The sequence below is a fragment of the Streptacidiphilus cavernicola genome (assembly GCF_042510955.1).
Lineage (GTDB): Bacteria > Actinomycetota > Actinomycetes > Streptomycetales > Streptomycetaceae > Streptacidiphilus > Streptacidiphilus cavernicola.
On record NZ_JBHFAB010000033.1, the window covers coordinates 1 to 57671 of the forward strand.

The 57671-nt window shown below is 71.4% G+C and carries 44 protein-coding genes and 1 tRNA gene (1 of these 45 running past the window's edge); 17 read left to right on the forward strand and 28 right to left on the reverse strand.

The annotated features are described in order from the left end of the window. The first annotated feature begins 438 nt into the window (after nucleotides 1-438). Complete coding sequence (locus ACEZDE_RS31015; protein ID WP_380543470.1) at nucleotides 439-1548, forward strand: hypothetical protein; 1110 nt, start codon at nucleotides 439-441, stop codon at nucleotides 1546-1548. A 17-nt stretch (nucleotides 1549-1565) separates the two neighbouring features. On the opposite strand, the gene ACEZDE_RS31020 is transcribed toward ACEZDE_RS31015, so the two are convergent. Both ACEZDE_RS31020 and ACEZDE_RS31025 read right to left on the reverse strand, forming a co-directional pair. Then, nucleotides 1566-1937, reverse strand: coding sequence for a hypothetical protein (locus ACEZDE_RS31020; RefSeq protein WP_380543473.1), 372 nt, complete (start codon nucleotides 1935-1937; stop codon nucleotides 1566-1568). A gap of 144 nt (nucleotides 1938-2081) precedes the next feature. Beyond that, complete coding sequence (locus tag ACEZDE_RS31025) at nucleotides 2082-2366, reverse strand: hypothetical protein (protein ID WP_380543476.1); 285 nt, start codon at nucleotides 2364-2366, stop codon at nucleotides 2082-2084. 288 nt (nucleotides 2367-2654) lie between these two features. Between ACEZDE_RS31025 and ACEZDE_RS31030 the strand changes: the two genes are divergently transcribed. Both ACEZDE_RS31030 and ACEZDE_RS31035 read left to right on the forward strand, forming a co-directional pair. After that, nucleotides 2655-3032, forward strand: a complete 378-nt coding sequence (locus ACEZDE_RS31030) for a winged helix-turn-helix transcriptional regulator (RefSeq protein ID WP_380543479.1) — start codon at nucleotides 2655-2657, stop codon at nucleotides 3030-3032. Next, nucleotides 3033-4490: a hypothetical protein gene (locus ACEZDE_RS31035; protein WP_380543481.1), complete on the forward strand. Its 1458-nt coding sequence runs from the start codon at nucleotides 3033-3035 to the stop codon at nucleotides 4488-4490. An 85-nt stretch (nucleotides 4491-4575) separates the two neighbouring features. Here the strand turns inward: ACEZDE_RS31035 and ACEZDE_RS31040 are convergent, their stop codons facing one another. Further along, complete coding sequence (locus tag ACEZDE_RS31040) at nucleotides 4576-6552, reverse strand: S53 family peptidase (protein ID WP_380543484.1); 1977 nt, start codon at nucleotides 6550-6552, stop codon at nucleotides 4576-4578. Nucleotides 6553-6791: 239 nt separating this feature from the next. Next, nucleotides 6792-8171 (reverse strand): Ig-like domain-containing protein, encoded by a 1380-nt coding sequence (locus ACEZDE_RS31045; RefSeq protein WP_380543487.1) that lies wholly within the window; start codon nucleotides 8169-8171, stop codon nucleotides 6792-6794. Nucleotides 8172-8379: 208 nt separating this feature from the next. Here ACEZDE_RS31045 and ACEZDE_RS31050 point away from each other — a divergent pair, with 208 nt between their 5' ends. Beyond that, nucleotides 8380-11502 carry an Ig-like domain repeat protein gene (locus ACEZDE_RS31050; RefSeq protein ID WP_380543490.1) on the forward strand — a complete coding sequence of 1041 codons (3123 nt, stop codon included), beginning with the start codon at nucleotides 8380-8382 and terminating at the stop codon, nucleotides 11500-11502. Here ACEZDE_RS31050 and ACEZDE_RS31055 read toward each other — a convergent pair. The 3 genes from ACEZDE_RS31055 to ACEZDE_RS31065 all read right to left on the reverse strand — a co-directional run bounded on the left by ACEZDE_RS31055 (nucleotide 11486) and on the right by ACEZDE_RS31065 (nucleotide 12683). Next, nucleotides 11486-11851: a YkvA family protein gene (locus tag ACEZDE_RS31055; protein WP_380543493.1), complete on the reverse strand. Its 366-nt coding sequence runs from the start codon at nucleotides 11849-11851 to the stop codon at nucleotides 11486-11488. The two genes, ACEZDE_RS31050 and ACEZDE_RS31055, sit on opposite strands and share 17 nt — an antisense overlap. Nucleotides 11852-11961: 110 nt before the next feature. After that, nucleotides 11962-12354: a DUF2809 domain-containing protein gene (locus ACEZDE_RS31060; RefSeq protein ID WP_380543496.1), complete on the reverse strand. Its 393-nt coding sequence runs from the start codon at nucleotides 12352-12354 to the stop codon at nucleotides 11962-11964. Further along, the gene (locus ACEZDE_RS31065; protein ID WP_380543499.1) at nucleotides 12354-12683 is read right to left on the reverse strand and encodes a chorismate mutase; all 330 of its coding nucleotides are present in this window, start codon (nucleotides 12681-12683) and stop codon (nucleotides 12354-12356) included. The genes ACEZDE_RS31060 and ACEZDE_RS31065 overlap by 1 nt, the downstream gene beginning before the upstream one ends. A gap of 124 nt (nucleotides 12684-12807) precedes the next feature. Between ACEZDE_RS31065 and ACEZDE_RS31070 the strand changes: the two genes are divergently transcribed. The 5 genes from ACEZDE_RS31070 (at nucleotide 12808) to ACEZDE_RS31090 (ending at nucleotide 16728) form a co-directional block, all read left to right on the forward strand. After that, nucleotides 12808-12881: transfer RNA gene (locus tag ACEZDE_RS31070), tRNA-Lys, on the forward strand. Nucleotides 12882-13062: 181 nt separating this feature from the next. Beyond that, nucleotides 13063-13935: an ABC transporter ATP-binding protein gene (locus tag ACEZDE_RS31075; RefSeq protein WP_380543502.1), complete on the forward strand. Its 873-nt coding sequence runs from the start codon at nucleotides 13063-13065 to the stop codon at nucleotides 13933-13935. Continuing rightward, nucleotides 13932-14867, forward strand: a complete 936-nt coding sequence (locus ACEZDE_RS31080; RefSeq protein ID WP_380543505.1) for an ABC transporter permease — start codon at nucleotides 13932-13934, stop codon at nucleotides 14865-14867. The genes ACEZDE_RS31075 and ACEZDE_RS31080 overlap by 4 nt, the downstream gene beginning before the upstream one ends. Continuing rightward, the gene (locus ACEZDE_RS31085) at nucleotides 14864-16069 is read left to right on the forward strand and encodes a sensor histidine kinase (RefSeq protein WP_380543508.1); all 1206 of its coding nucleotides are present in this window, start codon (nucleotides 14864-14866) and stop codon (nucleotides 16067-16069) included. Before ACEZDE_RS31080 ends, ACEZDE_RS31085 begins: the two co-directional genes overlap by 4 nt. After that, nucleotides 16069-16728: a response regulator transcription factor gene (locus ACEZDE_RS31090; RefSeq protein ID WP_380543511.1), complete on the forward strand. Its 660-nt coding sequence runs from the start codon at nucleotides 16069-16071 to the stop codon at nucleotides 16726-16728. Before ACEZDE_RS31085 ends, ACEZDE_RS31090 begins: the two co-directional genes overlap by 1 nt. Before the next feature lie 24 nt (nucleotides 16729-16752). On the opposite strand, the gene ACEZDE_RS31095 is transcribed toward ACEZDE_RS31090, so the two are convergent. From ACEZDE_RS31095 to ACEZDE_RS31105, 3 genes are all read right to left on the reverse strand, one after another. Continuing rightward, on the reverse strand, nucleotides 16753-18555 hold the full coding sequence (locus ACEZDE_RS31095; protein WP_380543514.1) for a putative bifunctional diguanylate cyclase/phosphodiesterase: 1803 nt from the start codon (nucleotides 18553-18555) through the stop codon (nucleotides 16753-16755). Nucleotides 18556-18793: 238 nt separating this feature from the next. Beyond that, on the reverse strand, nucleotides 18794-19219 hold the full coding sequence (locus tag ACEZDE_RS31100) for an OsmC family protein (protein ID WP_380543517.1): 426 nt from the start codon (nucleotides 19217-19219) through the stop codon (nucleotides 18794-18796). 89 nt (nucleotides 19220-19308) lie between these two features. Further along, nucleotides 19309-20328 (reverse strand): hypothetical protein, encoded by a 1020-nt coding sequence (locus ACEZDE_RS31105; RefSeq protein WP_380543520.1) that lies wholly within the window; start codon nucleotides 20326-20328, stop codon nucleotides 19309-19311. 280 nt (nucleotides 20329-20608) lie between these two features. On the opposite strand from ACEZDE_RS31105, the gene ACEZDE_RS31110 reads away from it, so the two are divergent. Both ACEZDE_RS31110 and ACEZDE_RS31115 read left to right on the forward strand, forming a co-directional pair. Then, entirely contained in the window at nucleotides 20609-21457 is an 849-nt protein-coding gene (locus ACEZDE_RS31110; RefSeq protein WP_380543523.1) for an SAM-dependent methyltransferase, read from the forward strand. 34 nt (nucleotides 21458-21491) lie between these two features. Next, nucleotides 21492-22292, forward strand: coding sequence for an SAM-dependent methyltransferase (locus ACEZDE_RS31115; protein ID WP_380543526.1), 801 nt, complete (start codon nucleotides 21492-21494; stop codon nucleotides 22290-22292). Between the two features lie 33 nt (nucleotides 22293-22325). On the opposite strand, the gene ACEZDE_RS31120 is transcribed toward ACEZDE_RS31115, so the two are convergent. The 6 genes from ACEZDE_RS31120 to ACEZDE_RS31145 form a co-directional block, all read right to left on the reverse strand. Beyond that, nucleotides 22326-24359 (reverse strand): beta-galactosidase, encoded by a 2034-nt coding sequence (locus tag ACEZDE_RS31120; protein ID WP_380543529.1) that lies wholly within the window; start codon nucleotides 24357-24359, stop codon nucleotides 22326-22328. Beyond that, on the reverse strand, nucleotides 24359-26392 hold the full coding sequence (locus ACEZDE_RS31125) for a TIM-barrel domain-containing protein (protein ID WP_380543531.1): 2034 nt from the start codon (nucleotides 26390-26392) through the stop codon (nucleotides 24359-24361). Before ACEZDE_RS31125 ends, ACEZDE_RS31120 begins: the two co-directional genes overlap by 1 nt. A 45-nt stretch (nucleotides 26393-26437) precedes the next feature. Then, nucleotides 26438-27454, reverse strand: coding sequence for a LacI family DNA-binding transcriptional regulator (locus tag ACEZDE_RS31130; protein WP_380543534.1), 1017 nt, complete (start codon nucleotides 27452-27454; stop codon nucleotides 26438-26440). Between the two features lie 78 nt (nucleotides 27455-27532). After that, nucleotides 27533-28480: a carbohydrate ABC transporter permease gene (locus tag ACEZDE_RS31135; protein WP_380543537.1), complete on the reverse strand. Its 948-nt coding sequence runs from the start codon at nucleotides 28478-28480 to the stop codon at nucleotides 27533-27535. Continuing rightward, the gene (locus tag ACEZDE_RS31140; RefSeq protein WP_380543540.1) at nucleotides 28477-29475 is read right to left on the reverse strand and encodes an ABC transporter permease; all 999 of its coding nucleotides are present in this window, start codon (nucleotides 29473-29475) and stop codon (nucleotides 28477-28479) included. The genes ACEZDE_RS31135 and ACEZDE_RS31140 overlap by 4 nt, the downstream gene beginning before the upstream one ends. Before the next feature lie 35 nt (nucleotides 29476-29510). Continuing rightward, complete coding sequence (locus ACEZDE_RS31145) at nucleotides 29511-31190, reverse strand: ABC transporter substrate-binding protein (protein WP_380543543.1); 1680 nt, start codon at nucleotides 31188-31190, stop codon at nucleotides 29511-29513. Between the two features lie 330 nt (nucleotides 31191-31520). On the opposite strand from ACEZDE_RS31145, the gene ACEZDE_RS31150 reads away from it, so the two are divergent. Next, a complete protein-coding gene (locus ACEZDE_RS31150) occupies nucleotides 31521-34484 on the forward strand; it encodes a glycoside hydrolase family 3 C-terminal domain-containing protein (RefSeq protein ID WP_380543546.1) in 2964 nt (987 codons plus the stop codon). Then, nucleotides 34481-36790, forward strand: a complete 2310-nt coding sequence (locus tag ACEZDE_RS31155) for a glycosyl hydrolase family 95 catalytic domain-containing protein (protein WP_380543549.1) — start codon at nucleotides 34481-34483, stop codon at nucleotides 36788-36790. Before ACEZDE_RS31150 ends, ACEZDE_RS31155 begins: the two co-directional genes overlap by 4 nt. 19 nt (nucleotides 36791-36809) lie before the next feature. On the opposite strand, the gene ACEZDE_RS31160 is transcribed toward ACEZDE_RS31155, so the two are convergent. From ACEZDE_RS31160 to ACEZDE_RS31170, 3 genes are all read right to left on the reverse strand, one after another. After that, nucleotides 36810-37208, reverse strand: a complete 399-nt coding sequence (locus ACEZDE_RS31160) for a DUF779 domain-containing protein (RefSeq protein WP_380543552.1) — start codon at nucleotides 37206-37208, stop codon at nucleotides 36810-36812. Between the two features lie 2 nt (nucleotides 37209-37210). Next, nucleotides 37211-38734, reverse strand: coding sequence for an acetaldehyde dehydrogenase ExaC (exaC, locus tag ACEZDE_RS31165; protein ID WP_380543555.1), 1524 nt, complete (start codon nucleotides 38732-38734; stop codon nucleotides 37211-37213). 67 nt (nucleotides 38735-38801) lie between these two features. Continuing rightward, the gene (locus ACEZDE_RS31170) at nucleotides 38802-40190 is read right to left on the reverse strand and encodes a GAF domain-containing protein (RefSeq protein ID WP_380543558.1); all 1389 of its coding nucleotides are present in this window, start codon (nucleotides 40188-40190) and stop codon (nucleotides 38802-38804) included. Nucleotides 40191-40570: 380 nt separating this feature from the next. Here ACEZDE_RS31170 and ACEZDE_RS31175 point away from each other — a divergent pair, with 380 nt between their 5' ends. The 3 genes from ACEZDE_RS31175 (at nucleotide 40571) to ACEZDE_RS31190 (ending at nucleotide 47314) form a co-directional block, all read left to right on the forward strand. After that, nucleotides 40571-42460, forward strand: coding sequence for a coagulation factor 5/8 type domain-containing protein (locus tag ACEZDE_RS31175; RefSeq protein ID WP_380543561.1), 1890 nt, complete (start codon nucleotides 40571-40573; stop codon nucleotides 42458-42460). Between the two features lie 328 nt (nucleotides 42461-42788). Beyond that, nucleotides 42789-45392 (forward strand): chitobiase/beta-hexosaminidase C-terminal domain-containing protein, encoded by a 2604-nt coding sequence (locus ACEZDE_RS31185; protein ID WP_449341722.1) that lies wholly within the window; start codon nucleotides 42789-42791, stop codon nucleotides 45390-45392. 200 nt (nucleotides 45393-45592) lie between these two features. Then, nucleotides 45593-47314, forward strand: coding sequence for a carbohydrate binding domain-containing protein (locus ACEZDE_RS31190; RefSeq protein ID WP_380543564.1), 1722 nt, complete (start codon nucleotides 45593-45595; stop codon nucleotides 47312-47314). 134 nt (nucleotides 47315-47448) lie between these two features. Here ACEZDE_RS31190 and ACEZDE_RS31195 read toward each other — a convergent pair whose 3' ends face one another. The 8 genes from ACEZDE_RS31195 to ACEZDE_RS31230 all read right to left on the reverse strand — a co-directional run bounded on the left by ACEZDE_RS31195 (nucleotide 47449) and on the right by ACEZDE_RS31230 (nucleotide 55304). Next, entirely contained in the window at nucleotides 47449-49518 is a 2070-nt protein-coding gene (locus tag ACEZDE_RS31195) for a glycosyl hydrolase family 28-related protein (protein WP_380543567.1), read from the reverse strand. A 269-nt stretch (nucleotides 49519-49787) separates the two neighbouring features. Beyond that, complete coding sequence (locus tag ACEZDE_RS31200) at nucleotides 49788-50531, reverse strand: phosphotransferase family protein (protein WP_380543570.1); 744 nt, start codon at nucleotides 50529-50531, stop codon at nucleotides 49788-49790. A gap of 250 nt (nucleotides 50532-50781) precedes the next feature. Next, nucleotides 50782-51315 carry a GNAT family N-acetyltransferase gene (locus tag ACEZDE_RS31205; protein WP_380543573.1) on the reverse strand — a complete coding sequence of 178 codons (534 nt, stop codon included), beginning with the start codon at nucleotides 51313-51315 and terminating at the stop codon, nucleotides 50782-50784. Between the two features lie 109 nt (nucleotides 51316-51424). Then, entirely contained in the window at nucleotides 51425-51787 is a 363-nt protein-coding gene (locus tag ACEZDE_RS31210; protein WP_380543576.1) for a DoxX family protein, read from the reverse strand. A 51-nt stretch (nucleotides 51788-51838) separates the two neighbouring features. Continuing rightward, the gene (locus tag ACEZDE_RS31215; RefSeq protein ID WP_380543579.1) at nucleotides 51839-52432 is read right to left on the reverse strand and encodes a TetR/AcrR family transcriptional regulator; all 594 of its coding nucleotides are present in this window, start codon (nucleotides 52430-52432) and stop codon (nucleotides 51839-51841) included. A 149-nt stretch (nucleotides 52433-52581) separates the two neighbouring features. Further along, complete coding sequence (locus ACEZDE_RS31220) at nucleotides 52582-53550, reverse strand: aldo/keto reductase (protein WP_380543582.1); 969 nt, start codon at nucleotides 53548-53550, stop codon at nucleotides 52582-52584. Nucleotides 53551-53611: 61 nt separating this feature from the next. Then, on the reverse strand, nucleotides 53612-54367 hold the full coding sequence (locus ACEZDE_RS31225; RefSeq protein ID WP_380543667.1) for an SDR family NAD(P)-dependent oxidoreductase: 756 nt from the start codon (nucleotides 54365-54367) through the stop codon (nucleotides 53612-53614). Between the two features lie 73 nt (nucleotides 54368-54440). Continuing rightward, nucleotides 54441-55304, reverse strand: coding sequence for a fumarylacetoacetate hydrolase family protein (locus ACEZDE_RS31230; protein ID WP_380543585.1), 864 nt, complete (start codon nucleotides 55302-55304; stop codon nucleotides 54441-54443). 606 nt (nucleotides 55305-55910) lie between these two features. On the opposite strand from ACEZDE_RS31230, the gene ACEZDE_RS31235 reads away from it, so the two are divergent. Further along, the gene (locus ACEZDE_RS31235; RefSeq protein WP_380543588.1) at nucleotides 55911-56960 is read left to right on the forward strand and encodes an Rv2578c family radical SAM protein; all 1050 of its coding nucleotides are present in this window, start codon (nucleotides 55911-55913) and stop codon (nucleotides 56958-56960) included. 25 nt (nucleotides 56961-56985) lie between these two features. Here ACEZDE_RS31235 and ACEZDE_RS31240 read toward each other — a convergent pair whose 3' ends face one another. After that, a protein-coding gene (locus ACEZDE_RS31240; protein WP_380543592.1) for a hypothetical protein crosses the window boundary here: on the reverse strand, nucleotides 56986-57671 show its final stretch. Its footprint extends 2350 nt past the window's final position; only the last 686 of its 3036 coding nucleotides appear in the window; its start codon lies beyond the right edge, outside the window; its stop codon occupies nucleotides 56986-56988.

Here is a 57671-nt window from a genome sequence, read left to right on the forward strand (position 1 = left end):
AACCGGGAGTAGACCGGCCCCTGCCGACGACCGGGATCCCCCTGGGGAACCGACCGCCGTCAGGGTGGGGAATTACGCCGACAGCAACCGCCCGAAGTAGGGGAAAAGCGCCGTCGCTGACACGTCACGGTGATGTGGATTGGTCCGGCCACGGTTGCTGGATTGTCGGCCCCGATGTACGCCTGTGACCCATGCATCCGGCAGCTCGGTGAACGAGTCTGGCTGGCCAACCTACGACGCGATGACAGTCTGCCCAGTGAGCCGCACCGTGTCGGCAAGGTGCCCAAGTTCTATCCGGTCTGAGCAAGCCAGAACGCCCATCTCGAACTATAAGGGGATGGGCGTTTTTCTGTCCCCTTTGTAGAGTACATAACCACTTGCACGCAATCCTTGCCAGGAGGATACTTCGGCTTATACACAGGCAGGGAAGGCCGGGAAATGGCGAGCAGTATTGCAGATGCGGTAATTGAGCAGGGTATTGCGCGGGATGCGCTCTTTGTTGGGCGGTTCCTCCGTGATCTGAGCGAGCCCGACAAGGCTCCATTGTATGGAATCTTGCCGTTCTGCGTGATCCCTTACTTCTCCCTGTTCGTCTATGAGGCAAATCTCAAGCCGAACCACATCGACCCTGCGGTACGCGCCGAGTTGTCGCAGGATGCCGAGGAGATTATTGCTCGCTCGCGGCATAGCTTGAAGCTGTTCGAAGACACGCACCGCTGGATCGCGGGGCAGATCGACTACTTCAACAATGAGATCTTGCCCGCGCACTCCAGCCATTTTCTCGGGAATACACGGTTGTCGATTGCCCGGTTCCTCGAAACGGATCTGGGAATCTACTGTTATGACGGACGCATCATTAGCACTACGCACAGTGCCACCTTCCATCTCGGAATAGAGCCAAAGCAGTTGCTGACCGCTGGCGGGCCGTACTTGGTAGCTCTCTTCGAGCGGTATGGTCGATTCTTTCGTAAGCTCGGAGCGACGATGGATTCTGGTCCTGATACGTTCGTCGCACATCTTGATGCCCATAAGATAGATGGCGGGCGCAACAAGCGGGCTGCCAAGTATTACGCCCGCGTCTTCAATGGCAAGGAGAATCCTGCCATCAACGGCCTGTTGGTGGGTTTTCAGGGGATCGTCAACTTTGCCGATGGGCTCGTTGCCGCAGACACTGACGTCCGGAATCTCGAATACACAGCCTTCAAGATTCGATACATGGCCCTATATACGGTGCTGGCCAGTCTGCGGAAGCTTCACGACGACGCCAATTACCCGCTTAGCAGTCGTTCAATGGGGTTCATCAAGAGCATCATCGACTCCCCCGAGGCTCAGGCTATTACGGTGCGTTCGGCGAAGCCGTTCCGCAACACGCTTATGCACTACAATCTTCACACGCGCCTTGACGTCTCGAAGGTGAATCTCGGCGAGTCGCTTTTTGGTCTGGTGCCCGAATACTTCCCCGATCATGACGCGCAGACGTTTGGCACACTTGTGGACACTTGCATCCGTGAAACAGCTAGTGCGCTTAATGAGTGGGCGGCCGGGTGATGGGACCTGAGGGATGGTCAGGATTCGGGTTGGGGTGATCTACCACGACCACCTCGGCTGCCGCCCTTTTCTGATGCCGTATCGGCAGGGGGCGGTGTCGTGGCCTGCCCCAAGATGCTGGTGATGGCGGCTCTGCGTGCCTTAAGCCTCTCCTCCTCGGCATCCAGCTCGGCCATTGCCTTCTGCTGCACATCCTCATCTTCAAGTGTCTGCGTGACCCAGAGATTGAGCGCCTCGACGCCAACGTCGTTAACGCTCTGCCCAGTTATGCCGCGCAGGCCCTCAATCTGCTCTCGGAGGGTGGGGTCTATACGTACTGCGAAGACCACGACCTTGCGTTCTTCTTCTGCCGCGACCTGTGGTTGTAATTCTGGTTGTTGTTCGCTCATCCGAGCCTCCTTATACTTAGCCGTTAGCGGAATTAATTATAAGTCAGCTTTCGTAAGTTTTGTATTGCATTTGTGGGAAAATGAGCAGCCCACCCGCCGGCCAAGAAGGTGACGAGTGGGCTGCTCATGCAGCGTGGTCTGTGGTCAGCTCCGGTCGTGTCGATCGCGGAGTTGTACCCCGCGCCTCAGTAGACGCAGACGCACAGCACCACCAGAGACATCGAGCTGCTTGCCGATACGTGCCAGGGATAGGCCCTGCGCATACAGGCGCTCGGCTTCGTCCACATCTGCTTCGGTCAGGAGCTGCCAGCGGGTCTTGACCTTCTGGCGTTTGAGGATTTCGCCCACTGTTCTGCGGTTGATCTCGAACCGGTCGGCGAGCTGGTAGACCGTGGCACCTGCTTCATACGCGGCGACCAACTCTTGCACCTGGTCGTCCTTGAGCCGCCTAGCTGTACCGGGCGTAGCGGTACGTTCCCGCTTCACTGCTGGTGCAGCGGGGCCCGGCAGAGTGGCGACAAGGTGCTGAAGTGCCCGGAGCTGGTAGGTAGTGTTCCAGTCAGGAGCGCTGTCGCGCACTTGTGCGGTCTGAACTGTGGGGCCTGTCACTTCGGTGGCGGGCCCCACAGTCGTTGCGCGACCCGGGTCGTTCGCACCCTCGCGGTAACTTTTCAACACTGCTAACTATTGGATAGCGTGGAGAGGTAGCATGGGCGGATGGACCGGCCCGCCTTCGACGTCTTCGCCGCCGACTGCCCCTCGCGGGCCGCGTTGGAGCACATCACCGGGCGCTGGGGCGTCCTGGTGCTCGGCGGCCTGGCCGACGGCCCGAGGCGGTTCAACGAACTCGGGCGCAGGATCGACGGCCTCAGTCAGAAGATGCTCGCGCAGACGCTGCACGCGCTGGAGCGCGACGGCTTCGTCGAACGCGAGGTGCTCGGCACCACTCCACCGCATGTGGTCTACCGGCTCTCGCCGACCGGCGCCGCGATCGGCGCCCAGCTGATGGAGCTGGTCGGCAACCTGGAGGCGCTGATGCCCCAGGTCCTCGCCTCGCGCTCGCGCTACGACCGGCAGCATCCGGAGTCGGTCTGAATGGCCACCGACCCCGCCGAGCCCGCAGGCGAGCCCGACCCCGCACCCGGCCTGCTGGCCGACTACCTCGCCGGGCTGCGCCACGACGCACTGGTCCGGCTGCTGATCGAGGCCGCCGCCGAGGACGGGCAGTTGGACCAGCGGCTCCGCGCCGCCGCCGTCCGGGAGGGCTTGCGCGCGGCGGCGGCCGACCCGGTGGCGCTGGCGCGCGCGGTCGGCACGGCGCTGGAGCCGGTCGGCCCGCTGGACCGGACCGGCTCGTCCGGCTACGCCGAGCAGGTGGACGGCGCGGTCGCGCTGCTGCGACGGGCGCTGGAGCTGCGCCGGGACCGGGCAGCGGCGGTACTGCCGCTGGTCGAGGACGCCGTCGAGCGGTTCACCGAGGCGACCGCCGCAGCCGACGACCCGTCAGGGGCGCTGCGGGGAACCGCGGACGCCCTGGCCGAACTGCACCTGGCCGCGTGCGACCAGGCCCGGCCGAAGCCGGAGCCGGTGGCACTCGCCCGCTGGCTGGCCCGACAGCACCTCACCCGGAGCCGCGGCGAGCTGCCGCGCGCCGTCGACGCCTACCGGCACCTGCTCGGCGAGCCCGGCTCGGCCGCGTACGGCGAAGCCCTCACCGCCGCGTGGGAGCACCCCGGCGACGGCGCGGTCGGGCGACGGGCACTGGCCCGGCGGATGGAGCAGTGGCTGACGCTGCGCGGTGACACCGACGGGCTGGTCGCGGTGCTGGCCACCGACCTGGGCCACCCCAGCCGCTATCTGCGCATCGCGGAACTGCTGGCCGCCGCAGGCCGTGTGCCCGAGGCCGTCGAATGGGCCGAGCAGGGCCTGACCCCCGCCCCCGACAACCGAGTCCACGACGCCCCGGTGGTGGCCTTCCTCAGCACCCACTACGCCGCGACCGGCCGTCACGACGACGCGGTCACCCTGCTCCGCGACCAGTTCCTGCGCCGCCCCGATCCCGCCGCCTACCGCGCGCTGCTGGACGCCGCGACGCAGGCAGCCGAGACGTCCGACGGCGACCGCCGCTCCCTCGAACGCGCCTGGGCCCTGGCCGAACTGCGCCGCAGGGCGGCCAAGAGCACGGCCCGCAGCTGGGAGAACCCGGCCGGGCCGCTGATCGAGGCGCTGTTGGACGAGGGCGGGCTCGACGCCGCCTGGTCGGCGGCCGTCGAGTTCGACGCCCCGCACCCGACCCTGCTCCGACTGGCCGAACTGCGCGCCGCGACCGCACCGGCCGACGCCGTCCCGGTCTACCGTCGGGAGTTGGACCAGCAGATCGAGGCGATGACCCGCGCGTCCTACCGGGCCGCCGCGGAGCGGCTGGTCCAGCTGCGCGAGCTGTACCGGCGGCTGGACGCCCCGGAGGAGTTCGAGGCGCTGCGCGCCGAGGTCCGCGACACCCACCGCGCCAAGGGCACCCTGATCGCCGACCTGGACGCCCACGGGCTGTAGCGGCCGGGACAGGAAGAGGGGCGGACCGGATGACCGGACCGCCCCTCACTCACTTCCCTCGGTTCACCTCATCACTGACGCAGCGTCAGCGGTAGTGGTGTCCGTGCTGGTACGACCGGAGGTAGCTGCCGGTCGGCGAGCCGACGCCGGTGACGTTGTCGTAGCCGCGGTTCGCCGACAGGGACGAGTCCTTGCCGAGGGTCCGGAGCGAGGTGAGCAGGCCGTCCGAGGCGTCCACCCCGTTGGCGAAGTCCACCCGGACGTCGGCCAGCGTGGTGCCGGGGCCGAACGGGTGGTCCGTCACGTCGTGGAAGGACGAGCTGCCGTACCGGGCGTAGATGGCCGGGTTGGCGAAACCGAGCGGGAAGCCGTTCGCCTGCTGGGCCAGCGCCTGGATGCCGGCGATCAGCGGGCTGGCGAGGCTGGTGCCGCCGATCCGGTACTCGCTGTACTTGACCGAGTTGTCGGGGAAGGTCTGGGTCTGACCGACCAGGAAGCCGGTGGTCGGGTCGGCGTCGGCCGCGATGTCCGGCACCACCCGGTTGACTCCGCCGTTCGCCGTCGCCAGCGCCTTGGGCACGATGCCCTTCTGGTAGTACGGCTGCGCGGTCCTGGCACTGGTGCCGCCGCCCGCGCCGCTGGTGAACGGGCCGGGGAAGCCGGCCCAGCTCTTGCCGTCGGCCGACAGGGAGGCCTTCTCGGTGCCCCAGCCGGTCTCGAACTCGTAGTTGCCGTGCTTGCCCACCGCCAGCGAGGTGCCGCCGACCGCGGTCACCCACGGCAGCGAGGACGGCATGTCCGACTGCTTGGTGCCGGTGTTGGCCAGCTCGTCGCCGTCGTCGCCGCTGGAGAAGTAGAAGCCGATGCCCTCGATCGCGCCCTTGGTGAAGGTCTGGTTGTAGACCGCGTCGAGCGACGGGTCGCTGGCGTTCTCCGGCTCGCCCCAGGAGTCGCTGACGATGGTCGCGAGGCGGTTGTCGACGATGGTGTTGAGCGCGGCCAGCAGGTCGTCGTCGTAGCAGGAGGCCGCTCCGACGTAGGTGATCCCGGCCTGCGGGGCCATCGCGTGCACCGCCTCGACGTCCAGCGTCTGCTCCCCGTACCAGCCGGAGGCGCCGCAGTCGTCGTCGGCCGTGTGGGTCCACCCGGCCGGGTCGACCTGCTTCAGCTGGTTCCTGGAGTACGGCGCGTCGCCGTTCCTGGCCGCGTAGGTCTTGGCGTCGGAGACGATGGTCGGCGAGTCGTAGGCGTCCACGATCGCCACGGTGACGCCCTTGCCGGTGAGCCCGGTCGGGGTGGCGCCGTAGGCGGAGCGGAGCTGCTTACCGGTGTAGCCCTTGATCGTGTAGGGCTGCACCGCGCCGTACGCCTTGGGCGTGCCGGTGGCCGTCTTCGAGCCGTAGTAGCTGGAGAACGGGCCGGAGTTGACGAAGGCCGCGCCCGGGCCGGGCAGGGTGTCGGCGGGCGCGGTGTCGTGCTGCGCCTTGACCGGGACGGTGCTGAGGCCGTCCACCGAGAGCACCGCGGAGGCGACCGACGCCGGGACCGTGGCCTCGGTGTCGGGGGCGCGGTAGGTGTGGCCGTCCTTGGCGTAGGAGTGCAGCTGCACCGCGAAGGCGCGCTGCGCGGCGGCGGCGTCACCCTGGACGGTGAGGTAGTGCTGGTTGCTGCCGGTGACCTTGAGGCCGGCGCTGGTGAGCCAGGCCTTGACCGCCGCGATCTGCTGGGCGGTCGCGCCGAAACGTTCCTGCACCTGCTGCGGCGTCAGGTAGTGGCCGTAGGAGGCGGAGGCCGGGTTGGACACGGCCTCGGCGAGGGCGGTCTGCCCGGCCAGGTCCCGTCCCGCGAGGTACACCTTGGCGGTGACCGCCGTGGAGGGCGCGGTGGCCCCCCGGTCCGCCGACGGCTTGGCCCAGGCCGGCTTGCTGCCGGCCAGTGCCGCACGTCCCTGGTGCGGGGTTGCCGCCTGGGCCTGAGCCCCGGCCGCCACGGCCGCGGCAAGCAGCGGCAGGGTCGCCGCCACGGCTATGCCGGCGCGCCGACGAGATCCCTTGATGCGCATCAAACACCCTTCGGATCGATGGGGAGGACGCGGCCCCTCAGCCCGGCTGTGACGGCTGTGGGGCCGAAGCGAAGCGGCCCGAACTGTTCATTCGGTTGAAGTGCATTCGACAGAGAAACGTGTATACGACGATTGGTCAAGAGCCCCTGTGCGACCGGTCAGAGGTACGTGTGCGACCGGCCATTGCGGCAGCTGGGGAGTGGGTCACGGGTTGTCCGGACAACTTCACGCGGTTGTCATCACTCGGAGTGGTGTCCGCTCCGGCGGCGGGCCAGCCGACGGACCGTGAACCCGGTTGCGGCCAGTCCCGCGGCGAGGCCGAGGAACGGGAGCGGCGGCAGGTCGGAGCCGGTGGCGGCGAGCGCCGGACGGACGGTCAGGGTGACGGTGTGCCGCAGCAGCTCGCCCTTGCGGTCGATGCTGGTGTAGCGGAAGGTGTCCTGGCCGGTGAAGCCCGGCTCCGGGGTGTACCGGATCTTGTTGCCCGACAGCACCTCGGTGGTGCCGTGCTCGGGCGGGTCCACCACGTGCGGGTGGGCGTTCTCGCTGGGGCCGGGCCCCGGCGGGACGTCGATGACGACCGAGCCGCCCGAGGGCGCGTCCACCGGCGGCTCCGGCGGAGCCGGCGCCGGGGCGCAGCGGAGCTTGAGGTCCGCCCCGCTGACGTCCTTTCCGCTGCTGGTGTTCGCGGCGGTGCTGGTGGTCTTCGGGGTGTAGCCCTTGGGGGCGTTGAGCACCGCCCGGTAGGAGCCGGGGGCGAGGTCGTCGAAGCGGTAGCCGCCGTCGGCGGCGACGGTCGCGGTCACCGGCTTGCCGTCGGTGCCGGTCACCGCCTTGCCGTTGTCCGCGCGCCGCAGCGAGACGGTGCTGCCGACCGGGGTTCCGCAGTCCGCGCTGACCTTGCCCTCGACGCTGGTGGCCAGCGAGGCGGTCCAGACCTGGTAGATCGGGATGCCGATCTGCACGCTGAAGGTGAAGGTCAGGCTGGTGACCGGCACCGTCGGCTGGAACCAGCCGGACGCGCCGTTGGTGTCGACGACATTGCCGGTCAGCGTCGAGGTGGCCGGGTCCCAGGTGGGCACGTCGGTGAAGGGTCCGGAGCCGGTGCAGGACGACGGCTTGGGGCTGTTGACGCAGTAGTTGAAGACGCCCTGGAAGCCCAGCTGGGCCGCTCTGAGCGGGGTGCCGCCGACGCCGAGCGCGGTGACCCTGACCTTGTCGGCGTCCACGTCGCCGAGGGCGAAGGCCCAGCTCCCGGCAGGCGTCGGACTGGCGAAGGTCAGGGTGGTGGTGGACGGTGCGCCGCCCTTGGCCGAGCCCGCGTTGATGTAGCGCTTCCCCTGCGAGCTGCCGTAGCGCGCCCCCATCGGGGTGTCGGCGCCCAGGAACGCCGACGCGCCGGAGGGGGTGCTCACCGAGCCGGCGTCGGTGTGCACGGTGGCCTTGGGGAAGCCGTCCAGCGGGATCTGCATGGTGCCGGAGCCGCCGCTGACCGCCCAGTCCCCGTACGCGGAGACCGTGCCGGTGGGGGCGGCGGCCGAGGCCGTCGCCAGCGCGACGGGACCGGCGACCAGTGCGGAGGCCAGCAGGACACGGAGCGGCGCGGAAGGAGTGATCACCCGACCATGCTTGACAGCGAGTCAGCCGCAGTCGGGGGAGGCGCACCGGATTTGTCATTACATTAGCTGATCTGGCGTAGCGGCCTCCGGCCTGCCCGCCCAGGCTCCGAGCCGGCGTTCACCTCGGGGCCGGCCGCCATAGTCCCGGTGTTCGTCTGCTCTCCCTACGGTGGCCCACGACTTCCACCCGTAGAGAGCGAGTCGCGGCATGAGCAGCCCGATACCCATCCGACCCAGCCGTCTGCTGGTCAGCGCCGCCTGCCTGGCACTGCTGGCAGGCGCGACGGCCGCGGTCGGCTCCACCGCCGCGCAGGCGGCGGACCCCGGCAGCACCTTCAGCGCCGGGGATGTCGTCGTCTACCGGGTCGGTGACGGAACGTCCGCGCTGTCCGGAGCCGGTGCGCCGGTGTTCCTGGACGAGTACTCCCCGGCCGGGGCCCTGGTCCGCTCGGTGGCGCTGCCGACCACCGCGAGCGGGGCGAACAAGTCGCTGGTGTCCAGCGGCTCGGCCACCTCCGAGGGCGGCCTGACCCTCTCCGCCGACGGCCGCTACCTGGTCGCCACCGGCTACGCCGCGTCGGTCGGCGCCACCGGCCTGTCCTCCTCCGCCGCCGCGACCCTGCCCCGCACCGTCGCCCGGGTCGACGCGTCGGGCACGGTCGACAGCAGCACCTCGCTGACGGACTTCGCGGACGGCAACAACCCGCGCAGCGTGGTGAGCGACGACGGCCAGGAGTTCTGGGTCGGCGGCGCGGCCGGCGGGGTGCGCTACGCGCCGCTGGGCGCGACCAGCTCCACCGCGCTGACCGCGAGCAGCTACAAGAACGTGCGGCAGCTGGCCATCGCCGACGGACAGCTCTACACCTCCGCCGACCCGAGCAAGGCGTCGGTCACCGTCGCCACCGTGGGCGCCGGCCTGCCGACCGGCCCCACCCAGCCGGTCACCAACCTGCCCTTCGGCTCCACCGCGCCCACCGGCCCCTACAGCTACTCGCTGCTGACGCTGGGCCAGGGCAGCACCCCCGACACCCTCTACGTCGCCGACAACGCCCTCAACGCCATCGTCAAGTACGGCCTGGTGAACGGCAGCTGGGTCCAGCTCGGCTCGGTCGCGGTGCCCTCGGTGACCGGCCTGACCGCCAACGACGACGACGGCGCCGTCACCGTCTACGCCACCAGCAGCGGCACGGCCGGCACCTCGGGCACCCTCTACCAGGTGACCGACGGCAGCGGCACCGGCGGCACGCTCACCGGCTCCGCCACCGCCGTGGCCGAGACCCCGGCCAACGAGGCGTTCCGCGGCGTGGCCTTCGCCCCGGGCACGGTCATCGGCAGCGGGGGCGGCGGCAACGGCGGCCCGACCACCGTGCCGCCCACCGTCACCACCCCGCGCAGCGGACTCCCGGCCGCGCTGGGCGATCCGACCGACCCGACCCTGCCGGTCAGCGTCGGCGACACCGACCCGGCGGTCACCGACCCCGGTCAGCTCACCGTCACCGTGACCTCGTCCAACCCGGCGGTGGCCCCGGCCGCGGGCATCAGCGTGACCGGCACCGGCGCCGACCGCACCCTCACCGTCACCCCCGCGGCCGTCGGCTACAGCACGCTCACCCTGACCGTCACCGCCCCGGACGGCACCAGCGGCAGCACCCAGGTCCAGTACGGCGTCTCCGCCGACCTCGGCGACCCCGGCCAGCGCTACTACTCCGGCGCGGGCAACGCCTCCGCCGCGGTCGACGTCGGCGGCGGCTACATGCTGGTCGCCGACGACGAGAGCAATGTGCTGCGGCTCTACGACGAGACCCGCTCGGGCCCGCCGGTGCGCAGCTTCGACTTCACCGGGCAGCTCCCGGACGGCAAGGACGAGGCCGACCTGGAGAGCGCCGCCCGGGTCGGCGACACCGTCTACTGGGGCGGCTCGATGAGCAACAGCTCCAGCGGCTCGGTCCAGCCTTCCCGCAGCACCCTCTTCAGCACCAGGATCACCGGATCGGGCGCGGACACCCAGCTCAGCTTTGTCGGCGCCTACACCGGGCTGCAGGCCGACCTGACCGCCTGGGACCACGCGAACGGCCACGGCCTGGGCGCCGACTACCTGGGCCTGACCGCCTCGGCCCAGTCCGGCGTCGACGGCCACGGGAACGACGCGCTGAACGTCGAGGGCATGGAGTTCGCCCCCGGCAGCGACAGCACCGCCTACCTCGCCTTCCGCGCCCCGCTCGAACCGACCACCGACCGGCACCTGGCCCTGGTGGTCCCGGTCACCAACGCGGACCGGATCGCCGCCGACAGCTCCGGCAGCGTGCACGCGGCCTTCGGCGCCCCGATCCTGATGGACCTCGGCGGCCTGGGCATCCGCGACATGCGCAGGAACGCCGACGGCCAGTACCTGATCCTCGCGGGCAGCGCCGACGGGACCAACGACTCCTTCGTCCTCTACAGCTGGGACGGCGAGCCCAACGACCCGCCGCTGCGGGCCGGACCGGCCCTGCCGATCGAGCCGGGCAACGGCAACCAGGGCTCCTGGGAGACCATCGTCTCCGTCCCGGACCCGCTGACCGCGGGCTCGCCGCTGCACCTGGTGCAGGACGACGGCGACACCGCCTGGTACGGCGACACCCACACCTCCAAGTCCGGCCTCGGCCCCGACCTGATGAAAAGCCTCGGCCAGGTCTTCGACTACGTCCCCGGCACCCCGCTGGCGACCACCACCGCCCTGTCCACCCCGGCCACCGGCACCGCCCCCGGCGCGGGCCGGCCGGTCAGCTACACCGCGAAGGTCAGCGGCCCGGCCGGAACCCTGGGCACCCCCGGCGGGACGGTCAGCTTCAGCAGCGGGACCGGCGCCTCGGCGGTCGGCTGCGCGGCCGTCCCGGTCGACGCCACCGGCACCGCGACCTGCACCGTCAGCTTCCCGGCGACCGGGAACGCGACGATGACCGCGAGCTACGGCGGCGACGGCTCCTTCGCCGCCTCGTCCGCGAGCGACACCGTCTCGGTGCGGACCGCGACCAGCGTGGCGGTGCAGGTGCAGCCGCAGACCGTGGTCGCCGGCGGCCCCGCGGTGATCACGGTGGGGGTGACTTCCGACAAGGCCCTCGCGCTGCTGCTGTCCGGCGGCAAGGTCACCCTGACGGTGACCGACGCGAGCGGCGCGTCCGTCCCCTGCCTCGGGCTGATGCTGCCCGGCGTGGGCGGCGTGTGCGCGGTGCTGCCGGGCCAGTTGACCGCGGCGAAGGGCCCCTACCGGGTCACCGCGGCGTTCGCCGGGAGCCAGCAGTTCGCGGCGAGCAGCGCGAGCGCCCTCTTCACCGTCAGCGCGAAGCGATAGCGGGGGAGGCGGGCCGCCCGGCCCGCCTCCACTCCACGTAGCGGCCCGACTCGCGCATCAGGCCGTTCATGAACCAGAGCACCACCACGGTGTCGTCGGTCCAGCCGAGCACCGGGATGAAGTCCGGTATCGCGTCGATCGGGCTGACCACGTACAGCGCCATCAGCAGGAAGAAGCCGTACAGCTTGCCCGGGGAGACCCCTCGGTAGCGGCCGAAGGTGACGTCCTTGACCAGGAACGGCGCCGAGACGATCCGGCGGACCAGGCCGGGGCTGCCCGGCCGCCGGGTCTCCCGGTAGAGGCTCCAGGCGGAGCGGCCGACGTTCACGGGCGCGTGCGGCTTCTTCATGGCTCCCTCGCAGGGTGCGTCGGTCGGGCGGTCGACCGGTTCCGGGGCAGCGCCTACCCCGACCGGCCGTCCGCACGCCCTCGGGCCGCCGAACTCCGGCCGCCGACGGCTCAGTTGGCCGCGGGTTCGGCGGCTGCGGGTTCGGCGGCTGCGCCGTTCCACCAGGTGTGCAGCAGGAACGCGACCGCCGCGCCCAGCGCGTACCAGGGCAGGTCCGCGACGTCGAAGGTGGAGCCCAGCGCCAGACGGGCCAGCCTGCTGTGCCGGGCCAGCTCCGCCGAGTACGGGCTCAGCTGCGAGAACTCCACCGCCCAGCTCACCGCGAGGGCCACCGCGGCGGCCACCGCCGGCCGGGTCCGCGGCGCAGCCAGCAGCACCAGCGTCCACAGCAGCAGGGTGTAGAGCACTCCCCCGGTCCAGGCCCCGACCAGCCCCGGGGCCACCAGCCCCACCGCCACCGTCCCCGCCACGGCGACCGCGGCACGCCCCCTGGTCAGCGGCACTACGCCCCTGCGATCCGCTCGTGGTGCCGGATCACCTCGGCGATGATGAAGTTCAGGAACTTCTCCGCGAAGGCCGGGTCCAGCCGGGCGCTCTCGGCCAGCCGCCGCAGCCGCTCGATCTGCTCCTTCTCCCGCCCCGGATCGGCCGGCGGCAGCCGGTACTCGGCCTTCAGCCGGCCGACCTCCTGGGTGCACTTGAACCGCTCCGCCAGCATGTGGACGATCGCCGCGTCGATGTTGTCGATGCTCCCGCGCAGGCGTGCCAGCTCGGCCCGCGCATGGGCGTCCACACTCCGGTCGGCGTCGGCGGCGCTGGTGCTCTCGGTCATGCTGTATCCCCCGTCGGGCGGCTCAGGTGGTCGCACGGCTCAGTGCGTGATCGTGGATCTCTGGGGGCCAGGATACCGATTCGGCATTTGGCTCAGGATCATGTAATCTCAGTCCAGTCAGCACGCGCCGCTAGCTCAGTTGGTTAGAGCAGCTGACTCTTAATCAGCGGGTCCGGGGTTCGAGTCCCTGGCGGCGCACTGCAGGAAAAGGCCTCTTCGCCCATGGTGGAGAGGCCTTTTTCATGGGGCCGCCGACCAGATCCGTCGGCCAGCGCTGTCGACCGACAGCGGTGGACTGCCGTGTCCACCGATCGGTGGACCCGCGGTTTCCACCGTTCGCTGCTCATGGCGGACCGGCCGGTCCCGGCAGTGTTGAGGCATGGGGACAGACACCGGCACAGCAGACATCGCGATCCGGGCCCGAGGGCTGCGGAAGGCCTACCAGGACGTGGTCGCCGTCGACCGGCTCGACCTGGAGGTGCGGCGAGGCGAGATCTTCGCCCTGCTCGGCCCGAACGGGGCGGGGAAGACCACGGCGACCGAGATCCTGGAGGGCTACCGGGACCGGGACGACGGCGAACTGAGCGTGCTCGGGGTGGACCCGCGCCGGGCCGGCTCCGACTGGCGGCAGCGAATCGGAATCGTGCTGCAGCAGAGCGGCGACTTCGACCTGCTCACGGTGGAGGAGGTGCTACGGCACTTCGCCCGCTACTACCGGACGCCCAGGGACGTGGACGAGGTGATCGAGGCGGTCGGGCTCGGCGGCAAGCGGCGCAGCCGCACCGGCCTGCTGTCCGGCGGCCAGCGCCGGCGGCTGGACGTCGGGCTCGGCATCCTCGGCAGCCCCGAGCTGCTGTTCCTGGACGAGCCCACCACCGGGTTCGACCCGGAGGTCCGGCGGCAGTTCTGGGACCTGGTCGACGGCCTGCGGGCGGGCGGCACCACGGTCCTGCTGACCACCCACTACCTGGACGAGGCCGAACACCTGGCGGACCGGGTCGGCGTGATCCACCGCGGCCGACTGGTCGAGGTGAACACCCCGGCCCGGCTCGGCGGACGGCAGCAGGCCGGGGCGGTGGTCGGCTGGACCGACGCCGAGGGCCCGCACAGCATCGCGACCAACGAGCCGACCAGGACCGTCCGCGAACTGGCGGCCCGGTTCGGCGGCGGCGAGATACCGGAGCTGACGATCAGTCGGCCCACGCTTGAGGACGTCTATCTGCACATGATCGAGGGGGAGGGGCAGTCATGACCACGACGTTGACCGGCACCGGCACCGACACCGGCGAGCAGGGCAGCCAGGGTAGGCAGGGCAGGCAGGGCAGGCAGGGCAGGCAGGACGAGCAGGGCGGGGCGATCGGTGCGGCCCCGGTCCGGGCGCTCGGCGCGGCGCCGTCCGCGCTGCGGCTCGGGCTGGCCCGGGGGGCGCTGGAGACCCGGCAGTTCTTCCGCAGCAGGGCGCAGATGTTCTTCACCTTCTCGATGCCGGTGGTGATGCTGCTGCTGCTCGGGGTGATCTTCCCGTACAAGGACCCGGCCAGCGGCGTCAGCACCCAGCAGATCTACACCACCGGCATGATCGGCGTCGGGATCATGGGTTCCAGCCTGCAGAGCCTGTCGCTGCAGATCGCCGGGGAGCGCCGCAACGGCACGCTGAAGCGGCTGCGCGGCACCCCGCTGCCCAAGTCCTCGTACTTCATCGGCAAGATCGTCATGGTGCTGGTGTCCAGCCTGGGCCAGGGCGCGGTGCTGCTCGGCGTCGGGCGGCTGTTCTTCGGGGTGCGGCTGCCGGTCGACCTCGCGCACTGGCTCACCCTGGGCTGGGTCTACCTGCTGGGCGTGACCGGCTGCTCGCTGCTGGGCATCGCCTACAGCAACCTGATGCGCGGCTCCGACTCCGGGGCGGTGGCGATGCTGCCGATGATGGTGCTGCAGTTCATCTCGGGAGTGTTCGTGATCTTCAGTCAGCTTCCGCATACGCTGCAGGTGGTGGCATCCTTCTTCCCGCTGAAGTGGATCTGCCAGGGCATGCGCTCGGCGCTGCTGCCGCAGGCCTACGCCGCCACCGAACCGGCCGGCGGCTGGGAGCACGGCCGGACCGCGCTGGTGCTCGGCGTCTGGGCGGCAGCCGGGCTGCTGCTGTGCCTGAGGACGTTCCGTTGGAAGAGCCGGGAGGACGGATGACCAGCAGCGACGTCCGGGACGCCGACCCGCGGGACGCCGGGTCGGACGGCTGGATCAACAAGGTCTTCCTGATGTGGCACGTCTCCTTCGCCGTCCTGGTGGTGGCCGCCGTGGCCAGCCTGCTCGGCGACGTGGACGGCTGGCTCGTCTACGCCCTGGTCGCCCTGCTCTGCGCGGCCTACGCGGGTCTGCTGGTCCCCTGCCTGGCCCGGGACTCGCTCCGGCTCGGCGTCGGCTATCTGGCGGTCGCCGGACCGGTCGTACTCGCCCTCGGCTACCTCGACCCGAACGGCCTGATCCTGCTCTACGCACTGTTCCCGCAGGTCTTCGGCGTGCTGCAGGCGCGGCGGAGCCGGCTGCTGGTGCTGGTCGCGCTGGCCGCGGGCGCGGTGGCGGTCGGCCTGCGGCACGAGGAGCTGACCACCGCCGTGGTCCAGGTCGGCATCGCCCTGCTGGTCAGCCTGCTGATCGGGACCTTCACCCAGGTCATCATGCGCGAGGCCGAGCGGCGCGGACGGCTGATCACCGAGCTGGAGGCCGCCCGCGCCGACCTGGACGAGGCGCAGCACCAGGCCGGGGTGCTGACCGAGCGTCAGCGGCTGTCGCACGAGATCCACGACACCCTGGCCCAGGGCTTCACCAGCCTGATCATGCTGATCCAGGCCGCCGACGCGACCGTGGACCACGATCCGGCCGCGACCAGGCACCGGCTCGCCCTGGCCGAGCGCACCGCCCGGGAGAACCTCGCCGAGACCCGGGCCCTGGTCGCCGCGCTGGCCCCGGTGGACCTGCAGTCCGCCCCGCTGGACACCGCCCTGGAACGGGTGACCGCCCGCCTCGGCGAGGAGCTCGGCATCCCGGCCCGGGTCCGGATCGAGGGGACGCCGCGGATCCTGCCGCCGGACGTCCAGGTGGTGCTGCTGCGGTCGGCCCAGGAGTCCCTGGCCAACATCCGCAAGCACGCCGCGGCGGGCCGGGTGGACGTCCGGCTGCACTACGCCGACGGCGTCGGCACCGCCCGCGACGGCTCCGGCACCGGCGTGCTGTTGGAGGTCCGCGACGACGGCAAGGGCTTCTCCCCCGGCACCGCGGGCGGCTACGGTCTGCGCGGGATGCGGGCCCGGGTCGAACAGGTCCACGGCACCGTGGACGTCAGCAGTGCCCCCGGCGAGGGCACCACCGTGCGAGTGGAGATCCCCTGATGGCGACGAAGACGGTGCGGCTGCTGCTCGCGGACGACCACCCGGTGGTCCGGGCCGGGCTCAGCGGAATGCTCGCCGCCGAACCGGACCTGGAGGTGGTCGGCGAGGCCGCCGACGGCGCGGAGGCCTGCGCGCTGGCCGCCGAACTGCGGCCCGACGTCGTGCTGATGGACCTGCGGATGCCGGTGCTGGACGGCGCCGCCGCCACCGCCCGGCTGACCAGGGAGCTGCCCGGGGTCCGGGTGCTGGTGCTGACCACCTACGACACCGACGCCGACATCGTCCGCGCGGTGGAGGCCGGGGCCAGCGGCTACCTGCTCAAGGACACCCCGCGGCTGGAACTCGCAGCCGCGGTACGGGCGGCGGCCCGCGGCGAGACCGTGCTCGCGCCCGCCGCGGCGGCCACGCTGCTGAACCGGGTCCGCACCCCGGCCCCGCCGCCCGCCGCGCCGGTGCTGCTGACCGCCCGGGAGACGCAGGTGCTGGCGCTGGTCGCGCGGGGGCTGACCAACGCCGACATCGGCCGGGAGCTGTTCATCGCCGAGGCGACGGTGAAGACGCACCTGATCCGGGTCTTCACCAAGCTCGACGTGGACGACCGCACCGCCGCCGTCACCGTGGCCATGCGCCTCGGCCTGCTGTCCGCCGAGCCCGGCTGACCCCGGCGCTACCCGGCCCCGGCGCTACCCCGCCCCGCCGCGCAGCAGCTCCTCGATCGCGGCGGCCGTCATCGCCCGGCCGAAGTGCCACCCCTGCGCGCTGTCGCAGCCGGTGGCCCGCAGCAGGTCGGCCTGCAGCTCCGTCTCCACGCCCTCGGCGGTGACGGTCAGCCCCAGCGCGTGCGCCAGCCGGACCAGCGCGGAGACGATCTGCTCGTCCGCCTCCCGGGAGGCCCCCTCCTGGAAGCCCTCGACGAAGCCGCCGTCCAGCTTGAGCACATGCACCGGCAGCCGACTGAGGTAGGCGAGGTTGGAGTACCCGGTGCCGAAGTCGTCGATGGCGATCCGCACCCCCATGTCCGCCAGCGCGTGCAGCGCCTCCAGCGGCCGTCCGGCCGGGCCCAGCACCGCGCTCTCGGTGAGCTCCAGCTGCAGCAGCCGGGACGGCAGCCGGGTCTCGCTCAGCACCTCGGCCACGTCGGCGACCACGTCCGAGTCCCAGAACTGACGTGCCGCCAGATTGACGCTCATGAACAGCTCGGCCTCGGGGAAGCGCTCCAGCCAGTCCCTGGCCTGGACGCACGAGGTCTCCAGCACCCAGCGGCCGAGCGGGACGATCGCGCCGGTCTCCTCGGCGATGGTGATGAAACGATCCGGCGAGAGCTTGCCGAACTCCGGGTGCTGCCAGCGCACCAGCGCCTCGACCCCGCGCAGCCGGGCCTGCCCCGGCCCGCCGCGCAGCTCCACCAGCGGCTGGTACTCGACCACGAACTCGCCCCGCTCCAGGGCCGGGAGCATGGTGGTGGCCAGCACCTGACGGGTGGTCCGGTGCGCGATCCGCTCCGGGTCGTAGAGCGCCCAGCGGTCCCGGCCGTCGCTCTTGACCCAGTTCAGCGTGGCGTCGGCGTCCTTGACCAGCTCGCCCGGGTTGGTCCCGGGGATGGGCCGCTCCACCACGCCGACGCTGGCGGTGGCGACCACCCGCTGGGCGCCCAGGTCGTAGGGGGCGGCGAGCAGTTCCACCAGCTCGGCGGCCAGCGCCTTCAGCTCGTCAGGACCGGCGCTGCGCGGGACCAGCACCGCGAACTCGTCCCCGCCCATCCGCGCCACCAGGTGGCCGCGCCCGCTGAAGCGCTGCTCCAGCCGTTCCGCCACGGCGACCAGCAGCTCGTCGCCGACGTGGTGGCCGAGGGTGTCGTTGACCGCGGCGAAGCCGTCCAGGTCCAGGTAGCAGAGGCCGATCCGCTGGTCCGCCTCGGCGAAGGCCCCGGCCAGCCGGTCGAAGAACAGCGACCGGTTCGGCAGCCTGGTCAGCGGGTCGTGCATGGCCTGGTAGTGCAGCCGGTCGCCGAGCCGCCGGGCCTCGGAGACGTCCTCGACCATGGCCAGGGTGTACTGGGGGCGGCCGTCGGCGTAGCGGATCAGCGAGATGGTGATGTTGGTCCAGACCGTGTGCCCGCGCCGGTGCTTGAGCCGCTTCTCCAGCCGGAGCCGGTCCCGGTCGCCGTGCAGCAGCTCCAGGTAGGCCTGGCGCGGGTCGTCCTCCACGTCCAGCAGTTCGTGGATGTGCAGCCGGATCAGCTCCGGGACGGTGTGGCCGAGCATCGCCGCCAGCGCCGGGTTGGCCTCGATGATGCGGTCCTCGGCGTCGACCAGGGCCATGCCGATGCCGGCGTCGGTGAACGCCGCCCGGAACCTGCTCTCGCTCGCGTGCAGGGCCTCGGTCAGCTGGGCCGTGTCGGCCACCGCCGCGCCCGCCACCGCACCCGCCCGCGCGACCGCGCTGTCCCCGCTGCCCCCGTTGCTGACACTGCTCGGGCCTGGCACAGCTCTCCCGTCCCGCGCTCCCAGGGTGGTGATGACCGCGGGCGGTGGTGACCGCGGTGGTCATGACCACATCCGCTACGCAACGTAGCGATCATAGGCAGCGCATTCCGGCCGCTGCCACCGAGAACGGCCGGATTCACTCCTCCGTGGAGCACCCGGGGGCGCGCGGAGCCGCCGCACGCGCCGTGGCCCCCGCCCGGAAGGGGCGGGGGCCACGGGAGGGCCGACTGACCAGGCCTTAGCCCAGGCTCGCCGTCAGCGTGATCGTGGTGCCCGAAAGCGCTTGGCTGACAGGGCAGTTGGCCTTGGCGTCCTCGGCCGCCTTGACGAAGCCGGCCTCGTCCAGGCCGGGCACGGTGCCCACGACGGTCAGGTGGATGCCGGTGATGCCCTCACCGGGCTGGAAGGTGACCTCGGCCTGGGTCTCCAGCTTGGCGGGCGGGGTGCCGGCCCCGGCGAGGCCGTGCGACAGCGCCATCGAGAAGCAGCTGGAGTGCGCCGCCGCGATCAGCTCCTCCGGGCTGGTCCTCCCGTTCGCCGTCTCGGCCCGCGAGGCCCAGGTCACCGGGAACTCGCCGACCCCCGAGGTCACCAGCGAGACCTCGCCCTTGCCCTCGAGCAGAGAGCCTTCCCATTCCGTACGTGCGACGCGAGTGGTAGCCACGCTGGGTTTCCTCCTGGATTCGCGGTCGGCTCAGACGTCCGATCCTTCGCCCTGCCCAGCCTAGGACCCGGCACCGCGATATGTGCGGATCAGGCTCGTCGCAGGGCGAGTTGGTAGGGGACTTCGCGGGCTTCCGGACGGAAGCCGAGGGTCTCGTTGATCTCGATCATGTGCGTGTTGCCGATCCGGCAGACCGTCTCCACCGCCTCGACCTCCGGGTGCGCGCCGAGCAGCCACTGCAGCATCGCCGCCTTCACCCACAGGCCGAGGCCCCGGCCGCGATGCGGCTTGAGCACCGCGGTGTCGGACTGCATCGCCCTGGCCGCGCCCCGGCCGGTCGGCACCCCGCCCCGGCCCGGCAGCAGGATCTCGCTGAAACCGGCCACCACCTCGTCGCCGAGCGGGTCGAGACCGAGCGCCGCGACGGTGAGCCGGGTCTGCCCGCGCGCCGCGGTCTCCTCGGCCGCGGCGCGGACCCGGGCCTCGTCCCAGCCGGGGCCGCCGACCGCCGTCCCGTCCAGCGCGTCGCGGGTCGCCGCGTAGGGGGCGAGCAGGTCGGCCGGGGCCACGCCCTGCCAGCGGACCAGGTGGTAGCCGTCGCTGGCGGCCCTGACGATGGCGCGCAGCGCGTCCGGGTCGCAGTCCTCGACCCGGAGCAGCATCCGCTGCGTCTCCTCCCCCGGCTGGAACCCGGCCGCGACCAGCAGCGCCTCGGCGTCGGAGCCCTTGGCCGCGCCGGTCCGCAGCACGTCCGCGGTCCCCTCCGCCGCGGCGGCCGAGCGGACCGCGTCCAGCAGCGCCGCCCCGGCCCCGTCGCCGGTCCGGTCCGGCAGCACCGCCGTCAGGAACCGGCCGTCGGACCGCAACCAGGCCGCGCCGACGGCGACATCGTCCCCGGACCCGGCTCGGGCCCCGTCGCCGTCCCCGGCTCCGGACCAGGCCAGCCAGCGCAGGCCCGCCCCGCCCGGCCCCACCGGCACCGGCCCGGCGTCGGCGGCGGCGAGGACGGCCCGCCACTGCGCGCTGCCGCCGTCCCCCTCAGAGCGCTCCCCATCAGGGCGTTCGCTGTCAAGGCGTTCGATCCGGATCCGCTCGGCCCTGTCGCCCACGCACAGCCTCCATGGTCGGGGCGCCCGCGGGCGCCGTCCTGCTGCCAAGGATGCTCTTGGTCCCCGGCCCGGCGACAGGGATTCCGAAGTGTGAGTCAGATCACTTCACACAGGTTCCGCCAGCGTTCAGGCTGTGGCCACAGGGACGATGGCCAGGGCAGCACTCCCGGTTATTGAATCCAGTAGCATGATTCCGATCATGCAGGTGATGCCAAGTCATCGTGGCTCCCTGCGGAGGATGTTGGGATCGTCTGAGAATTCCGATCGGCCGAGGAGCGTCATGACTGCTGACAACTGGGACTGGGCCGCATCGGACGGCAGCCTTCCGGGAAGCGTGGACCTGCGGACGGACGTGCCGCACTCGGCCCGGATGTACGACTACTTCCTCGGCGGCAAGGACAACTTCCCGGCCGACCGGGCCGCCGCCGCCCAGGTGGTCGAGCTGTTCCCGGACGTGGTCGCCACCGCGCGGGCCAACCGCCGCTTCCTCGGCCGCGCCGTCGGCTACGCCGCCCAGCTGGGCATACGCCAGTTCCTCGACATCGGCACCGGCCTGCCCACGGCCGAGAACACCCATGAGAAGGCCCAGGCGATCATCCCCGGCGCCCGCGTGGTCTACGTCGACAACGACCCGATGGTGCTGGTCCACGCCAGAGCCCTGCTCCAGGGCAGCCCGCAGGGCCGCACCGCCTACATCGACGCCGACTTCCGCGACCCCGAGGCCATCCTGAACGCGCCGCAGGCCAAGGAGCTGCTGGACTTCACCCAGCCGATCGCGCTGATGGTGGTCTCGCTGCTGCACTTCTTCCCGGACTCGGACCGGCCGATCGAGGTCCTGGAGGGGCTCAAGGCCGTGCTGCCGCCCGGCAGCGCGCTGATCCTCTCCCACGCCACCGGTGAGTTCACCCCGCCCGAGGTCGCCGCCGCGGTGCTGAAGACCTACGCCGCCGCCGGGGTCAGCCTGACCTCGCGCGACACGGCCGAGGTGGCGCGATTCTTCGAGGGCATGGACCTGGTCGACCCCGGTCTGGTCCCGGTGCACGAGTGGCGCACCGACCACCCCGAGGACCTCGCCCTGACCCGCCCCGAGGTCGCCGCCCTCGCCGGCGTGGCCATCAAGCACGGCTGACCGGGCTCGGACCCGGAGAGCCGGAAGGAGCGCCATGGCATCCCCCCTGCGCATCGACGGAGCGCATGCCGCGCGGATGTACGACTACTACCTCGGCGGCAAGGACAACTTCCCGGCCGACCGGGCCGCCGCCGCGCGCGTGGTGGACCTGCTGCCCAGCGCCCCGACCGGCTCCCGGGCCAACCGGCGCTTCCTCGGCCGCGCGGTGCGGTTCGCCGCCGGCCGGGGCATCAGCCAGTTCCTGGACATCGGCACCGGCCTGCCCAGCAGCGACAACACCCACGAGGTGGCGCAGGCGGCGGTGCCGGACGCGCGGGTGGTCTACGTCGACAACGACCCGATCGTGCTCTCGCACGCCCGCGCCAAGCTGCGCAGCACCGCCGAGGGCCGGATCGCCTACCTGGACGGCGACTTCCGCGACCCCGCCTCGATCCTGGACGCCCCGCAGACCAAGGCGCTGCTGGACCTGTCCCAGCCAGTGGCGCTGCTGCTGGTGGCGCTGCTGCACTTCATCCCCGACGCCGAGGAGCCGGCCGACCTGCTGGCCCGCTACCGGGACGCGCTCGCGCCCGGCAGCGTGCTGGTGCTGACCCACGGCACCGGCGAACTGCTGCCGCCCGCGGTCGCCGAGTCGGTCACCCTCGCCTACGCCAGGGCCGGGCTCGACATCGTCTCGCGCACCCACGCCGAGGTGGCCGGGTTCTTCGGCGAGCTGGACCTGGTGCAGCCGGGGGTGGTGCCGGTGCACGAGTGGCGGCCCGACAACGACGAGGACCGCGGGCTGACCGCGATCGAGGTCCCCGGCTACGCCGGAGTGGCCGTCAAGCGCGGCTGACCTGACGCACCGTCCGACGCACCGCCCGCCCGCTCACGCCGACACGCCGCCCTCCCGCACCACCGCGACCCCGCCCGCCCCGAGCCGCAGCCCAGTGGCCGGGACGGCGGCCCCGGTCAGTAGTTCCACCCCGGCCGCCACCGACCGCAGCCACACCTCCCCCGGACCGTGGTTGAACAGGAACAGCCAGCTCAGCTCACCCTTCCGACGCCGCACCGCGTCCACCCCGGCCGGCTGCCCCGGCAGCACCGGGCCGACCCCGGCCGCCGCCAGCACCCGGCCCAGCAGCGCCGCGTAACCGGCGTCGTCCAGCCGGGTCGAGACATACCAGCCGCTCCCCGCCCCGAACCGGTGCCGGGTCACCGCGGGCTTCCCCGTCAACGAGCCGGCACCGTCGCCGCCCCCACACCCGTCACCCCCGCCTCCGTACGAAGCCAGGACGTCCGCCCCCTCCGCCCGGAGGTCCTCGCTCCACACCGTCCCTGACGACCCGTCCGACAGTGCGACTTCCAGGTCCGGCGGCAGCGGCCGGTGCTCCTCCACCCGGATGCCCAGCGGCTCGCGCAGCGCGCCCGGGTGGCCGCCGGTCCTGACCTGGTGCCGGGCGTCGACCACCCCGCTGAAGTACTGTGCCAGCAGCGTCCCGCCGCCCCGCACATACCGGCGCAGCGAGTCCGCGCCGTCGTCGGAGACCAGGTAGAGGCTGGGCGCGAGCACCGCGCGGTAGCCGGAGAGGTCGTCCTCGGGGTGGGCAAAGGCCACCGCCACCCCGGCGTCCCAGAGCGCGCGGTGCGCCCTGCGGACCGTGCCGAGGTAGTCGAGTCCGCTGCTGGGCATGCCCGCGCTGTCCAGCGCCCACCAGGCATCGGCGTCCCAGAGCAGCGCCACCCGCGGCGGTTCGACCCGGGATCCGGCCAGCTCGCCCAGCCGGGCGAGCGCCGCGCCGGTGGCGGCGGTCTCGCGGAAGATCCGGGTGTCGGACCCGGCGTGCGGGACCATCGCCGAGTGCCACATCTCGGCGCCCGCCCGGGACTGCCGCCACTGGAAGAACAGCGCGCCGTCCGAGCCCCGGGCGATGTGGCCGAGGCTGCTGCGCAGGATGTCGCCGGGTTCGCGGGGCAGCGTCAGGCCCGGCCGGTAGACGGTGCTGGTGCCCTGCTCGATCAGCAGCCAGGGCTTTCCGCCGCCGAAGGAGCGGGCCCGGTCGGCGCCGAAGGCGATGTCGGCGTGGGCGTCGGCGCCGGGCGCGTCCGGGTAGTGGTCGATCCCGACGAAGTCCACCTCACGGCCGAACTTCCACAGGTCCAGGGTCTGGTAGCCGGGCAGCATCAGATTGGTGCTGACCGGCCGGTCGCTGTGGGCCCGGATGGCGTCGCGCTGCTCACGGTAGGCGGTGAGCGCCAGGTCCGACCAGAACCGGCGGTAGTCCAGGGTGTGGCCGGGGTTGTGGTGCCACTGGGTCGCCCGCGGCGGCTGGACCTGCTCCCACGAGCCGTACCGCTGGCTCCAGAAGGCGGTCCCCCAGGCCTGGTTGAGCGCGTCCAGGCTCCCGTGCCGCTCCCGCAGCCACTGCCGGAAGGCCGCCGCTGCCTGCTCGCAGTGGCAGACCGTGGCGTACTCGTTGTGGACGTGCCAGAGCGCCACCGCCGGGTGCCCGGCGTAGCGCGCGGCCAGGGCCGAGGCGATGGCCGCGGCGGCCCTGCGGTAGGCGGGGGCGGCCAGGCAGTAGGTGTCACGGCTGCCGTGGGTGAGCCGGGTGCCGTCCGGGGTCACCGGCATGGCCTCCGGGTGGGCCAGGGTGAACCACGGCGGCGGGGAGGCGGTTGGGGTGGCCAGGTCGACGCTCACCCCGTTGGCGTGCAGCCGGTCCAACTGGGCGTCCAGCCAGTCGAAGGCGTAGTGCCCCTCCTCCGGTTCCAGCAGCGCCCAGGAGAAGACGCCGACGGTGGCCAGGTTGACCCCCGCCTGCCGCATCAGCGCGTCGTCCTCCGCCCAGACCGCCGGGTCCCACTGCTCCGGGTTGTAGTCGCCGCCGAACGCCAGCCGACCGTCAAAGACCACCCCCATCAACGCTCCTGATGGATCGGCAGCTCGGCTCCGTCGCGCAGGAACAGCGGGATGCGGTCCAGCGGCGCGTCCACCCGCACGGTCCGGCCGCCCTCGTACCCGGCGCCGGTCCAGGCGTCGGTCCAGTGCGCGCCGAGCGGCAGCCGGACCTCGCGGGAGCGGGCGCCGGCCTCGGTGACCGGGGCGACCAGCAGGTCGGGGCCGAGCAGGAAGGAGTCCTCCGCGGTCCAGGCGGACGGGTCGTCGGGGAACTCGACGAACAGCGGGCGCATCGGCGGCAGCCCGGTCCCGGCCGCGGCGGCCATCTGCTCCATGATGTAGGGGCGCAGCCGTTCCCGCAGGTGGAGGTATCCGGCAAGGATGTCGAAGGCCTCCTCGCCGTAGGACCAGACCTCGTTGGGCAGGCCGGTCATCGCCGGTTCGAGCTTCTGCTCCGGGCCGCGGAAGCCGTGCAGCCGGAACAGCGGGCAGAACGCCCCGTACTGGAACCAGCGGATCAGCACCTCGCGGTAGGCCGGGTCGTCCGGGTCGCCGCCGTGGAAGCCGCCGATGTCGGTGGTCCACCAGGGGATGCCGGACACCGCGACGTTCAGCCCGGCCTTGATCTGGGCCCGCAGCGACGCGAAGTCGGTGCCGATGTCGCCGGACCAGAGCGCGGCTCCGTAGCGCTGGGCCCCGGCCCAGGAGGAGCGGTTGAGCGTGACCACCTCGGTCTGCCCGGCGGCGTGCATGCCGTCCCAGACCATCCGGGCGTTCTCGCGCGGGTAGAGGTTGCCGACCTCCAGGCCGGGACCGGCGTGGTAGCGGAGGTTGGCCGGGTAGCCGGGCTTCAGCTCCGGCTCGCAGGCGTCCAGCCACCAGACCGTGATGCCGAGGTCGAGGTAGTTCTGCCGCAGCCTGTCCCAGACGAACTCCCGGGCCTCCGGGCTGGTGGCGTCGTAGAAGGCGACCTGGGCCGAGTAGGCGTCCAGGCCCTTGTCCGGCCAGTCGGCGTGGGCGACCGGGCCGTACTCGGTGTTGACCATCAGGCCCCGGTTCAGCAGTTCGTGGTAGTTCTCGCTGAGCGGGCTGACCGACGGCCACACCGAGACCATCAGCTTGATGCCCAGCCCGGTCAGTTCGGCGACCATCGCGGCCGGGTCCGGCCACTCGGCCGGGTCGAACCTCCAGTCGCCGAGGTGGGTCCAGTGGAAGAAGTCGGCGACGATGACGTCCAGCGGCAGCCCGCGCCGCCGGTACTCGCGGGCGACCTCCAGCAGTTCCCGCTGGGTGCGGTAGCGCAGCTTGCACTGCCAGAACCCGGCCGCCCACTCCGGCAGCACCGGCGCGTGGCCGGTGGCGTCGGCGTAGCGGGCCAGGACGTCGGCGGGCTCCCCCGCCGATATCCAGTAGTCCAGCTGACGGGCGCTGTCGGCGACCCAGCGGGTGCCGGTGGCGCCCAGCTCGACCCGGCCGATCGCCGGGTTGTTCCAGAGCAGGCCGTAGCCGCGGTCGGAGAGCAGGAGCGGGATGCTGACCTCGGCGTTCCGCTGGACCAGGTCGATCACCGCGCCTTTCTGGTCCAGCAGCCCGTGGGTGTGCTGACCGAGCCCGAACAGCCGTTCGCCGGGGTAGGCGCAGAAGCTCTGCTCCAACCGGTGGTAGCCGTTGCCGGTGGCGGTGTAGAGGCGCGGGCCGGGCCACCAGAAGTGCGCGGGCTGTTCCGCCAGCAGCTCGCTGCCGTCCTCGGTGCGGAGGAAGCTGAGCCGTCCGGCGGCGGAGTGCAGCTGCGGGTCGGCGGAGTCGGGGTCGCCGCCGTCCAGCCGGACCGTGATCGCACCGTTGACCAGGGTGGCGCCGCTCGGCTCCAGGGTGATCACGGCGTCGGAGCGGGCCGGGCGGTCGAGCAGCGCGCCGGGCAGGTCGGCCAGCAGCGGGCCGCCGGGGGTCGCCCTGACCCGGACCGAGTCGCGGCCCCACGGCTCGATCCGCAGGGTCTCGCCCCGGGCGCGCCACTCCAGCGCGTCGCCGAGGTCATGGATGTGTGCGGGCATGGCTGTCTCCAGGAAGGTGCGCGCCGAAAACGAGTTGACGCTACGTCAACGAACGGGGAAAGGGCCGGGGCCGGTGCTCTCACGGACCGTCAGCACCGGGGTGAGCAGCGTGATCTCCGGCGGGGCGCCGCCGTCGATCCGGCTCATCACCAGCTCCACCGCCTGTCGGCCCAGCTCCTGCGCCGGGCCGGTGACCGCGGTGAGCCGGGGCGAGTTCTGCTCGGCGAGCTGCTCCGGGCAGAGCGCGACCACCGAGGCGTCCTCGGGGACGATCCGTCCGCTGCCGCGCAGCAGGCTGAGCAGCGGACCGAGCGCGCCCTCGTTCTGCACCACGAAGCCGGTGGTGGCCGGGCGGTCCTCCAGGATTCGGGCCAGCGTCCCCGCGGTGCTCTCGTAGGTGCCCTCGCAGGGGCGGTGCAGGATCCGCAGTCCGCGCGCGGCGGCCCGCTCGCGGAAGCCGGTCAGGGTCCGCTCGGCGTAGCCGGCGTGCCGCCGGTAGACCTGCGGGGCGTAGCCGACGAAGGCCACGTCGCGGTGGCCGAGGTCGGCCAGGTGGTCGGCGCAGAGCGCGCCCGCGGCGGTGAAGTCGTGGTCGACGCAGGCCAGGCCGTGCGCGTCGGCGGGCAGGCCGATCATCGCGGCATGGCTGCCCAGCTCGCGCAGCACCGGGATCCGTTCGTCCTCCAGCTCGACGTCCATCAGCACCACGCCGTCGGCGAGCCCGCTGGCGGCGACCCGGCGGACGCCCTCGGGGCCCTCGTCATTGGTGATCAGCAGCACGTCGTAGCCGTACTGCCGGGCCGCCATGGTGACCGCGATGGCGATCTCCATCATGATCGGGACGTAGACGTCGGTCCGCAGCGGCACCACCAGGGCGATGATGTGCGAGCGCTTCCCGGCCAGGGCCCTGGCCCCCGCGTTGGGGTGGTAGCCGAGGTCGCTGATGGCCTGCTCGACCCGGGCCCGGGTCGGCTCGGAGATCGCCCGCTTGCCACTGAGGACGTAGCTGACCGTACTGGGCGAGACGCCCGCCTGCCGCGCCACCTCGGCGAGTGTCACCATGTCGGACTTCCCATGTCGGAGTTCCCCGCTGTTCGATGGACCTGTGCGGCGTTGTGTGTGCAGCGTAGTGAACCGGGGTCAGCCCTTGATGGCACCGGTCAGCATGCCCTTGGCGAAGTGCTTCTGCAGGAACGGGAACACGATCAGCACCGGGACCAGGGTGAGCACCACGACCGCCATCTGCAGGGCGAGCGGGGTGGTGACCGAGTGCCCGCTGCCGAAGCCCGCGTTGCTCTGCCCCGGCATCGCGACGCCCTGGCTGACGTAGGAGTACAGCACGTACTGCAGCGGCCACTTGGTGCTGTCGGTGCCCATGTAGAGCATCACGTTGAAGAAGGAGTTCCAGTAGCCGACCGCGTAGAACAGGGTGACCACGGCGGTGACCGCGCGCGAGGTCGGCAGCACCACCGACCAGAGGATGCGCCACTCCCCCGCCCCGTCCATCCGGGCGGCGTCGATCAGTTCGGCCGCGGTGCCGGAGTAGAAGGAGCGCAGCACCAGGATGTTGAAGACCGACACCGCGGTCGGCAGGATCAGCGACCAGTACTGGTCCAGGCCGCCGAGTCCGACCACCACCAGAAAGCTGGGGATCAGCCCGCCGCTGACGAACATCGTGACGATCAGCAGCATCAGCAGGAAGCGGTGGCCGAGCGAGCGGGACCGCGACAGGCCGTAGGCGCAGAGCACCGAGACCACCATCGAGAACAGCGTGCCGACCACGGTGATGCCCAGGCTGACCAGCAGCGCCTGGGCGACCGGGCCGCCGCTGAGCATGGTGCTGTAGGCGTTGAGGGTGAGCCCGTCCGGGACCAGGACGATGCCGCCGGCCCGGTTGACCGCCCCCTGGGTGGAGAGGCTGGTGAGCACCACGCAGTAGAGCGGCACCAGCACCGCCAGCACGACCAGGGCCAGCACGGTCCCCTTGCCGGCCTGCCCGGCCCGGCTGGGCGGTTCCTCCCAGGGGGGACGTTCGGCCCTGGGCCGGGGGGCGCGGCGGCGGTCGCCGCTCAGGGAGAGTGTGCTCATTTCCGGTACAACCCGTCTTCGCCGAATGCGTGCGCGAGCTTGTTGGCGGCCAGGATCAGCACCAGCGAGATCACGCTCTTGAAGAGGCCGGCCGCGGTGCCGTAGCCCTCGTTGTTGGTTCCGATGCCGTAGTAGAAGGAGAAGGTGTCCAGCACGTCCGCGGCGTCGTGGCCGACCGCCGTGCGCTGGATCAGCATCTGCTCGAAGCCCACCGTCAGCGCGTTGCCGAGGCGCAGCACCAGCATCAGCACGACGACTCCGCGCATCCCGGGGAGGGTGATGTGCCACATCCGGCGCCAGCGGCCCGCCCCGTCGGCCGCGGCGGCCTCGTAGAGGTTCTGGTCGATCGCGGCCAGGGCCGCCATGAAGACGATGACGCCCCAGCCGGCCTCCTTCCAGATCGCCTGCGAGGTGACCAGCAGTTTGAAGGTCGCCGGGTCGGTCATCACCCCCCAGGTGCCCATGCCCTGGTGCCGGAGGAACTGGTTGACCAGCCCGGCGCCGCCCAGCATCTGCTGGAACAGGGTGACCACCAGCACCCAGGAGAAGAAGTGCGGGATCAGCGTGACCGACTGGACCAGGCTGCGGATCCGCTCGTTCAGCACCGAGTTCAGCAGCAGTGCCAGGACGATCGGGATCGGGAAGAACAGCACCAGTTGGACCGCGCTGATCGCCAGGGTGTTCTCCAGCGCCTCCCAGAACAGCTGGTCCTGGAACAGTTGCTGGAAGTTCTCCAGGCCGATCCACTGGCTGTGCAGCACCCCGGTCAGGTGGTCGTAGTACTCGAAGGCGGTGACCGTGCCGAACAGCGGCAGGTAGTTGAAGACCAGGAGCAGGACGACGGCCGGCAGGGTCATCAGGATGAGCGTCCTGTCGCGGCGCAGCCGGACGCGCCAGTTGAGCTTTCGGGCGCGCTCCGGGCGGGACGCGGCGGGCTTCACCCCGCCCTTCGTCCCGTCCTCCGCACCGGCGTTCGTGGTAACCGCGGCGGCCACCGTACCTCCTGGGTGTGACGGATCGGGCGGGTCGACTACTGGTCGGTGCCGTACTTGTCCATGACGTTCGTCTGGTACCACTCCACCAGCGTGGTGCCGCCGTTCTTCTTCCAGGTGCTGACCGCCTCCTGGAAGGCGGAGACCGGCTTGATGCCGTGGTAGACGTCCTTGACGGTGTCCTCGACCGCCTGGGCGGCGTCGGCGGTGGAGTAGCGCGCCGGGACGGTGATGTTCATGTTCCAGAACACGCTCTTGTAGGCGTACTTGGCGGTCGCGGTGTTCCAGGCGGTGTAGTCCTTGGTGAGCTGGTCCGCGCCGGGGTTGCTGATCACCTCCTGGCAGGTGGCCAGGAACGGGAAGGTCTGCTGCTGGACGCTCTTCTGGCCCTCGGAGGTGAAGGTCGGCACGCCGCCGACCATGGTGTAGTCGGTGCCCTCGACGCCGTAGTTGATCAGCGTGTACTCGGCCGAACCCCAGGGTGCGGCCAGGTAGTTGGCGATGGCCAGGCACTCCTTGATCTGGGCCGGGCTGAGCTTGGCGTTGAGGTAGCTGACGAAGCTGGTGGAGGTGCCCAGGTAGATGCTCGGGGTGGACTTGCCGTCCGCGGCGAACAGCGGGAAGGCACCGCGCCGGTAGGCCTTGGACGCCGCCTTGCCCGCCTGGTCGTCGGCCAGGTTCCAGGCGCCGGTGCCGTCCCCCTCGATCAGCACCTTCCCGGCGTAGAAGCGGGCCTTGGCGTCGCTGTTCTTGCCGGCCAGGGCGTCCGGGTGCACGGAGCCGGACTTGGCCAGCTGGTAGTGCCAGTCCAGGGCCTCCAGGAACTCGGGCTGGTCGTACTTGTGCGCCAGCTTCCCGTCCTTGATCCAGAACTTGTTGGCGATGCCGAAGGCCGGCTGGAGGTAGGTCCACACGTCGTCGAAGGCCCAGACGCCCGCGGAGGCGCTGGTCAGCTCCTTGCCGAGGGCCATCAGATCGGCCGCCGAGGTGACTTCGGAGGCGCTGATGCCCTTGGCCTCGAAGACGTCCTGGCGGTAGTAGGTCATGCCCGCGAAGGAGGTGCCGGAGGAGAACGAGGGGATGCCGTAGAGCTTGTCGTCCCAGACCCCGCACTTCCAGGCGCCGGTGGGGATGGCGGCGAGGTTGGGGTAGTCCTTGACCTTGTCCCCGGCCAGGTAGGGGGTGAGGTCGGCGAGCTGGGTCGCGGCGAGTTCACCGGTGTTGAAGGTCTGGTTCCACCAGGTCGGCAGCTGGACCCAGTCCGGGAGCTTCTTGGCCGCGGTCAGCGTGGTGATCGCGGTGTTGAAGGTGTTCCCGTCGGCCGGGTGCATGGTGAGGCTGGCGCCCAGGGCCGCGTTGACCGCCGTGTAGAAGGAGTTGCCCGCCTGGGGCACCGCGCCCCAGAGCGGGGTGACCGCCGTGTAGCTGCCGCCGGAGCCGGGCTTGCCGGTCACCGTCGCGACCGGGTTGGCCGGGTAGGTCAGGAAGCCCGGGTCGGTGACCGCGCCGTTGGCGAACGACACCGAGGGGATGTCCGGCTTGACCGAGGTGTTCGCCGTGTAGGCGGGAACCGCGCTGGTCACGCCCTTCTTGGTGTTGGCGCCCGACTTGACGGCGCTGCCCGACCCACAGGCGCTCAGCAGCGGGGCCATGGAGGCGGCCCCGGCCACGCCGACGGCGGTGCGCAGAACGGATCTGCGGTTCATCTCGATGCTCATGGTCGGTGCGGCCCTTCGTCTGTGGGATCCGGTCAGCGGCGGTACGGCGGGAGCGGTGCGGCGGTGGCGGTACACGGGCAGCGATGCGAAGGCGTCGAAGCGCTTCGATGTTGCGGCGAGACTAACCACGCGTTACAGGTTCGGCAAGAGTCTGAACAAAAATTCCCGGAACCGCCCTGATGATCTGTCAACTTCTACAACTAGCCAGGTCACAGCGGTATTTGTAGCTGTTGTGGAAAATTCGACCCCACCGCACGGTTGACAGACGGGCGGCTCGCTGCCACTTTCGAACCGCTTCCGTCCGACCACGTACCGCAAGGGGTCCACCAGGTGAGTACCGCCTCCGCCTCCGTCCAGCAGCAGCACCGAGCGACCGGGCCCCACCCCTTCCAGGACCCCGAACTGCCGCTGGCCGCACGGGTCGAGGACCTGCTCGGCCGGCTCGCCCCGGACGAGCGGATCGCGATGCTGCACCAGTACGCCCCCGCCGTCCCCCGGCTCGGCGTCGGCCCGTTCCGGACCGGCACCGAGGCCCTGCACGGTGTCGGCTGGCTCGGCACCGCCACGGTGTTCCCGCAGGCCGTGGGCCTGGGCGCGACCTGGGACGAGCAGCTCTGCCACGCCGTCGCCGCGGTGACCGGCACCGAACTGCGCGCCTACCACCACCACCGGACCCCGGCCGTCGGCGAGGGCCGGCACAGCCTCCAGGCCTGGGCCCCGGTGGTGAACCTGCTCCGCGACCCGCGCTGGGGCCGCAACGAGGAGGGCTACGCGGAGGACCCGCTGCTGACCGCCCGGCTGGGCGACGCCTACTGCCGCGGCATGGCCGGGGACGACCCGGACCGGCTGCGCACCGCGCCGATCCTCAAGCACTTCCTCGCCTACAACAACGAGGACGACCGCTGCACCACCTCGTCCGGGCTGCGCCCCCGGGTGCTGCACGAGTACGACCTCGCGGCCTTCCGCACCGCCGTCGCCTCCGGCGCGGCGACCGGGGCGATGCTGGCCTACAACCTGGTCAACGGCCGTCCCTGCCACGTCAGTCCACTGGTCGAGGACGAGCTTCGGCGCTGGGCCGGACCGACCGGGCACGAGCTGTTCGTGGTCAGCGACGCCGAGGCGCCGTCCAACCTGGTCGACCCCGAGCACTACTACGACGACCACGCCGAGTCGCACGCGGCGGCGCTGCGCGCGGGCGTCGACAGCTTCACCGACCACGGCGAGGACAGCGCGGTCACCGTCGGCCGGATCACCGAGGCGCTGGAGCGCGGGCTGATCGACCCGGCGGACGTGGACCGGGCGGTCCGGCGGCAGCTGTCGATCCGCTTCCGGCTGGGCGAGTTCGACCCGGAGCTGGATCCGTACGCGGACACCCCGTGGGAGGTGGTCGACTCCCCCGGGCACCGTGCGCTGGCCCTGCGGGCGGCGACAGAGTCGGTGGTGCTGCTGAAGAACGCGGGCAGGGCGCTGCCGCTGGCCGCGGGGGCGGGGTTGCCGGGGGCGGGGCGGGTCGCGGTGGTCGGGCCGTTCGCGGACACCCTCTGCGAGGACTGGTACAGCGGGACCATGCCGTACCGGGTCACCGTCGCGGACGGGCTGCGGACGGCGCTGGGCGACGACCGGACCGTCTGCGCGGAGGGGGTGGACCGGATCACCCTGACCGCGGCGTCGACCGGCGGCCGGCTGGCGGTGCCGACGGACGACCCCACCGGACCGGTGCTCGTGCGGGACGCCGCAGCCGCCGACGCCAGCCGCGACGCCGCCGCCGGATTCGACCTCTTCGACTGGGGCGGTGGCGTCCTGACACTCCGTAACGCCCTCGGCGGACGCTTCCTGACCCTCAAGGACGCCGACGCGGGCCTCGCCGCCGACCAGGTCGAGCCCAACGGCTGGGATGTGCACGAGACCTTCCGCCTGGAACTCCAGCCGGACGGCCGCGAGTTGCTCCGCAATGTGCACAGCGGCCGGTACGCCGTGGTCGACCCGGCCAGCGGCCGGGTGGCGGTCACCGCGACCGACCCCGCCGACGCCGAGCGCTGGACCAGGACCGTGGTCCGGGACGGCACCGCCGAGGCGCTCGCCGCGGTCCGCGGCGCGGACACCGCGATCGTCGTCCTCGGCAACAACCCGCTGATCAACGGGCGTGAGGCGGAGGACCGCGAGAGCACCGCTCTCGTTCCGGAGCAGGAGGCACTGCTGCGAGCGGTGGCCGCGGAGTGCCCGCGCACCGTCCTGGTGCTGATGAGCAGTTACCCCTACGCGGTCGACTGGGCCGACGCCCACCTCCCCGCCGTCGTCTGGACCTCGCACGGCGGCCAGGAGACCGGCAACGCCCTCGCCGCCGTGCTGCTCGGCACGGCGGAGCCGTCCGGACGGCTGCCGCAGACCTGGTACCGGGCCGACGACCCGCTGCCGGAGCGGCTCGACTACGACGTGATCAGCGCCGGCTGGACCTACCAGTACCACCGGGCCGCGCCGCTCTACCCCTTCGGCCACGGCCTCGGCTACACCCGGGTCGACTACTCCGACCTGCGGCTCTCCAGCTCCACCGTGGACCGGGACGGCACCGTCGGGGTCAGCCTGACCCTCGCCGCCACGGGCCCGCGCGGCGGCCGGGAGACCGTCCAGCTCTACGTCCGCGCGCTGGACGCCCGCTACGACGCCCCGCTGCTGAAACTGGCCGACTTCGGCAAGGTCGACCTCGCCGCGGGCGAGCGGCGCACCGTCCGCTTCGACCTGGCCGTCGCCGACGCCTTCGCCCACTGGGACGTGGGCACCGGCGGGTTCACCGTCGATCCCGGCCGCTACCGGATCCTGGTCGGACGCTCCGCCGCCGACCTGCCGCTGACCGCCCCGCTCACGGTGACCGGCCCGGAGCCCCGGCCGCGCACGGTGCTCGGACGGCGGGTCCCGGCGGTCGACTTCGACGCCTGCACCGGCGTCGCCCTGGTCGACGCCGCCGTCGGCCGGGGCGACGCGGTCGCCCCGGCCGACGGCGCGGCGCACTCCGAACTCCTCTTCCGCTCGGTCGACTTGACGCACGGCGGCCCGATCAGCCTCCAGGTCGAGGTGTCCCGCGCCGAAGCGGGCGGCGCCGAGCTGGAACTGCGGATCGGCGACCGCCCGGCGACGGCCCGGATCACCGTCCCGAGCACCGGCGACCGCTACGCCTGGACGTCGGTGACCGTCCCACTGCCGGACGACCACCGCGGCGGCAGCGCGGACCTGCGCTTCGTCCTGCGCGGCGAACAGCGCTTCGCGGCCTTCACCCTGCTGCCGTCCGACCCGGCATGAGCGAGACCCGGCTCTGGTACCGCGCCCCCGCCACCGGCTTCCTGGAGGCCCTGCCGCTCGGCAACGGACGCCTGGGCGCAATGGTCTACGGGCAGGCCACGGACGAGGTGATCGAACTCAACGAGGACACCCTGTGGACCGGCGGCCCCGGCGACCGCAACGACCCCACCGCCGCCGCCCGCCTCCCCGCCCTGCGCCGAGCCGTGCTGCGGGACGGCGACCACCTGCGCGCGGACGAACTGGCCCGACGGATGCAGGGCCCCGACACCGACGCCTACCAGCCGCTGGGCAGCCTGCTGCTCACCCACGACTCCGCCGCGGGCGCCGCGGACGCCGACTACCGGCGTGAGCTGAACCTCAGCACCGCCGTCCACACGGTCCGCTGCGGCAGCCGGATCCGCCGCACCTTCGTCTCGGCCCCGGCCGGAGTCCTGGCGCACCACCTCACCGGCGGCGGCATCAGCTTCACCGCCCGCCTCACCACCCCCCACCCCTCGTACTCCCAAGCAGGTCTGACGCTGGGTCACCTCATGAACGGCGGCATGGGCTTCGTGCTCGGCCTACGCGTCCTCGCCGAGGGCGGCGAGGTCCGCGGCCACCCCGACGGCAGCGTCACCGTCACCGCCGCGGACACCGCGACCGTGCTGGTGGCGGCGGCCACCGGCTTTCGCGACTGGCGCACCGAGCCGACCGGCCCGAGCGCCGGGCTTCAGGCCCGGGTCACCGCCGTCCTGGACTCCGCCGCCGCCCGCCGCTTCGCCGACCTCCAGGCCGAGCACACCGCCGACCACGCCCGGCTGTTCGACCGGGCCGGACTGGACCTCCGCTCCGCCCACGCCGACCTCCGCTCGGCTCACGCCGACCTCCCCACCGACGAGCGCCTCGCCGCCCTCCGCGCCGGGGCGGCCGACCCCGGCCTCAGCGCGCTGCACTTCGGCTACGGCCGCTACCTGCTCATCGCCTGCTCCCGCCCCGGCACCCAGCCCGCCAACCTCCAGGGCATCTGGAACCGGGAGCTCCGGCCGCCGTGGAACTGCGACTGGACCACCAACATCAACACCCAGATGAACTACTGGCCCGCCGAGCCGACCAACCTCGCCGAGTGCCATGAACCGCTGTTCGACCTGGTCACCGACCTGGCCGAGGCCGGGCAGCGGACCGCCCGCGGGTACTACGACTGCGACGGCTGGGCGGTCCACCACAACGTCGACCTGTGGCGCAGCAGCAACCCGGTGCAGGGCGGCCCGCAGTGGGCGAACTGGCCGCAGGCCGGACCCTGGCTGTGCGCCCACCTGTGGCAGCACTACCTCTACTCGGGCGACCGCGGCTTCCTGGCCGAGCGCGCCTATCCGGCGATGCGCGGCGCGGTCCGCTTCCTGCTCGACTTCCTCACCGAGGACGCCGACGGCCACCTCGTCACCTGCCCGTCCACCTCGCCCGAACACCGATTCCGGACCCCGGACGGCCGGTTGGCCGCGGTGAGCGCGATGACGACGATGGACTACTGGCTGGCGACCGAGCTGCTCGACTCCTACGTCCGCGCCGCCGGGCTGCTCGGCCTCGACCCCGACCTCTCCGCGCGGGCGGCCGGTGCCCGGTCCCGACTGCCCCGCCCCGGCACCGGCCCGGACGGCGCGCTGCTGGAGTGGCGCACCGACGTCACGGTCGAGGACCCGGGCCATCGCCACCTCTCCCACCTCTACGGCCTCTACCCCGGCAGCGGCCTGACCCCCGCCGACCGCGAGCCCGCCCGCCGCGCGCTCCGGTCCCGCCTGGAGCACGGCGGAGGCGGCACCGGCTGGAGCCTGGCCTGGGTGGCCGCCCTGGCCGCCCGACTCGGCGACGGCGACCTGGCCCAGCACAGCCTGACCACCCTGCTGACCGGATCCACCGCCGCCAACCTGCTCGACCTGCACCCGCCGAGCATCTTCCAGATCGACGGCAACCTCGGCGCGACCGCGGCCGTCACCGAACTGCTGCTGCAGAACACCCCGGACGGCACCGCCCTGCTGCCCGCCCTCCCCGCCGCCTGGCCGAACGGCTCGGCGCACGGCCTGCGCGCGCACGGCGGCCTCACCGTCGACCTGGCCTGGCAGGACCACGCCCTGCTCCGGGCCACCCTGCACACGTCCCGGGCGGGGACGGTCGCCTTCACCGTCCCCGCCCGGGGTCCCGCTCCGCGACTGACCGGCCCCGACGACCGGCCGGTCCCGGCCACCCGCACCCTCAGCCCCGAAGGGCGCCGCCGAAGCGGCTTCCAGGCGCAGGCGGACATCGCCTACCACCTCACCGCGGAACCAAACTGACACGCGGTCGCGCTCCTGTTCACGGGAGCTGCTCCAGCTCCGCCGTCTCCTCCGGGGTGAGCAGGCGGGAGCGGATCAGGAAGCGCATGCCCTCGGGGGCTTCCAACGAGAAGCCGCCGCCGCGGCCGGGGACCACGTCCACGGTGAGGTGGGTGTGCCGCCAGCGTTCGAACTGGTCCTTGGACATCCAGAAGGTGACCGGCTCGGCCACCCCCTCCACCCGGAGCGACGACAGCAGCACGTCCGAGGCGCCGGTGCGGAACTCGCCTTCCAGGTAGCACATCGGGGAGCTGCCGTCGCAGCAGCCGCCGGACTGGTGGAACATCAGCGGGCCGTTGGCGGCGTAGAGCTTGCGCAGCAGCTCCTCGGCGGCGGCGGTCACCGCCACCCGCTCGGCCTTGCTCGCGCTCCGGTCCATGGCTAGAAGAACCCGAGCTTCTTCGCCGAGTAGCTGACCAGCAGGTTCTTGGTCTGCTGGTAGTGGTCGAGCATCATCTTGTGGTTCTCCCTGCCGATGCCCGAGCCCTTGTAGCCGCCGAAGGCCGCGTGCGCCGGGTAGGCGTGGTAGCAGTTGGTCCACACCCGGCCGGCCTGGATCGCCCGCCCCGCCCGGTACGCCGTGGTCGAGTCCCGGGTCCAGACGCCCGCCCCGAGCCCGTACAGGGTGTCGTTGGCGATCCGGATCGCGTCGTCGTAGGTCGCGAACGGGGCGACCGAGACCACCGGGCCGAAGATCTCCTCCTGGAAGATCCGCATCGCGTTGTTGCCCTCGAAGATGGTGGGCTCGACGTAGTAGCCGCCCGCCAACTCCCCTTCCAGGTCCGCCCGCGAGCCGCCGATCAGGATCTTGGCGCCCTCCTGCTGCCCGATGTCCAGGTAGGAGAGGATCTTCTCCAGCTGGTCGTTGGACGCCTGTGCGCCGATCATCGTGGCCGGGTCCAGCGGGTGCCCCTGGACGATGGCGCGGGTGCGCTCCACCGCCGCGTCCAGGAACTCGCTGTAGTGACCCTCCTGGATCAGCGCGCGGGACGGGCAGGTGCAGACCTCGCCCTGGTTCAGCGCGAACATGGTGAAGCCTTCGAGCGCCTTGTCCAGGAAGTCGTCGCGGGCCGAACTCACGTCGTCGAAGAAGATGTTGGGGCTCTTTCCGCCCAGCTCCAGGGTGACCGGCTTGATGTTCTCGCTGGCGTACTGCATGATCAGCCGCCCGGTCGTGGTCTCCCCGGTGAAGGCGACCTTGGCGACCCGCGGGCTGGACGCCAGCGGCTTGCCCGCCTCCACGCCGAAGCCGTTGACGATGTTCACCACACCCGGCGGCAGCAGGTCCGCGACCAGGCTCATCCAGAAGTGGATGGACGCCGGGGTCTGCTCGGCCGGCTTGATCACCACGGCGTTGCCCGCGGCCAGCGCCGGGGCCAGCTTCCAGGTCGCCATCAGGATCGGGAAGTTCCACGGGATGATCTGCGCGACCACGCCCAGCGGCTCGTGGAAGTGGTACGCGACGGTGTCCTCGTCGATCTCGGCGAGCGAGCCCTCCTGGGCCCGGATCGCGCCCGCGAAGTAGCGGAAGTGGTCGATGGCGAGCGGGATGTCCGCGGCCAGCGTCTCCCGGATCGGCTTGCCGTTCTCCCAGCTCTCGGCGACGGCGAGGGCTTCGAGGTGCTGCTCCATCCGGTCGGCGATCCGGTTGAGGATGTTCGCCCGCTCCCCGGCGGGGGTGCGGCCCCAGGCGGGCGCCGCGGCGTGGGCGGCGTCGAGGGCCGCCTCGACGTCCTCGGCAGTGCCGCGGGCGACCTCGCAGAAGGTGTGGCCGTTCACCGGGGTCGGGTTCTCGAAGTACTCCCCGCGCTTCGGCGGCACGTACTCCCCGCCGATCCAGTGGTCGTAACGCGGCTGGTAGCTCATCTTCGCGTCGGGTTCCCCCGGCGCTGCGAAACGGGCCATGGTGGTGACCTCCGTCAGCCTCCTGGCCGACCGTCCCTCGTTGGACGCCCGGCCTCTTGGCCGCAACCTAGTTCCACCGAGGTTGCACGAACGTTGCACGGCCCGGCGGCTGGCCCGGCGGCTGGCCCGGCGGCTGGCCCGGCGGCTGGCCGGGGAGCCGCGGCCGGCCCCACTCGGCCCGCAGCTCCGCCGTCCTGGCCAGGGCCACCTCGCGGCACGGGGAGCCCGGCGGGGCGACCGACACCAGCCGCTCCCAGACCTGGAGGTCGTCGAACCCGGGCCCCTCGGCCCAGCCGCGGACGGTGTCGAACCGGGACGAGGCGAGCACCGCGGCGCGCATCCTGGTGTCCAGCCAGTGCCGGTGTGCGACCACGGCCGGGGCCTCCGAGCTGGGCAGCAGCGGGCCGGGGTAGTCGGCCAGGGCGTCCCGGAGGTCGCCGCGGTCCAGCGCCGCGGCCACGTCCAGGAAGTCCGCCCGCAGTGGGGCGGTGAGCCGGTAGGGGCGGGAGCCGAGCAGTTCGCCGACGATCCGGCGGAGCCGGGTCAGCTCGACCCGCAGCGTGGTCGGACTGGGCGGCATATCGTAGAGCAGGTCCGCGAGTTGATCCCCCGTCAGGCCGTCCGGGTGCAGCGCCAGCATGATCAGCAGTTCGGCGTGGCGGCGGGTCAGCCGGAGCTCGGTGCCGTCGGTGCGGTTCAGCAGGCCCTCGTGCGGCCCGAGCACCCGCAGCCGCTCCTCCTCGCCCGTCCGCTGCGGCAGCCACAGCGCCGCCTCGCAGGCCCGCGCGGCGGCCCGGACCAGGGCCAGGCTGTGCGGGTTGGCGACGATGTCGCCGCCGGTCAGGTCGACCACGCCGAGGATCCGGCCGGTCCTCGGGTCGTGGATCGGGGCGGCGGCGCAGGTCCAGGCCTGGACCGGGGTGCGGAAGTGCTCGGTGGCGAAGATCTGCACCTCGTGGTCGAGCGCCAGCGCTGTGCCGGGGGCGTTGGTGCCGGCGTGGGCCTCGTCCCAGAGCGCGCCCTCGACGAAGTTGATCCGGGAGGCACGGGCGCGGGCCGAGCGGTTGCCCTCGACCCAGAGCAGCCGTCCCGAGGCGTCGGACACCGCCATCAGGTGGTCGCCGTCGTCGGCGGCGGTGCCGACGATCTGCCGCAGCACCCCGATCACCCGGGCCAGCGGATGCGCGTCGCGGTAGGCGGCGAGGTCGCCGTCGGTGAGGGTGACCGGAGGGGCGACCGCCTGGTCCACCCGGGCCTCGCGGGAGCGCAGCCAGGACTGCGCCACCACCTCGCGCAGCCCGCCGCCACCGGGCCCGGGGTCACCTGCGGGGCTGCCCGCTGGGCCGCCCGCTGGGTTGCCCGCGGCGACGAAGGCCGTGTGTGCGTCCCCGATCTGACGCGCCCGCGCCTGCGGGTCCGCACCGACCTGCGCCAGCCAGCTGCCGTTGCCGCCCATCGACTCCCGTGCCCGCTTCCCGTGCCGCCCGGCCGTTCCGGCGCGCTGCCGGACGGCCCCTGCTGTGGATACTGTTCCCGCCCCGGAGCTGACGCAACGCCTGGCGCGTGATCGACTCCGGGCGGGCGGAGCGCGCGGCTCCGCGCGCCCGACGCTTCCTTCAAGAGTTGAACACGGCACTGCTCCGTACAAGAGCGACCGCCACCCAGCAGCAGCGTTGCCGGGACCGCCTTGAGAGCGCTTCCATTTCCGGGCCGACCATCTTGACAGGCTGCCACACCGGCCCCAATGTACGTCTCCGAGAGAGCGCTCCACCGCGATGGACACCACCCTTCATCGCGGAACTCCCGGCTTCACTTGCAGAAGGCAGGTAGTCGTAAATGTCCTCATTCAGGGCCGCAGACAGTGAACTTCCCGATGCAGAACCGCAACTCCGCGACAGCTCCGCACTGAGCCGCCGCGCCTTCACGGCCGCGGCGCTCGCCACCACCGCCCTGCCACTGGCGGTGGCCGTCGCCGGTCCGGCGTCCGCGTCGGCCGCCGCCACGAGCCACCGGACGCCGAAGGCCCCCAAGGCCCCGAAGCCGCCGAAGCTCCCGCCCACCCCGGACTTCGGCCCCAACGTGCAGGTCTTCGACCCCAGCACCCCGGCCGCGACGATCCAGTCCGCCGTGGACGCCGCCGCCGCGCAGCAGGTCCCGGCCGAGTTCGGGGCCGGCCGCTTCGCCTTCCTGTTCAAGCCGGGCAGCTACACCGCCGACATCCAGCTCGGCTACTACACCTCGGTGGCCGGGCTCGGCCTCTCCCCCGACGACGTCACCATCAACGGCGAGGTCCGGGTCGAGGGCCAGCAGCAGTCGGACGGCAGCTTCAACGGGCTGACCAACTTCTGGCGCTCGGTCGAGAACCTCGCCATCGTCCCCACCGACGGCATCAACTGGTTCGCGGTCTCGCAGGCCGCGCCGATCCGCCGGGTGCACGTGAAGGGCAGCCTGTTCCTGTTCCCCCGTCAGGGCGGCTACACCAGTGGCGGCTTCATCGCCGACACGGTGGTGGACAGCCAGGTGATCAACGCCTCCCAGCAGCAGTGGCTGACCCGGGACAGCCAGGTCGGCAGCTGGTCCAACGCGGTCTGGAACCAGGTCTTCGCCGGGGTGATCGGCGCGCCCGAGCAGTCCTTCCCCGACCCCCCGTACACCACCCTGCCGACCAGCCCGAAAAGCCGGGAGAAGCCCTTCCTCGCCGTGGACGCCAAGGGCCGCTGGCAGGTCGTGGTGCCCAAGCTGCGGCACAACGCGCTCGGCACCACCTGGAACGGCGGAGCCCCCACCGCCGCCCGGACCATCGCGATCGACGAGTTCTTCATCGCCAAGCCGAGCCACTCCGCGCACACCATCAACCGGGCGCTGGAGGACGGCAAGCACCTGCTGTTCACGCCGGGCGTCTACCAGGTCGACCAGACCATCCGGATCAAGCGCGCCGAGACGGTCGTCCTCGGCATCGGCTTCCCGACCATCAGCCCGCTGCACGGCGTGGTCCCGATGAGCGTGGCGGGCACCAAGGGGGTCCGGATCGCCGGGCTGCTGTTCGACGCCGGCGCGGCCAACTCCCCGGTGCTGCTCCAGATCGGCGATCGGCGCGGCGGCTGGAGCGACGCGGGCGACCCGACCTCGGTCCAGGACGTGTTCTTCCGGATCGGCGGCGCAGGCGCGGGCCGGGCCACCACCGCGCTGGTGGTGGACGCCGACGACGTGCTGCTGGACCACGTCTGGGCCTGGCGGGCGGACCATGGCACCGGCGTCGGCTGGACCGTGAACACCGCCGAGACCGGCGTGGTCGTCAACGGCGACCGGGTCCAGGCGACCGGTCTGTTCGTGGAGCACTTCCAGAAGTACAACGTGGTCTGGAACGGCGAGCACGGCAGCACCGTGATGTTCCAGAACGAGCTGCCCTACGACCCGCCGAACCAGGCCGCCTACCGGCACGGCCGCACCCTCGGCTGGGCCGCCTACAAGGTCGACGACTACGTGAAGCACCACGAGGGCTGGGGCCTGGGCAGCTACTGCTTCTTCAACGTGGACCCGACCATCCACGTCAGCCACAGCTTCGAGGTGCCGGTGACCAAGGGCGTGGTGCTGCACGACGTGCTGACCGTCTCGCTGAACGGCGACGGCGTGATCGACAACGTGGTCAACGACTACGGCGGCCCGGCCCAGGGCAGCGCCACCGTCCCGGTGAACGTGCTCCGCTACCCGCCGGCCGCAGGCTGAGCCGACGTCAGTTCCGCCGGACCGCAGGACCGGACGGACCGCAGGACCGGGACCCCGACCCCCGGACCGGCGGTCCGTCCCCATGCTCCGGCAGCACGGAATCCTTCAACTGTTGAACGTTGCGCACCTTCTTGACGGTGGGTCATAGGGCCCTGAGACTGCCTAAGGATCTGGAACTTCCATGTCAGTGGATTGAGAGCGCTTTCAGCTCACTGATTCGAAGGGCCCGAGTCGGGACGGGCATCCGGATCCAACCCAGAAGGTGGCACCAAAGCGCTCCTCACATCGATCTGGCGTTCACTTCACGAACCCAGGTGAAAGGACCCCCATGCGCAGAACCACCCTTCGGCGCCCACCGCGGCCCGCGTCGCGCAGACGCCTCACCGCGCTGGTCACCGCGCTCGTGCTGACCCTCGCCGCGCTGCTCGGGATGACCGCGACCGCCAGCACGGCCTCCGCCGCGGCCGACTACACCCAGAGCATCGCCCAACTGAGCGCGTCGCAGACCCAGATCACCTTCATACCCACCACCCCCGCGGCCTATGTCGACGTCCACTACCTGGTCAACAACGCGAACCAGCAGAACGTCCGGATGGCCGTCAGCGGCAACACCTGGACCGACACCATCAGTTCGCTGAGCGCGGGCAATGTGATCGAGTACTGGTTCACCTACGAGAAGAGCGGGCCGCAGTACGACACCCCGCACTTCACGTACACCCAGACCAGCGGCAGCAGCGGGACAGTGGCCACGCCGACCTTCAGCCCGGCCGGGGGAAGCTTCACCTCGGCCCAGACGGTCACCCTCGCCGACAGCACCTCCGGCGCGAGCATCCGCTACACCACGGACGGAAGCACCCCCACTGCCTCCTCCACCCTCTACAGCAGCGCGCTGAGCATCACCGCGACCACCACCGTCAAGGCCATCGGCATCAAGTCCGGTAGCACCAACTCGGCGGTGGCCAGCGCGACCTACACCATCACCACCGCGCCCTCCACGGTCGCGACGCCGACCTTCAGCCCGGCCGGAGGGACCTTCACCTCGGCCCAGAGCGTGACCCTCGCCGACGCCACCTCCGGCGCGAGCATCCGCTACACCACCAACGGCAGCACCCCCACCGCCTCCTCCACCCTCTACAGCGGCGCGATCACGGTCAGCGCCACCAGCACGGTCAAGGCCATCGGCATCAAGTCGGGCCTGACCAACTCCGCGGTGGCCAGCGCGACCTTCACCATCGGGACCTCGGCGGGCTGTCCGGCGCAGTCGGACACGCCCGACTTCGGCCCCAACGTCCACATCTTCGACCCGAGCATGTCCAGCGCCAGCATCCAGGCCACCCTGGATGCCCAGTTCGCGCAGATGAAGGACACCAACACGGCCCAGTTCTCCGAGAACCGGGTGGCCGACCTGTACAAGCCGGGCACCTACAACGTCGAGGACAACGTCGGCTTCTACACCTCGGTGGCCGGCCTCGGGCAGAACCCGGACGACGTCACCATCAACGGCGACGTCACCGTCGACGCCTTCAACTCCGAGGACGCGGGCAACGCCACCCAGAACTTCTGGCGCTCCGCGGAGAACCTGGCGATCAACCCCTCCAGCGGCACCGACCGCTGGGCCGTCGCCCAGGCCGCGCCGTTCCGCCGGATCGACGTGCACGGCAACCTGGCGCTCTACCCGGCCAGTTACGGCTACGCCAGCGGCGGCTACATCGCCGACACCAAGGTCACCGGACAGGCCTCCTCGGTCTCGCAGCAGCAGTGGTACACCCGGGACAGCAGCCTCGGCAGCTGGGCCGGCGGCGTCTGGAACATGGTCTTCTCCGGCGTGAGCGGCGCCCCGGCGAACACCTTCCCGAGCCCGCCGGAGACCACCCTGGCCACCACCCCGGTCTCCCGCGACGTGCCGTACCTGTACATCGACAGCAGCGGCAAGTACCGGGTGTTCGAGCCGTCGCTGCGCACCAACGCGTCCGGCCCGAGCTGGGCGAACGGCAGCACCCCCGGCACCTCGCAGCCGATGAGCACGTTCTACGTGGTCAAGGCCGGCGACACCGCCGCGACCATCAACAACGCGCTGGCCGAGGGCTGCAACCTGTTCGTCACCCCCGGGGTCTACCACCTCAGCCAGACCCTCAACGTGACCAAGGCCAACACCGTCGTCCTCGGCATCGGCTACCCGACCTTCGTGCCCGACAACGGGGTCAACGCGATGCAGGTCGCCGACGTGGACGGGGTCCGGCTGAAGGGCCTGCTGTTCGACGCCGGGACGACCAACTCGGCCGCGCTGCTGACGGTCGGCCCGTCCGGCTCGTCCGCGAGCCACGCGGCCAACCCGAACACGATCCAGGACGTGTTCTTCCGGATCGGCGGCGAGGTCGCCGGCAAGGCCACCGCCAGCCTGATCGTCAACAGCAACAACACGATCATCGACCACATCTGGGCCTGGCGCGCCGACCACGGCAACGCGGGCACGGTCGGCTGGACCACCAACACCGCCGACAACGGCCTGATCGTCAACGGCAACAACGTCCTGGCGACCGGCCTGTTCGTCGAGCACTACCAGAAGTACGAGGTCACCTGGAACGGCCAGGGCGGTGAGACCATCTTCTTCCAGAACGAGATGCCCTACGACGTGCCCAACCAGGCGGCCTGGATGAGCTCCTCCGGGGTCAACGGGTACGCCGCCTACAAGGTGGGCGCCAACGTCACCACCCACCAGGCCTACGGTCTTGGCAGCTACTGCTACTTCAACGTCAACCCGGCGGTGAACGCGTACCACGCGTTCGAGGTGCCCAACACGTCGGGCGTGCAGTTCCACGACGCGCTCACCGTCTCGTTGGGCAACGTCGGCACCATCACCCATGTCATCAACGACACGGGCGCGCTGACCGCCACCAACACCACCCCGAGCAACGTGGTCAGCTTCCCGTGAACTGACCCGACCTGACCTGCTCACCTCCGTCGGCCGACCCGGGCAACCCGGGTCGGCCGACGGCCGTCTGACGCACTATTTGGTCTAGTCCTCTTGACGTGAGCGGGCTCAGGTTGTTTGGTGTGTACCAACGCCAGGCCTAGCGGACACCCCCACGTCACCCCCACGCCCGACGGGCATTCCCGAAAGGGATCACTGTCATGCACCTGGCACGAATTGCCGCGTCAGCCTGCGCTTTTGCGCTGGCGACCACCGGCGCCGTGGTCGCGCTGGCCCCCACCAGCAGCGCCGCCACCGGCAGCGTCTACTCCGTGGCCCCCTACGTCGACATGTCCAACGGCCAGGAGGGCCTGCTGGACACCGCCATCACCGGACACGGGCTCAAGGCCTACACCGCGGCCTTCGTGCTCGGCGAGGGCTGCAACCAGATCTGGGGCGACACGCTCCCGATCGGTGCCGACTCCTTCACCGACCCGCTGATCGCCAAGGCCAAGTCCGAGGGCGCCTCGGTCATCATCTCCTCGGGCGGCGCCAGCGGCCTGGCGCTCGCCTGGACCTGTTCCAACCAGGCCAGCATCGACGCCGGCTACCAGGCCATCATCAACGACTACGGGGTCACCCAGCTCGACTTCGACATCGAGGGCGCCGCCATCGCGGACACCGCCGCCGCGGCCCGGCAGATGCAGGCGATGAAGGACCTCAAGGCGTCCAACCCCGGCCTGCAGTTCTCGATGACCCTGCCGGTCCTGGCGAACGGTCTGACCAGCGACGGCGTCAACATCATCAAGGCCGCCAAGACCGCGGGCATCAAGATCGACGTGGTCAACATCATGACCATGGACTACTACGCGGGCACCGGCACCGAGATGGGCCAGGGCTCGATCTCCGCGGCCCAGGCCACGCTGGCGCAGATGCAGTCGGTCGACCCCAGCTACACCTACGCCAACCTCGGGATCACCCCGATGATCGGCAAGAACGACGACGGCTCCACCTTCACCCTGGCGGACGCCCAGAGCGTGGAGAGCTTCGCGGTGCAGCACGGCGTCGGACGGCTGGCGTTCTGGGCGATCACCCGGGACCAGGCCTGCGGCAGCGGCGGCAACTCACTGCCCACCTGCAGCGAGATCAGCCAGAGCCAACTCGCTTTCACCGACGCCTTCGTGCCGTACGAGGGCAGCTCGGGTGGCGGAGGCGGAGGCGGCACCACGAGTGACTTCTCGCTGTCGCTGTCACCCGGCTCAGGGTCCGTCGCCCAGGGCGGCTCGGCGACCGCGACCGTCTCCACCGCGATCGCCTCCGGCAGCGCCGAGTCGGTCAGCCTCTCCGCCACCGGTCAGCCCTCCGGCGTCGGCGTCTCCTTCAGCCCGGCCTCGGTCAACTCCGGTGGCAGCTCGACGCTGACGGCGACGGTCGGCTCGTCCGTGGCCGCGGGCTCCTACCCGATCACGGTCAAGGGCACCGCCTCCACCGGCAGCCACACCGCCACCTACACCCTGACCGTCACCACCACCGGCGGTGGCGGAGGCGGCACCGGCGGCGGCTCGCTGACCAACGCCGGCTTCGAGACCGGCAGCCTCAGCCCCTGGACCTGCGCCGGAAGCAGCAGCGGCGTGGTCTCCAGCCCGGTCCACTCCGGCAGCCACGCCCTCCAGGTCGTTCCCACCGCCAGTGTCACCGGCGAGTGCGACCAGACCGTCACCCTGTCGCCCAACCACAGCTACACGCTCACCGGTTGGGTCCAGGGCCCGTACGCCTACGTCGGCGTCAGCGGCGGCGCGAGCGCCAGCACCTGGTCCAACGGCTCCGGTTGGAACCAGCTGTCGCTGCCCTTCACCACCGGCAGCAGCGGGACGGTGACCGTCTACGTCCACGGCTGGTACGGCCAGGCCGACGTCTACGCGGACGACTTCACGCTCAACTAGCCCCGGACACCCGGACACCCGGACACCCGGACACCCGGACACCCGGACACGTGAAAACCGGTCGGCCGCACGGGAATTCCCGGCAGCCGACCGGTTTTTCACGGTCCGTCAGTCCTGCTCAGATCAAAGCTTGTTCACCACGCGGACGGCACCGGCGGAACGACCACCGGCGGGCGGTCGTCGCAGGTGATGGTGTTCGGCAGCTCCCACGGGGCGAGCCAGGGGCCGGTGGTGCCGCCCCCGGTGTTGCCGCCGAGGTCGGTCAGCCCGAACTCCGAACCGGCCGGGGTGAAGTTGAACGACCCGCAGTTGTTGACGCCGACCGCGCCGACGTTGCGGGCCACCACGTTCTGGAAGGTCGCCCCGCCGGCCACCCGGGCGCTGACCACCGAGGTGCCGGTGCCGTCGACCTTGATGTCCTTGAAGTGGACGTTGGTGATGGAGTAGAGGTCCTTCACCGGGAAGTCGGCGACCAGCATGATCGCGTTGTAGGTGTTGTCGAGGAAGTTGTCCCCGGTCACCTGGATGTTGGCGTTGATGTTCTTCTCAAGCGCGTAGAACCAGATCGCACCGAGCCCGATGTTCCAGTTCAGCTCGTAGGTACCGGCCCGGACCGTGGTGTTGTCGGTGATCCACAGGTTGCCGGTGAACGGCTCGGCGCCGAAGCGGGAGCCGACCTGGATCGCGCTGCCCTCACGGATCGGGTCCGCGATCAGGTTGTCGGAGACGGTGTTGTCGGTGCCGCCGTAGAGCGCGATGCCGTTGGCGAGCACCGGCGTCTGCACGGTGTTGTGGTCGATGGTGTCGTTGGCGTCCTCGACCTTGTCCGACCACAGCGCGATGGCGTCGTCACCCGTGTTGCGGATGAAGTTGTTGGAGATCAGCGAGTTGGTGACGCCGGTGTGGAAGTTGATGCCGTCGGCGGTCTGGTTGACGATGGTGTTGTCGGTGATCTTCACATTGTTCATCGAGCCGTCGAACCACATGCCGGCCTTGGTGTGGTCGATGTAGAGGCCGTCGATGGTCGAGTTGTTGAACGCCCCGCCGATGCCGTTGACCTGGTCGGTGTCGACCCGGTCGTCCACCGCGCCGTCGATCGCGAAGCCGGACAGGTGGACGTTGCTGCTGCCGCCCGCCGACGCGTCCTTGCCGTAGAAGCCGACGTCGGTGTGGGGCGAACCGTCCGCGGCCGGGGTGCTCAACGCGACCTGGTGGCCCTGGATCTTCGTGTACCAGCTGCCGGCGCCCTCGATCGTCACATTGTCGACGATGATGTGGCGGTTCACCTGGTAGGTGCCCGGCGGGATGTAGACCTTGAGGTGGGTCTTCTTGGCGAAGGCGATGGCCTTGTCGATCGCGTCGGCGGAGTCGCGCCGACCGGTCGGGTCCGCGCCGAACAGCAGCACGTTGGCCGCCAGCAGGTCCACCTTCGGCGGCGCGACCAGCTGCGAGTCCATCAGGTCGATCACCGTGGTCGAGGCCGCGCTCCCGGCCGGGACGGTGAGCCGGATCTTCTCACCGGCCTGGTAGGTCCGGCCCAGCAGCAGCCGCTGCTCGTCGTAGAAGTGGTTCGGACGGTACGGGGTGGAGACCGTCGGCGTCGGCGTGGTCTGGTCCGGCACGCAGGAGCACTCGGTGATCCACTGGTCCGGGAACAGGATCCCGGCCTTGGGGTCGTTGGAGAACGGGTACTGGCTGTAGAGCCAGGCGTACTGCGAGGTCAGCGTCATCGTCGCGCGGTGCGCGCCGTTCACGCTGACGTCGAGCGGCGCGGTGATGCCGCCCCCGTTCGGCGCGTCCGGGATGCTGTAGCGGACGTTGATCGCGTTGGCCGCGGCCGGGAGGGTGAACTCCACGTACTGGCCCCGCGTCAGACTGACCGCCGCGCGCCCCGACGCCTCCGCCGGAAGCGTGTACGCGGCGGTGCCGGGGCCGATGACGGTGCCGTTGGTGGCGGCGTTCTCCGCCTCCTGCTCGGCGAAGCCGGTGTCGGCGCCCCGCCCCGCGACCAGGGCGGGGGCGAGCGCGGCGCGGGTCACCACGGCGGCTGATGCGGCGTCGGCACCGGAGTGGGCAAGGGCGGTTCCGCTGACGAAAACGCTGAGCCCGAGGGCGGTCGCGGTGACCGCCGCGACCGACACTGCGGCGCGACGCGATGGCCTCCCGGCCCGTCTCGCCGCAGCTCCTGTGATGCTCGGTGACATCGAATGCTCGTTTCTCTCGGGTGGGTGAACGCCTGAGATGCGCCCCTCATGGCGAAGGCACGCGCCATGAGGGTGAGCCGACAGTAGGACCCACACACCCGCCCCACAAGGTTTCTACCAAATATTTTCTAAGGCTTGCCACTCAACTGCGTACGACCATTTAGTTCTTGCGTCAACTTACATCAGTCGTTGCAAGCCATGGCAACCCCCGGGGAGCCGGCGCGGGCAAGTCCACCCTGCTCAGCACGCGCACCGGAGCTGTGCAGCCCTCACATCCGGGATCTGAGCACGTCGACCTCACAGCCTGGCGCGAACGGGTCGAAGCCGTGCTCGGCCAGCCAGCGCACCGCCAGCAGGCTCCGCATCGACCACCAGGCCCGGATCATCTCGACGTCGATGTCTGCCTCGTAGCCGGCGGCGACGTCGCCCAGGTGCTCCTCATGTCCGAGCGTCAGGGTGGCCAGGTCGAACAGGGCGTCACCCGGGCCCGCCTCGGACCAGTCGATGATGCCCGTGACCTCGTCGTCCTCGACGAACACGTGGGTGATCTGCAGGTCGCCGTGCGTGAACACCGGGGTCCACGGCCGGATTACGGCCTCGGCGACCTGACGGTTGCGGGCGACCAGGTCGGCGGGCAGGACGCCGCTCCTCACGAGCAGCTCGCACTCGCGATCGAGCTCTGCCGCCAGCTCTCCGGGGCCGCTTCCCCGAGCAGGCCAGGGCGGCAACGGTGCGTCGTGCAGCTTCCGGACGGCGGCGCCCGCCGCGGCCCACGCCGCCGGAGACGCGGTCGACGCCTCACCGAGGCGGCCGAGTGCCGTCCCGGGGACCGCGGAGATCGCGAGCACGGGCGGCCTGTGCCACAGCACCCGCGGGGTCGGAACCGGCACCAGGGCCATCGCCGCGACCTCGACCTCGATGCGCGCCCGATCGGTGTCCACCTTCAGGAACACCTCGCCGACGCGCAGGGTCACCCGCTCGGAATGGGCGACCACAACCTCGACCTCATCCATGGGCGCCCAGTATCCCGGGGGTGGTCGCCCACGTCGCCGGATTTACCGCCTACGGCGGGCTTCCCCGTCCGGCCTGAACGATGCCGCGCAGCAGCCAAGTTGAGCCGAGTACCGGTCATGTGGCAGGGACACCCGCAGACGTTCGGCGGCCATTGACGGGTCGTCCTCCTTGCGGATGCGGTGGTGAGACTACTCGGCATCCGGGCACGTCAACAGCGGAATCTGGGCCCGTCCTTCGCGGGTCGCTGATTCAGGTCGATGGCGTCCTCGCTGTGCGGCCAAGTGTTCGTTGCATCAGCAAGGTGTCGATCCAGCGGTCATGCTTGTAGCCGACGGCGGCCAGTCGGCCCACGTCGGTGAAGCCATGTCGGCGATGCAGCACGACCGAGGCGTCGGTTCCGGCGTCGGCGATGACGGCGATCATCTGCCGGACGTGAGTCCGGGCACAGGCTTCCAGCAGGGCGTCCAGCAGCACCCCGCCCAGGCCTCGGCCCGTCTGGCCGGGGGCCAGGTAGATCGAGTTCTCGACGGTGTGCCGATAGGCGGGCTTGGGACGCCAGGGGGCGGCGTACCCATAGCCCACGACTTCGCCGGACAACTCGGCGACCAGAAAGGGCAGCCCCTGGGCGGCGAGGTCGTCGAGCCGCTGGTGCCAGGCGGCCACCGGTGGAGGGGTCTCCTCGAAGGTGATCACGGTGTGGCGGACGTAGTACGCGAAGATCTCGGCCACGGCGTGCAGGTCGGCCGGGACCGCCGGGCGGATCACTGGCTCCACGGCTGTCACACCGGGGAGTGTAGGCCGGACTGGGGCCTTCCAAGACAGGAAAGCGGACCGGAATCCAACCCGCTCCGGACGAATCGCCGAGGGGGCCTACGGGGCGACGGCAGGGTGCTCAGAACCTGCCGAGGGCTACGAAGAGGCAGACGAGGAAGAGGACCAGGTTGACGCCGAAGACCTGCTTGTACTCGCGCAGGCTCCAGTGTGAGACGGCTGCACCGATCATCACCGCCATCAGGCCTACCGCAGCCAGTGGAGTCAGGACCGGTGCGATGCCGGTCAGTTGTGGAGCGATGAGCCCGACCGCCGCCAGCAGTTCCAGTGCCGCGACGGCGCGGATCGCCGGGAGCGGGAACGGGGCGACACCGGTCTGGCCCGTCTCGATCATCTTCTCCTTCGTCTGCGTCGACTTCATCACCCCCGAGCCCAGGAAGACGGCAGCCAGCAGACCCTGCGCTATCCACAGTGCGATGTTCATCGAGCCACTCCGATCGGTGAGTTGACGGAAAACCAGGTGTGCGGTGACCGCTCAGCAGCCGGGTCGCTGGAGCAGCCGTTCGGCGAGATCCACGAAGGCCGCCACCCAGCGGTCCTCGTCCAGGCCGCTGGGATGCGTGCCGAAGACGTCCCGGAGCAGCCAGAAGTGCGAGACGGACCCGACCAGCACCACGGCGACTGCTTCCCAGTCCCGCTCCTCCGGGCCTGCCTGCATCTGCAACCACTGCGCCACCGCGGCGTGGACGCGGCGCATCTCGCCCTCGCGGACCTCTGCCAGCAGGGCCGGGAACGCGGCCAGGTCGCGCACCACGATCCGGTTGAGGTCGCGTTCCTGCTCCAGGCGGTGCAGCCCGGCACGGGCCAGCAGCGCCAGTCGCTCGCGCAGCGGGAGCGCGACCATGGCCTGGGCGTCGCCGATGGTGGCGAGCAGCCCGGCGTTCTCGGCGACCTTCGAGCGCACGCCCTCGGCCAGCAGCTCTTCCTTCGAGCGGAAGTGCCGGTAGAGGGACCCGGATCCGGGTGAGAGGCCGGCGGCCCGTTCGATCTCGGCGATCGTCGTCCTGGTGTAGCCCTGTTCGCCGAAAAGCCGCATGGCCTCCGCCACGACACGCGCACGCGTGTCCATTTCCTCACCGTCCCCGAGGTGCAAGTAAGTGCTTACTTGCCATCGTAGCGGAAGTCGCATCGCCACGCGCGGGGGTGGAGCGCGGCGTGGGACGGAGACGGCGCGGGGGTGGAGGGCGGCGCGGGCCGGGGCCGGGGCGAGGGCGTCGGCTACCGCGGAAGCAACCCCTCCGACCCTAGCTCGGACCACAGTTCGGGCGGGATCCGGTGGGCGGTCATCGTCGCCGCGTCGGCGACCTCCGCGGCGGAGCGGGCGCCGACCAGGACGCCGCGTACCGCCGGGTGGTCCAGCGGGAACCGCAGCGCCGCCGCCCGCAGCGGGACGCCGTGCCGCTCGCAGACCGCCTTGATCCGCAGCGCCCGCGCCAGCAGCGCGTCCGGCGCAGCGGTGTAGTCGAAGGTCGCGCCCGGCCTGGGGTCGGCGAGCAGGCCGGAGTTGAAGGCGCCGCCGACCACCACGCCGACCCCGCGTCGCTGCGCCTCCGGCAGCAGCTCGGTCAATCCGTCCTGGTCCAGCAGCGTGTAGCGGCCCGCCAGCAGGACGACGTCCACGTCCGTCTCCCGGACGAAGCGGGTGAGCATCGCGGACTGGTTCATCCCCGCGCCGATGGCCCGGACCACGCCCTCGGCGCGCAGCTGCTCCAGCGCCGGGTAGGCCTCGGCCAGCGCCTGCGGGCCGTGGTCGTCCGGGTCGTGGAGGTAGACGATGTCGATCCGGTCCAGGCCGAGCCGGGCCAGGCTGTCGTCGATGCTGCGGCGGACGCCGTCGGCGGAGAAGTCCCAGACCCTGCGGTGCGTGGCCGGGACGGCGAAGCCGTTGGCGAGGTCGTCGCCGGTCGGCTCGGCGACCGGCTCCAGCAGTCGTCCGACCTTGGTGGAGAGGGTGTAGGAGTCGCGCGGACGGCCGCGCAGGGCCGCGCCGAGGCGGCGTTCGGAGAGGCCGATGCCGTAGTGCGGAGCGGTGTCGAAGTAGCGGATCCCGCTCTCCCAGGCCGCGTCCACGCAGGCGGCGGCCTCGTCCGCGCCCACCGGCGTGAACAGGCCGGCCAGCGGGGCCGTGCCCAGGCCCAGTTCGGTGACGGCGGTGGGTCGGCTGCGTCCCAGCTCTGCTGTCCTCATGCCCGTCATGATGCCCCGCCCCTTCCCGCGCTCGCCATGAGGCCCGTCCTCCCCGCGCTCGTCATGAGGCCGTCGGACGCAGCCGCAGGCCCTGCATTCCGCCGTCCACGGCCAGCGCGGTCCCGGTGACCGAGGCCGCGGCCGGGCTCGCCAGGTAGACGATCGCGGCGGCCACCTCCTCCGCCGTCACCAGTCGGCCCATCGGCTGACGGGCGTTCAGCGCGGCCCGTTCGGCCTCCGGATCCGCCGCCGTGTCCAGCAGTCGGCCCACCCACGGAGTGTCGGCCGTGCCGGGGTTGACGCAGTTGACCCGGATTCCCTCGCGGACGTGGTCGGCCGCCATCGCCAGGGTCAGCGACAGCACCGCGCCCTTGCTGGCCGAGTAGAGCGCGCGCTGCGGAAGCCCGGCGGTGGCGGCGATGCTGCAGGTGTTCACGATCGCCGCCCGCTCGGAGGCCCGCAGGTGCGGGAGCGCCGCGCGGGTGGTGCGGACCAGGCCGAGGACATTGACGCCGAGCACCCGCTGCCACTCCTGGTCGGGGTTGTCCGCGACCGTGCCGACGGCGCCGATGCCGGCGTTGTTGACCAGGACGTCCAGCCCGCCGAGCCGCTGGACGGCCGCGGCCACCCCGGCCCGCACCGAGGCGTCGTCGGAGACGTCGGCGGTGAAGCCGAGCAGCGGCGCTTCGAGGCCGCCGGGGTTCAGGTCGAGTACGGCGACCTCCGCGCCGCGGGCGGCCAGCAGCCGGGCGGTGGCCAGGCCGATGCCGGAGGCCCCGCCGGTGACCAGCGCCCGCAGCCCGGCCAGGTCGTGCACACCGGCCAGGTCGCGCGGATCTGCGCCGCCGATGCCGGTGGTGTCGTCGCTCATGCTGGAATCCCCTTCCCTCTCAAGCCTGTTCGAAGATCTGGCGCTGGCTGCCGAGCCCGTCGATGGACAGCTCGACGACGTCCCCCGCGCGCAGGTACGGGTGGTCGGGCAGACCCAGGGCGACACCGGCTGGGGTGCCGGTGTTGATGACGTCGCCCGGCTCCAGCACCAGGTACTGGCTCAGGTACCAGACCACATGGCCGACGTCGAAGATCATGTCCTTGGTGCAGCCGTCCTGCCGCGCACGGCCGTTGACGGACAGCCGCAGGCCCAGCCCCCGAACGTCCGGCACCTCGTCCGCGGTGACCAGCCAGGGCCCCAGCGGGTTGAAGGTCTCGCAGGACTTGCCGAGGTCCCACTGCCCGGAGAACTCCAACTGGAACTCCCGCTCGGACACGTCGTTGCTCACCGCGTAGCCCGCCACCACCCGGAGCGCCTCTTCGGGCGAGGCCAGGTAGCGGGCCCGCCGTCCGATCACCACCGCCAACTCCACCTCCCAGTCGGTCTTCACCGACTGACGTGGAATCAGAACTCGGTCATGGGGCCCGACCACGGTGCCCGGGTCCTTCATGAAGACCACCGGACGCGGTGGGATCGCCGCACCGGTCTCCTCGGCGTGGTCGCGGTAGTTGAGGCCGATGCAGACGACCTTCCCCGGACGGGCCACCGGCGCGCCGATCCGCCCCGCCGCCGGGCCCTGGCTCCGGTTCAGCTCCGGCAGCAGCCCCGCTCCGACCGCGGAACGGGCCCGCTCGACGCCGCCCGAGGCCAGGAACGCCCCGTCGATGTCGGCGGTGACGGAGGAGAGGTCCAGCAGCCGACCGTCCTCGGCGAGGACCGCGGGGCGCTCGCCGCCGCTCGGGCCGACACGCAACAGTTTCACCGTCAGGTTTCCCTTCCTGGCAGACAGGCCGTCGTGCGACTGGCGTGAACCCTACCCAGTACGGGCAGTTGACCACAATGATTCATCCGATGTCTTGGGGTGCGATCTAGGGCCGACCCCCGAAAAGCCGCCGCATTTCCGTGCGCCCCCGGGCAGTCATCGGATGGACAGTGCCGCCGCAGGACGGTCACCGTCGATGCGCGGAGGCCTGTCGCTCGGACAACCAGGTGATCCAGCATGGCCGTTGAGGGCGAAGCGCAGCAGGCAGGCAGGCCGGGCGGGACCGAATCGGACCGGACCGGGAGGCTGGACCAGCGTGGGAACGGACTGGGAAGTACCACCGCCGCGGACCGCTGTCGCGACAACGACCCGATGGTGCCTGATGCTGGTCGCCGTCCTGCACTTCGTCGCGGACATCACCTGGTACGGGGCCGTCGCCCACACGTCGTAGGCCACAGGCCCCGGGGGACTGGCCTGCCGGCACGCGCCGCACGCGTTCGATGACGATCACCGCTGGCACCGTGCGGTCTGCCGCTGCGCGACATATTCGGTCGAGTGTTCTAGTCTCTAAATCGAACATGTATCCGATTCGAGAGGGGAGGCGGCATGCGCTGGCAGAACCTCAGTGCCGACGGCGGGGCCGCACCGGCGCTCTTCGGGCTGGACGCGGTGACGCGTACGTTCGACACGCCGGAGTTCCGGGGCATCACCTTCCACGAGGTGCGCGCCCGGTCGATCATCAACCGGGTGCCGGGCACCTCCCGGATGTCGTTCGAACACACGATCAACCCCTACCGGGGCTGCAGCCACGCCTGCGTCTACTGCTTCGCCCGCAGCACCCACGGCTATCTCGACCTGGACACCGGGCACGACTTCGACAGCCAGATCGTGGTCAAGGTCAACGCCGCCGAGCTGCTGCGCCGCGAACTGGCCGCGCCGCGCTGGCAGGGGGGCCACATCGCCATGGGCACCAACGTCGACTGCTACCAGCGCGCCGAGGGCCGCTACCGGCTGATGCCCGGCATCCTGTCCGCGCTGCGCGACCGGGCGAACCCCTTCTCCATCCTGACCAAGGGCTCACTCATCCTGCGCGACCTGCCGATCCTCGAACAGGCTGCCCAGGTCACCGAGGTGTCCACCGCGGTCTCGGTCGGCTTCACCGACCACGAGCTGTGGCGCAGCGTGGAGCCCGGCACCCCCTCCCCCGCCAAGCGCCTGGAGGTCTGCCGCACGCTGATCGACCACGGCATAGCCTGCGGCGTGCTGATGGCGCCGGTGCTGCCCCACCTCTCCGACTCACCCGAGCAGCTCCGCGCCACTGTTCGGGCCATCGCCGCCGCCGGAGTGTCCTCGGTCACCCCGCTCGTGCTGCACCTGCGCCCCGGCGCGCGCGAGTGGTACTTCCACTGGCTCGGCCGGCACCGTCCCGACCTGGTCCGCCGCTACGAGGCGCTCTACCGCGACAGCGCCTACGCCCCCACCTGGTACCAGCGCCGGATCACCCGGCAGGTGCACGAACTCGCCGCCGAGTACGGCATGGGTCCCAGTCGGCACAGCCGGGACAGCCGGGACGAGGCGGCGTCGGAGCCGTCCCCGGCCCCCCAGGAGGGGAGCACGGGGGCGGCTCCGACGCCGACGCAACTCCGGCTGATCTGAGCGCCGCCCAACGGCCGACCCGCCGTCAGCGCAAGCTGCCCCGCAGGCGGCGCAGGGTTGACGCCGCGTCGGTCAGGCCCGCTGCGGACGCCTCGGCCGCGGCCTTGTCCAGGCGGTCCCGGGCCGCCGGGGCCCGGTCCAGGGCGCGGCCCTCCACCAGCGCCGCCATCCGGATCGCCTCGAACCGCGGCGGCGCCTCGGCGCAGCCGGCCCGGTCGTAGTCGGCGACCGCGTGCTCGAAAGCCGCCAGCGCCTGCTCGGGACTGCCCAGGGCGGCGTGCACCTGTCCGCGGGTGTACCAGCACTGCGCCACGTCGACGTCCACGCTGATGAACTGCTCGCGCGCGACGTCCGCGAACTGCTCACGCAGCTGGTCGGCCCGGTCCAGGTAGCCGAGCGCCTCCTCGGCTGCCTCGGGGCCCCGGGCGTCGATCGCCTCGACCGCGAAGGTGCGCAGCACGTCGGTCAGGTCGGGGAGGCACGGTGCCTCCGCGTTGGAGGCCAGCGCACGTTCCAGCGCCGCCCGCGCGCCGTCCCAGCTGCCCGCCTGCGCCAGTGCGCCGGCTGCTCCCGCCGCGGCGGAGGTCAGAATGGCCTGGTCGGGCCAGCGGCTGACCGAGTCGGCCAGCCGGAGGAACTCCTTCGCGGCGTCGCGCGGTTCCCCGAGCGAGAGCAGCGCGTTGGCGAGGTCGACCCGGATCTGCGCCGTCA

Coding starts and splice junctions, on each gene's coding strand:
- ACEZDE_RS31015 (WP_380543470.1), top strand. CDS start 439: ATGGCGAGCAGTATTGCAGATGCGGTAATTGAGCAGGGTATTGCGCGG.
- ACEZDE_RS31020 (WP_380543473.1), bottom strand. CDS start 1,937: ATGAGCGAACAACAACCAGAATTACAACCACAGGTCGCGGCAGAAGAA.
- ACEZDE_RS31030 (WP_380543479.1), top strand. CDS start 2,655: ATGGACCGGCCCGCCTTCGACGTCTTCGCCGCCGACTGCCCCTCGCGG.
- ACEZDE_RS31035 (WP_380543481.1), top strand. CDS start 3,033: ATGGCCACCGACCCCGCCGAGCCCGCAGGCGAGCCCGACCCCGCACCC.
- ACEZDE_RS31040 (WP_380543484.1), bottom strand. CDS start 6,552: ATGCGCATCAAGGGATCTCGTCGGCGCGCCGGCATAGCCGTGGCGGCG.
- ACEZDE_RS31050 (WP_380543490.1), top strand. CDS start 8,380: ATGAGCAGCCCGATACCCATCCGACCCAGCCGTCTGCTGGTCAGCGCC.
- ACEZDE_RS31055 (WP_380543493.1), bottom strand. CDS start 11,851: ATGAAGAAGCCGCACGCGCCCGTGAACGTCGGCCGCTCCGCCTGGAGC.
- ACEZDE_RS31065 (WP_380543499.1), bottom strand. CDS start 12,683: ATGACCGAGAGCACCAGCGCCGCCGACGCCGACCGGAGTGTGGACGCC.
- ACEZDE_RS31075 (WP_380543502.1), top strand. CDS start 13,063: ATGGGGACAGACACCGGCACAGCAGACATCGCGATCCGGGCCCGAGGG.
- ACEZDE_RS31080 (WP_380543505.1), top strand. CDS start 13,932: ATGACCACGACGTTGACCGGCACCGGCACCGACACCGGCGAGCAGGGC.
- ACEZDE_RS31085 (WP_380543508.1), top strand. CDS start 14,864: ATGACCAGCAGCGACGTCCGGGACGCCGACCCGCGGGACGCCGGGTCG.
- ACEZDE_RS31090 (WP_380543511.1), top strand. CDS start 16,069: ATGGCGACGAAGACGGTGCGGCTGCTGCTCGCGGACGACCACCCGGTG.
- ACEZDE_RS31110 (WP_380543523.1), top strand. CDS start 20,609: ATGACTGCTGACAACTGGGACTGGGCCGCATCGGACGGCAGCCTTCCG.
- ACEZDE_RS31115 (WP_380543526.1), top strand. CDS start 21,492: ATGGCATCCCCCCTGCGCATCGACGGAGCGCATGCCGCGCGGATGTAC.
- ACEZDE_RS31120 (WP_380543529.1), bottom strand. CDS start 24,359: ATGGGGGTGGTCTTTGACGGTCGGCTGGCGTTCGGCGGCGACTACAAC.
- ACEZDE_RS31125 (WP_380543531.1), bottom strand. CDS start 26,392: ATGCCCGCACACATCCATGACCTCGGCGACGCGCTGGAGTGGCGCGCC.
- ACEZDE_RS31130 (WP_380543534.1), bottom strand. CDS start 27,454: ATGGTGACACTCGCCGAGGTGGCGCGGCAGGCGGGCGTCTCGCCCAGT.
- ACEZDE_RS31135 (WP_380543537.1), bottom strand. CDS start 28,480: ATGAGCACACTCTCCCTGAGCGGCGACCGCCGCCGCGCCCCCCGGCCC.
- ACEZDE_RS31145 (WP_380543543.1), bottom strand. CDS start 31,190: ATGAGCATCGAGATGAACCGCAGATCCGTTCTGCGCACCGCCGTCGGC.
- ACEZDE_RS31155 (WP_380543549.1), top strand. CDS start 34,481: ATGAGCGAGACCCGGCTCTGGTACCGCGCCCCCGCCACCGGCTTCCTG.
- ACEZDE_RS31160 (WP_380543552.1), bottom strand. CDS start 37,208: ATGGACCGGAGCGCGAGCAAGGCCGAGCGGGTGGCGGTGACCGCCGCC.
- exaC (WP_380543555.1), bottom strand. CDS start 38,734: ATGGCCCGTTTCGCAGCGCCGGGGGAACCCGACGCGAAGATGAGCTAC.
- ACEZDE_RS31170 (WP_380543558.1), bottom strand. CDS start 40,190: ATGGGCGGCAACGGCAGCTGGCTGGCGCAGGTCGGTGCGGACCCGCAG.
- ACEZDE_RS31175 (WP_380543561.1), top strand. CDS start 40,571: ATGTCCTCATTCAGGGCCGCAGACAGTGAACTTCCCGATGCAGAACCG.
- ACEZDE_RS31185 (WP_449341722.1), top strand. CDS start 42,789: ATGCGCAGAACCACCCTTCGGCGCCCACCGCGGCCCGCGTCGCGCAGA.
- ACEZDE_RS31190 (WP_380543564.1), top strand. CDS start 45,593: ATGCACCTGGCACGAATTGCCGCGTCAGCCTGCGCTTTTGCGCTGGCG.
- ACEZDE_RS31195 (WP_380543567.1), bottom strand. CDS start 49,518: ATGTCACCGAGCATCACAGGAGCTGCGGCGAGACGGGCCGGGAGGCCA.
- ACEZDE_RS31200 (WP_380543570.1), bottom strand. CDS start 50,531: ATGGATGAGGTCGAGGTTGTGGTCGCCCATTCCGAGCGGGTGACCCTG.
- ACEZDE_RS31210 (WP_380543576.1), bottom strand. CDS start 51,787: ATGAACATCGCACTGTGGATAGCGCAGGGTCTGCTGGCTGCCGTCTTC.
- ACEZDE_RS31215 (WP_380543579.1), bottom strand. CDS start 52,432: ATGGACACGCGTGCGCGTGTCGTGGCGGAGGCCATGCGGCTTTTCGGC.
- ACEZDE_RS31220 (WP_380543582.1), bottom strand. CDS start 53,550: ATGAGGACAGCAGAGCTGGGACGCAGCCGACCCACCGCCGTCACCGAA.
- ACEZDE_RS31235 (WP_380543588.1), top strand. CDS start 55,911: ATGCGCTGGCAGAACCTCAGTGCCGACGGCGGGGCCGCACCGGCGCTC.